The organism is Streptomyces sp. NPDC005483, from assembly GCF_040606035.1.
In the GTDB taxonomy this organism is placed as follows: domain Bacteria; phylum Actinomycetota; class Actinomycetes; order Streptomycetales; family Streptomycetaceae; genus Streptomyces.
This window is the reverse complement of sequence record NZ_JBEXEA010000021.1, coordinates 1-57,671: the sequence shown is the minus strand read 5'-3', so window position 1 is coordinate 57,671 and position 57,671 is coordinate 1. Positions and strand designations below refer to the sequence as shown.

Annotated in this window: 42 protein-coding genes and 3 pseudogenes (1 of these 45 running past the window's edge); 22 read left to right on the top strand and 23 right to left on the bottom strand. The window is 71.6% G+C overall.

The window, feature by feature from the left end:
* Positions 1 to 640, top strand: partial view of a cytochrome P450 gene (locus ABZT06_RS33835; RefSeq protein WP_355749717.1) — the 3' portion only. The gene continues 515 nt to the left of window position 1, outside the view; only the last 640 of its 1,155 coding nucleotides appear in the window; its start codon lies off the left edge, out of view; it ends in the stop codon at positions 638 to 640.
* Positions 641 to 645: 5 nt separating this feature from the next.
* On the opposite strand, the gene ABZT06_RS33830 is transcribed toward ABZT06_RS33835, so the two are convergent.
* From ABZT06_RS33830 to ABZT06_RS33820, 3 genes are all read right to left on the bottom strand, one after another.
* On the bottom strand, positions 646 to 1,416 hold the full coding sequence (locus ABZT06_RS33830) for a hypothetical protein (RefSeq protein WP_355749714.1): 771 nt from the start codon (positions 1,414 to 1,416) through the stop codon (positions 646 to 648).
* Positions 1,413 to 2,672: a glycosyltransferase family 4 protein gene (locus tag ABZT06_RS33825; RefSeq protein ID WP_355749711.1), complete on the bottom strand. Its 1,260-nt coding sequence runs from the start codon at positions 2,670 to 2,672 to the stop codon at positions 1,413 to 1,415. Before ABZT06_RS33825 ends, ABZT06_RS33830 begins: the two co-directional genes overlap by 4 nt.
* Positions 2,673 to 2,746: 74 nt before the next feature.
* Positions 2,747 to 3,820, bottom strand: coding sequence for an alkene reductase (locus ABZT06_RS33820; protein WP_355749708.1), 1,074 nt, complete (start codon positions 3,818 to 3,820; stop codon positions 2,747 to 2,749).
* 99 nt (positions 3,821 to 3,919) lie between these two features.
* Here ABZT06_RS33820 and ABZT06_RS33815 point away from each other — a divergent pair, with 99 nt between their 5' ends.
* From ABZT06_RS33815 to ABZT06_RS33790, 6 genes are all read left to right on the top strand, one after another.
* Positions 3,920 to 4,297 (top strand): MerR family transcriptional regulator, encoded by a 378-nt coding sequence (locus tag ABZT06_RS33815; RefSeq protein WP_355749918.1) that lies wholly within the window; start codon positions 3,920 to 3,922, stop codon positions 4,295 to 4,297.
* 523 nt (positions 4,298 to 4,820) lie between these two features.
* The gene (locus tag ABZT06_RS33810; RefSeq protein ID WP_355749705.1) at positions 4,821 to 6,017 is read left to right on the top strand and encodes a cysteine desulfurase-like protein; all 1,197 of its coding nucleotides are present in this window, start codon (positions 4,821 to 4,823) and stop codon (positions 6,015 to 6,017) included.
* A gap of 30 nt (positions 6,018 to 6,047) precedes the next feature.
* Entirely contained in the window at positions 6,048 to 6,836 is a 789-nt protein-coding gene (locus ABZT06_RS33805; protein WP_355749702.1) for a DUF427 domain-containing protein, read from the top strand.
* Positions 6,837 to 6,983: 147 nt separating this feature from the next.
* Positions 6,984 to 10,358 (top strand): pyruvate carboxylase, encoded by a 3,375-nt coding sequence (locus tag ABZT06_RS33800; RefSeq protein WP_355749699.1) that lies wholly within the window; start codon positions 6,984 to 6,986, stop codon positions 10,356 to 10,358.
* A gap of 58 nt (positions 10,359 to 10,416) precedes the next feature.
* Positions 10,417 to 11,862 carry an alpha-amylase gene (locus ABZT06_RS33795; protein ID WP_355749696.1) on the top strand — a complete coding sequence of 482 codons (1,446 nt, stop codon included), beginning with the start codon at positions 10,417 to 10,419 and terminating at the stop codon, positions 11,860 to 11,862.
* A 107-nt stretch (positions 11,863 to 11,969) separates the two neighbouring features.
* Complete coding sequence (locus ABZT06_RS33790; RefSeq protein ID WP_355749915.1) at positions 11,970 to 13,445, top strand: MFS transporter; 1,476 nt, start codon at positions 11,970 to 11,972, stop codon at positions 13,443 to 13,445.
* Here ABZT06_RS33790 and ABZT06_RS33785 read toward each other — a convergent pair.
* From ABZT06_RS33785 to ABZT06_RS33740, 10 genes are all read right to left on the bottom strand, one after another.
* Entirely contained in the window at positions 13,420 to 14,190 is a 771-nt protein-coding gene (locus ABZT06_RS33785; protein ID WP_355749693.1) for a LuxR C-terminal-related transcriptional regulator, read from the bottom strand. The genes ABZT06_RS33790 and ABZT06_RS33785 overlap by 26 nt on opposite strands.
* Before the next feature lie 204 nt (positions 14,191 to 14,394).
* Positions 14,395 to 17,298 (bottom strand): glycosyl hydrolase 115 family protein, encoded by a 2,904-nt coding sequence (locus tag ABZT06_RS33780; RefSeq protein ID WP_355749912.1) that lies wholly within the window; start codon positions 17,296 to 17,298, stop codon positions 14,395 to 14,397.
* A 194-nt stretch (positions 17,299 to 17,492) separates the two neighbouring features.
* A complete protein-coding gene (locus ABZT06_RS33775) occupies positions 17,493 to 19,157 on the bottom strand; it encodes an NlpC/P60 family protein (RefSeq protein WP_355749690.1) in 1,665 nt (554 codons plus the stop codon).
* Between the two features lie 136 nt (positions 19,158 to 19,293).
* Positions 19,294 to 20,337: an NAD-dependent epimerase/dehydratase family protein gene (locus ABZT06_RS33770; protein ID WP_355749687.1), complete on the bottom strand. Its 1,044-nt coding sequence runs from the start codon at positions 20,335 to 20,337 to the stop codon at positions 19,294 to 19,296.
* Positions 20,338 to 20,432: 95 nt separating this feature from the next.
* Positions 20,433 to 21,050 (bottom strand): hypothetical protein, encoded by a 618-nt coding sequence (locus ABZT06_RS33765; RefSeq protein ID WP_355749684.1) that lies wholly within the window; start codon positions 21,048 to 21,050, stop codon positions 20,433 to 20,435.
* Between the two features lie 100 nt (positions 21,051 to 21,150).
* The gene (locus ABZT06_RS33760; protein ID WP_355749681.1) at positions 21,151 to 22,404 is read right to left on the bottom strand and encodes a glucarate dehydratase family protein; all 1,254 of its coding nucleotides are present in this window, start codon (positions 22,402 to 22,404) and stop codon (positions 21,151 to 21,153) included.
* Positions 22,401 to 23,309 (bottom strand): 5-dehydro-4-deoxyglucarate dehydratase, encoded by a 909-nt coding sequence (locus ABZT06_RS33755; RefSeq protein WP_355749678.1) that lies wholly within the window; start codon positions 23,307 to 23,309, stop codon positions 22,401 to 22,403. Before ABZT06_RS33755 ends, ABZT06_RS33760 begins: the two co-directional genes overlap by 4 nt.
* Positions 23,310 to 23,336: 27 nt before the next feature.
* On the bottom strand, positions 23,337 to 24,281 hold the full coding sequence (locus tag ABZT06_RS33750; protein ID WP_355749675.1) for a carbohydrate ABC transporter permease: 945 nt from the start codon (positions 24,279 to 24,281) through the stop codon (positions 23,337 to 23,339).
* Complete coding sequence (locus tag ABZT06_RS33745; protein WP_355749672.1) at positions 24,278 to 25,183, bottom strand: sugar ABC transporter permease; 906 nt, start codon at positions 25,181 to 25,183, stop codon at positions 24,278 to 24,280. Before ABZT06_RS33745 ends, ABZT06_RS33750 begins: the two co-directional genes overlap by 4 nt.
* The gene (locus ABZT06_RS33740; RefSeq protein ID WP_355749669.1) at positions 25,180 to 26,514 is read right to left on the bottom strand and encodes a sugar ABC transporter substrate-binding protein; all 1,335 of its coding nucleotides are present in this window, start codon (positions 26,512 to 26,514) and stop codon (positions 25,180 to 25,182) included. Before ABZT06_RS33740 ends, ABZT06_RS33745 begins: the two co-directional genes overlap by 4 nt.
* Positions 26,515 to 26,684: 170 nt before the next feature.
* Between ABZT06_RS33740 and ABZT06_RS33735 the strand changes: the two genes are divergently transcribed.
* Complete coding sequence (locus ABZT06_RS33735) at positions 26,685 to 27,551, top strand: fructosamine kinase family protein (protein WP_355749666.1); 867 nt, start codon at positions 26,685 to 26,687, stop codon at positions 27,549 to 27,551.
* A gap of 231 nt (positions 27,552 to 27,782) precedes the next feature.
* On the opposite strand, the gene ABZT06_RS33730 is transcribed toward ABZT06_RS33735, so the two are convergent.
* Positions 27,783 to 29,954 carry a hypothetical protein gene (locus ABZT06_RS33730; protein WP_355749663.1) on the bottom strand — a complete coding sequence of 724 codons (2,172 nt, stop codon included), beginning with the start codon at positions 29,952 to 29,954 and terminating at the stop codon, positions 27,783 to 27,785.
* Positions 29,955 to 30,029: 75 nt separating this feature from the next.
* Positions 30,030 to 30,413, bottom strand: a complete 384-nt coding sequence (locus ABZT06_RS33725) for a DUF5997 family protein (RefSeq protein ID WP_355749660.1) — start codon at positions 30,411 to 30,413, stop codon at positions 30,030 to 30,032.
* Positions 30,414 to 30,471: 58 nt separating this feature from the next.
* On the opposite strand from ABZT06_RS33725, the gene ABZT06_RS33720 reads away from it, so the two are divergent.
* Entirely contained in the window at positions 30,472 to 31,278 is an 807-nt protein-coding gene (locus tag ABZT06_RS33720) for a LysR substrate-binding domain-containing protein (protein ID WP_355749657.1), read from the top strand.
* Positions 31,279 to 31,349: 71 nt separating this feature from the next.
* Here ABZT06_RS33720 and ABZT06_RS33715 read toward each other — a convergent pair whose 3' ends face one another.
* Entirely contained in the window at positions 31,350 to 32,537 is a 1,188-nt protein-coding gene (locus ABZT06_RS33715; RefSeq protein ID WP_355749654.1) for a GDSL-type esterase/lipase family protein, read from the bottom strand.
* A gap of 5 nt (positions 32,538 to 32,542) precedes the next feature.
* Positions 32,543 to 33,127, bottom strand: coding sequence for a TetR/AcrR family transcriptional regulator (locus tag ABZT06_RS33710; RefSeq protein WP_355749651.1), 585 nt, complete (start codon positions 33,125 to 33,127; stop codon positions 32,543 to 32,545).
* 70 nt (positions 33,128 to 33,197) lie between these two features.
* Here ABZT06_RS33710 and ABZT06_RS33705 point away from each other — a divergent pair, with 70 nt between their 5' ends.
* Complete coding sequence (locus tag ABZT06_RS33705) at positions 33,198 to 33,695, top strand: FBP domain-containing protein (RefSeq protein WP_355749648.1); 498 nt, start codon at positions 33,198 to 33,200, stop codon at positions 33,693 to 33,695.
* Positions 33,696 to 33,726: 31 nt separating this feature from the next.
* Here ABZT06_RS33705 and ABZT06_RS33700 read toward each other — a convergent pair.
* Positions 33,727 to 34,326: pseudogene (locus tag ABZT06_RS33700) on the bottom strand (glycosylase); the annotation flags it as partial.
* A 219-nt stretch (positions 34,327 to 34,545) separates the two neighbouring features.
* On the opposite strand from ABZT06_RS33700, the gene ABZT06_RS33695 reads away from it, so the two are divergent.
* The 3 genes and pseudogenes from ABZT06_RS33695 to ABZT06_RS33685 form a co-directional block, all read left to right on the top strand.
* A complete protein-coding gene (locus ABZT06_RS33695; protein ID WP_355749645.1) occupies positions 34,546 to 37,221 on the top strand; it encodes an AAA family ATPase in 2,676 nt (891 codons plus the stop codon).
* Positions 37,222 to 37,320: 99 nt separating this feature from the next.
* Positions 37,321 to 38,736 carry an FAD-binding oxidoreductase gene (locus ABZT06_RS33690; protein WP_355749642.1) on the top strand — a complete coding sequence of 472 codons (1,416 nt, stop codon included), beginning with the start codon at positions 37,321 to 37,323 and terminating at the stop codon, positions 38,734 to 38,736.
* A gap of 201 nt (positions 38,737 to 38,937) precedes the next feature.
* A pseudogene (locus ABZT06_RS33685) lies at positions 38,938 to 39,021 on the top strand (HAD family phosphatase); the annotation flags it as partial.
* Positions 39,022 to 39,268: 247 nt separating this feature from the next.
* On the opposite strand, the gene ABZT06_RS33680 reads toward ABZT06_RS33685, so the two are convergent.
* Positions 39,269 to 39,745 (bottom strand): Lrp/AsnC family transcriptional regulator, encoded by a 477-nt coding sequence (locus tag ABZT06_RS33680; RefSeq protein ID WP_355749639.1) that lies wholly within the window; start codon positions 39,743 to 39,745, stop codon positions 39,269 to 39,271.
* Positions 39,746 to 39,956: 211 nt separating this feature from the next.
* Here ABZT06_RS33680 and ABZT06_RS33675 point away from each other — a divergent pair, with 211 nt between their 5' ends.
* Together ABZT06_RS33675 and ABZT06_RS33670 are read left to right on the top strand one after the other, a co-directional pair.
* Positions 39,957 to 41,468, top strand: coding sequence for an FUSC family protein (locus ABZT06_RS33675; protein ID WP_355749636.1), 1,512 nt, complete (start codon positions 39,957 to 39,959; stop codon positions 41,466 to 41,468).
* A gap of 112 nt (positions 41,469 to 41,580) precedes the next feature.
* Positions 41,581 to 42,612 (top strand): lactonase family protein, encoded by a 1,032-nt coding sequence (locus tag ABZT06_RS33670; protein ID WP_355749633.1) that lies wholly within the window; start codon positions 41,581 to 41,583, stop codon positions 42,610 to 42,612.
* A 77-nt stretch (positions 42,613 to 42,689) separates the two neighbouring features.
* Here ABZT06_RS33670 and ABZT06_RS33665 read toward each other — a convergent pair whose 3' ends face one another.
* The gene (locus tag ABZT06_RS33665) at positions 42,690 to 43,613 is read right to left on the bottom strand and encodes a hypothetical protein (protein ID WP_355749630.1); all 924 of its coding nucleotides are present in this window, start codon (positions 43,611 to 43,613) and stop codon (positions 42,690 to 42,692) included.
* Positions 43,614 to 43,708: 95 nt separating this feature from the next.
* Positions 43,709 to 44,701, bottom strand: a complete 993-nt coding sequence (locus ABZT06_RS33660; protein WP_355749627.1) for a BadF/BadG/BcrA/BcrD ATPase family protein — start codon at positions 44,699 to 44,701, stop codon at positions 43,709 to 43,711.
* A 128-nt stretch (positions 44,702 to 44,829) separates the two neighbouring features.
* On the opposite strand from ABZT06_RS33660, the gene ABZT06_RS33655 reads away from it, so the two are divergent.
* Complete coding sequence (locus ABZT06_RS33655) at positions 44,830 to 45,507, top strand: uracil-DNA glycosylase (protein WP_355749624.1); 678 nt, start codon at positions 44,830 to 44,832, stop codon at positions 45,505 to 45,507.
* A 35-nt stretch (positions 45,508 to 45,542) separates the two neighbouring features.
* Here ABZT06_RS33655 and ABZT06_RS33650 read toward each other — a convergent pair whose 3' ends face one another.
* Positions 45,543 to 48,161 (bottom strand): LamG-like jellyroll fold domain-containing protein, encoded by a 2,619-nt coding sequence (locus tag ABZT06_RS33650; RefSeq protein ID WP_355749621.1) that lies wholly within the window; start codon positions 48,159 to 48,161, stop codon positions 45,543 to 45,545.
* 154 nt (positions 48,162 to 48,315) lie between these two features.
* A complete protein-coding gene (locus ABZT06_RS33645; protein ID WP_355749619.1) occupies positions 48,316 to 49,812 on the bottom strand; it encodes an arabinofuranosidase catalytic domain-containing protein in 1,497 nt (498 codons plus the stop codon).
* 592 nt (positions 49,813 to 50,404) lie between these two features.
* On the opposite strand from ABZT06_RS33645, the gene ABZT06_RS33640 reads away from it, so the two are divergent.
* The 6 genes and pseudogenes from ABZT06_RS33640 to ABZT06_RS33615 form a co-directional block, all read left to right on the top strand.
* On the top strand, positions 50,405 to 51,454 hold the full coding sequence (locus ABZT06_RS33640) for a substrate-binding domain-containing protein (protein WP_355749616.1): 1,050 nt from the start codon (positions 50,405 to 50,407) through the stop codon (positions 51,452 to 51,454).
* Positions 51,455 to 51,773: 319 nt separating this feature from the next.
* Complete coding sequence (locus ABZT06_RS33635) at positions 51,774 to 52,916, top strand: substrate-binding domain-containing protein (protein WP_355749613.1); 1,143 nt, start codon at positions 51,774 to 51,776, stop codon at positions 52,914 to 52,916.
* A 2-nt stretch (positions 52,917 to 52,918) separates the two neighbouring features.
* A complete protein-coding gene (locus ABZT06_RS33630; protein ID WP_355749610.1) occupies positions 52,919 to 54,484 on the top strand; it encodes a sugar ABC transporter ATP-binding protein in 1,566 nt (521 codons plus the stop codon).
* Positions 54,481 to 55,500, top strand: coding sequence for an ABC transporter permease (locus tag ABZT06_RS33625; protein ID WP_355749607.1), 1,020 nt, complete (start codon positions 54,481 to 54,483; stop codon positions 55,498 to 55,500). Before ABZT06_RS33630 ends, ABZT06_RS33625 begins: the two co-directional genes overlap by 4 nt.
* A gap of 103 nt (positions 55,501 to 55,603) precedes the next feature.
* Complete coding sequence (gene araB, locus ABZT06_RS33620) at positions 55,604 to 57,286, top strand: ribulokinase (protein ID WP_355749604.1); 1,683 nt, start codon at positions 55,604 to 55,606, stop codon at positions 57,284 to 57,286.
* Between the two features lie 50 nt (positions 57,287 to 57,336).
* A pseudogene (locus tag ABZT06_RS33615) lies at positions 57,337 to 57,671 on the top strand (L-arabinose isomerase); the annotation flags it as partial.

Here is a 57,671-nt window from a genome sequence, read left to right as displayed (position 1 = left end):
TGCGGCGGGACCGGCGGGCCCGGCGGCGTACGCACAGCTCCGGAAGGCGGTCGAGGCGACGGTCGCGGAAGGGGCCGACTCGCTCCTGACCTCCGCAGCCGGCCGGCTGGCGCTGCCGGAGGTTGCCTCCAACGCCGCGGTGCTGATGTTCGGCGGCATAGAGACCACCGAGGCGATGATCACCAACGCGCTGCTGCATCTCCTCCGGCACCCCGACCAACTCGCGCTCGTCAAGGCCGACTTCGCACTGCTGGACGGAGCGGTCGAGGAGTCGCTGCGCCTGGAACCGGGGGCGGCCGTCGTGGACCGCTACGCCACCCGCGACGTCACCCTCGGCCCGGCCGCGATCCGCCGGGGCGACCTCGTCACCGTCTCCCTGGCGGGTGCCAACCGGGACCCCGCCGTCTTCCCCGACCCCGACCGCTTCGACGTCCGCCGCGCGAACGCCCGCCTCCAACTGGCCTTCGCACACGGCCCCCACTACTGCCTCGCCGCCCACCTGGCCCGCCTGGAGACCCGCATCGCCCTACGCCACCTGCTCGACCGTCTCCCGGCCCTCCGCCTCGACCCCGACCACCCCACCGCCCCGCACGGCCTGGTCTTCCGCAAGCCACCCACGCTGCACGTGCTGTGGGGGTGAGGGCCTCAGCCGGCCCGTGTCACCTCAAGGGACAGGTCGTTGTCGACCGTGTAGTACGGCCGCACGACGACCTTCCCTGCCGTGGCGCCCGGGTAGACGAAGACATGCTTGCGGTCCGCCACGTCGTCCAGGACACGGGCGAGCCGGATCATCGGGGCTTCGGGAGCGGGCTGTACGAACATGTCCCAGATGCCGGGGTCCAGGGTCTCGTCGTCGACCGTGAACGAGAAGCTCCGGCCGTCCTCCGCGGCCAGCGGCTCCAGCGAACGTACGGTCCCTTCACCCCGCCGCCGCAGCCGCACCTCGGCGCCGCCCAGCAGGGAGGCACCGTGCAGCCGGGCCGCGAACCTCAGCGTCCCGCCCGCGACGTCCACGCGGCCGGCCTCCGCGTGCGCGGGCCGCAGCCAGGTCCGCAGCGCGAGGTAGCCGTCCTTGGTGACATAGGGAACCCGCACGGCCAGCGGCCCCGGCCGCTCCCGCAGGTGCCCGCCGACCAGGGCCCGCAGGTCACGTGGACCCGGACGCAGGCGCGTGCGCTCGGACCCGTCCAGCAGATACACGTCCCACCGGCCCTCCGCGAGCGCGGGATCCGTGCCCAGTACGGCCTGGGCGCGCCCCTCGCCGACGGGGTCCAGGTCGAGGACGTGCAGGGTCTTCTCGGGCTCCCCCTTCTTCGGACGCAGCCGCAGCAGCAACCGCTGCCCGTGGGCCGCCGGCAGCTCGAAGGTGATCCGGCCCTGCGAGTCGATCGCGCATCCCGCGCGTGGCGTGGTCATGACCGCCCCTTCCGTACGAGGCGCAGTGCGCCACTGGCCGCGATCCGCGCGGTGTCCCTGGCGGCGGAACCATGGGCGGTCAGAGTCCCGCCCTGGCGTTCCCGCACGACCGGCCGGCCGGCCCTCCGCGCCGCGACCGCCTCCGCGATGAGCCGCTCGGCCTGCTCGACCACGGGACCCGGAGCGAACCGCCGCGCGTTCTCGAGGGCCGCCCGGCTCATACGGCGCCGCAGCTCCTCGTTCCCGACCAGCTCCAGCAGGGCGGCGGCCATCGCGTCCCGGTCCCCGACCGGCACCAGCCGGCCGTCGACCCCGTCGGCGATGATCTCGGCGGGCCCGTGGGGGCAGTCGGTGCTCACCACGGGCAGCCCGCACCGCATCGCCTCGACGATGGTCATGCCGAAGGGCTCGAAGTCGGAGGCGGCCACCCCGATCGAGCCCTTGACCCACTCCGCCTCCATCGGGGCCGCGGCACCCATCAGGAAGACGTTGTTCCACAAGCCGAGGTCGTTGATGAGCCGCCGCAGCCGGTCGTGTTCCTCGCCCTTGCCGTAGATGCGCAGCTGCCAGTCCGGATGCTCGGCGGCGACCGCGGCGAAGGCCTCGACGAGAAGGTCGTACCGCTTCACCGGGACCAGCCGGCCGGCCGCGACGACCACCTTGGCGGAGCCGTCCGCGGCCGGCAGCACCGGGTCCGGCACGCTGTTGGGCAGTGCCTCGACCCGTACGCCGGGCAGCCGCATCCGGCGCCGGTAGGTGGCCGCGTCCGCCTCCGTGACCGTCGTGAGCACGTCGAGCCCGCGATAGGCGCGGCGCAGTGCGGTGCGCAGCCGGGGCGAGTGGTTGTCCAGAGTCAGGTGCTCCTGCCCGACCCGGGCGACATGGGGCGGTGCCTGGCCCGCGAGATGTACGTTGAGCCCCGGCCGGGTCCCGATCACCGCGTCCGCGTCGATGGTGGCGAGGGCCTCGGATATGCGCTGGTCGGTCAACTCGCTGTACTGCCCGTACCGGTACTCCGAGCGCGGGAACACCCGCGCCGGTCTCAGATGCAGGGGGTGCTCCTTCTCCTGTCTGAGATCGACCAGCGGCCGCAGCGAAACCCGTGGATCCAGCACGAAGTTGGGCAGCTCCCGGTGCCGCAGCACGGAGACGATCTCCACCTCGTGCCGTTCGGCCAGGGCCTGGGCCAGATTGAACGTGGTGGTGATGGTGCCTCCGATCGCGTAGGCGTTGTGGAGCAGGAAAGAGATCTTCATGCCGGGCTAGACCACCCGGCATTGCCTCCGGTTGACCCCCGTTACCCTTTCGTGGCGTCCCCGCCGTCCGGACGTCATGCCGTGTACTGGTATGCGGGATAAGTCAGATAGCCGCTGTCACCGCCCTGGAAGTAGGTGGCCTCGTCGGCGGGGGCGATCGGCAGGTCGGTGCGCAGACGCTCGACCAGGTCCGGGTTGGCGATGAAGGCGCGGCCGAAGCTGATGAGGTCGGCGCCGAGGCCGAGCCAGTGGTCGGCCTCCGAGCGGCCGGTCTGCTTGGCGCCCAGCGGCAGCACCGGGTTCATGACGAGGGCACCCGGCCAGGCCCGGCGCAGCGCGACGAGGGTCTCCTCCGGAGCGGTGGCCTCCAGATGGACGTAGGCCAGTCCGAGCCGCGACAGCTCGGTCAGGAGCGCGGTGTACAGCTCGGGGACGTCCGACTCCTCGACTCCCCAGAAGGTGCCGCCCGGGGAGAGTCGTATCCCCGTCCGGTCCGCGCCCACGGCGTCCACGGTCGCGGCGGCCGCCTCCACGGCGAACCGGATCCGGCCGGCCACCGAGCCGCCGTAGCGGTCCGTGCGCAGGTTGGCGTTGGAGGAGAGGAACTGGGAGATCAAGTAGCCGTTGGCGCCGTGCAGTTCCACCCCGTCGAACCCGGCGTCGACGGCACGGCGCGCGGCGTTGGCGTAGGACTCGGCGTGCTCGGGTACCTCGTCGGTGGCCAGTTCCCGGGGGACCGGCGCGTGCTGCGGGCCCGTGGGCGTGAACACCTCACCGGTGGCCGGGACGGCCGAGGGTCCGACGGGGCGCAGACCGTTGGTGTCCGGGTGCGAGACCCGGCCGCCGTGCATGATCTGGGCGAAGATCCGGCCCCCGTTGGTGTGCACGGCCTCGGTCACCGGGCGCCAGGAGGCCACCTGCTCGTCGGTGTACAGGCCCGGCGTGCCCGGATTGGACTGCCCGACCAGGCTCGGCTGCACCCCCTCGGTGACGATCAGGCCGGCCGTGGCCCGCTGGGCGTAGTAGCGCGCCATCGACGGTGTCGCCAGACCGCCCTCGGCGGCCCGCACCCGGGTCATCGGGGCCATGACCACCCGGTTGGGCAGCCGCAGTCCGCCGAGCCGGAAACCGGTGAAAAGCGTCGTCACGTGACGTCTCCTTCGTGATTCGTCGTACCCGTGTCCGGGCACGCCGTTACGCTAAAACCTGACGTCGACGTGAGGGTCAAGTCCGTCAGAGAGGAACTCGTGCGCATCGGGGAGTTGTCGGCACGGGCCGGGGTCAGCGTCCGGGCCCTGCGCTACTACGAGGAGCAGGGCCTGCTCACCAGCGCGCGCAGCGCCAGCGGGCAGCGGCACTACACCGAGTACGCGGTCGAGCGTGTGATCTTCCTCCAGCGGATGTACGCGGCCGGGCTGTCCAGCCGCACGATCACCGAACTCCTGCCGTGCGTCGAGTCACCCAGCGAGGAGACCTCCGACGCCGCGCTGGTGCGGATGGCCGAGGAACGCGACAAGCTCTCCGCGCACATCGAGGACCTGATCCGCACCCGGGACGCCCTCGACGGCCTGATGGCCACGAACCGGGCCCACCGCGAGACCCTGCTGCACGGCGCGACCCGCTGAGACCACCGCGACCGCCCGGCCCGAGGTGCCCCTGCCCTTCGCTCCCGTGCGGCCGAGTTCGTCCGGGGCACGTGCTGGCCGCCTCGGCGGGCCGATGGCCACGAACGGGTCCACGGCGAGATCCTGCGGCCCGGCGTGACCCGCTGAGATCATCGCGACCGGCCGGACCGAGGTGCCCCACGCTTCGTTCCCGTGCGGGGCCTCCCGGCACTGCGTGCTTCGGTCGAGTTCGTCCGGGCTCGTACCGCCTGCCTCGGGGGGCTGATGGCCACGAACGGGTCCACGGCGAGATCCTGTGGCCCGGCGTCACACCTTGGATCAGCGCGACGGCCGGACCCCACCGTGGCCCCGCCCTTCGTTCCGGTGCGGGGCCCTCCCGGCACTGCGTGCTTCGGTCGAGTTCGTCCGGGCCCGTGCCGGCCGCCTCGGCGGGCCGATGGCCGCGAACCGGGCCCACCGCGAGGCCCTGCGCCTGGCATGACACGCTGAGATCATCGCGACCGGCCGGACCGAGGAGCCCCACGTGCCGTACGACATCACCGCCCTCCGCTCCTGCTTCCCGGCCCTGGCCGCCGGAGTCGCCCACTTCGACGGTCCCGGTGGCACCCAGACCCCCGAGCCCGTCATCCGGGCCATCGCGGACGCCCTCGCACAGCCCCTGTCGAACCGGGGACGGATCACGCTGGGGGAGCGCAACGCCGAGCGGATCGTCACCGAGGCGCGCCGGGCCATGGCCGACCTGCTCGGGGCGGACCCGGCGGGGATCGTCTTCGGCCGCAGCGCAACCCAGCTCACCTACGACTTCGCGCGCACCCTCGCCAAAACCTGGTCGCCCGGCGACGAGGTGGTCGTCACCCGCCTCGACCACGACGCCAACATCCGACCCTGGGTCCAGTCCGGCGCCACCGTGCGCTGGGCGGAATTCGACCCGAAGACAGGGGAGTTGACCGTCGACGCCATCCGGTCCGTGCTGTCCGAGCGCACCCGGCTCGTCGCCGTCACGGCTGCCTCCAACCTGATCGGCACCCGCCCCGACATCCCGGCGATCGCCCGGGCGGCCCACGAGGTCGGCGCCCTCCTCCACGTGGACGGCGTCCACCACACCGCCCACTCCCTCGTGGACCTGGAGGAGCTGGGCGCGGACTTCTACACCTGCTCCCCGTACAAGTTCCTCGGCCCGCACCACGGAGTCCTCGCCGCCCGCCCGGAGTTGCTTCAGACCCTGCGCCCGGACAAACTCCTGCCCTCCACCGACACCGTCCCGGAGCGCTTCGAACTGGGCACGCTGCCCTACGAGTTCCTCGCCGGCACGACAGCCGCGGTCGACTTCCTCGCCGAACGGCTGGACCCGGGGGCCACCGGCAGCCGACGCGAGCGGCTGACCGCCGGGTACACCGCCCTCGAAGCGCACGAACAGGTCCTGCGCGCACAGATCGACCAGGGGCTGGCCGCGCTCGACGGCGTCATCGTCCACTCCAGGGCCGCCGACCGCACTCCGACCGTTCTGCTGACCTTCGAGAACCACAGCACGGCCGACGCGTACCGCTTCCTCGCCGAGCGCGGAGTCCAGGCCCCGGCCGGCTCCTTCTACGCCGTCGAGGCCTCCCGCCACCTCGGCCTCGGCGACACCGGCGGCCTGCGCGTCGGCCTCGCCCCCTACAACGACACGCAGGACGTCGACCGGCTCCTGACGGGACTGGCAGACTTCCTGAAGAGGTGAACTTCCCGAAGAGGTGAAGGGAGAGCCGCCATGACCACGTTCCCCACCGCACGAGACGTACGGACCACCCCGGAGGGCCTGCTGTGGGAGCCCAGCGAGCGCTGGGTACGCGGCCGCAAGGGAGACGTCACGGTCGTCGACAGCCGGCACCCCGTCCTCGTCTGGGAGCCCGACGTACCCGTGCCGCTGTACGCCTTCCCGCGCGCCGACGTCCGCGAGGACCTGCTCCGCCCCGCGAAGAACCCGCAGACCGGCAGCCACACCGGGTCACAGGTCTTCTACGACCTCGAGGTCGACGGGGAGCTGGTCGAGAACGCCGCCTGGACCTTCCCGGCCGCCGACCTCGCCGGCCACATCGCCTTCGCGTGGTTCCGGCGCTGGGGGACCGGCCTCGACCACTGGTACGAGGAGGAGGAAGAGATCTTCATCCACCCCCGTGACCCGCACAAACGCGTCGACGCCATGCCCAGCAGCCGCCATGTCCAGGTCGAGATCGACGGGACGCTCGTCGCCGACACCCGCCACCCCGTCCTGCTCTTCGAGACGGGCCTGCCCACCCGGTACTACCTCCCGCGCGAGGACGTCCGCCTCGACCTCCTCGAAGCCACCGACCACCACACCGGCTGCCCCTACAAGGGCACAGCCGCGTACTGGTCGGTGGGCGGACACGCAAACATCGTCTGGAGCTACCCGGACCCGCTCCCCGCCGTGGGTGCCGTCAAGGGACTCCTCGCGTTCTTCAACGAGGCCGTCGACATCACCGTGGACGGGCAGCGCCTGGAACGGCCGGTCACCCCTTTCACCGGGACGGTGCAGTGATCACGGCTGACCGTACGGCGCCGTACAACCGCTGTACCTGCGGGGATCTTCCCCAAACCGTCCGCGACACGTGACCTGACTCTCATGGCCACCGGCCTCCTTTGCCGAGAACATGGGGGCGTCACCGGCAGGCCGAAGGGATCGGGAATGCTCCGCAAGGTACTGGTCGCCAACCGTGGTGAGATCGCGATCCGCGCTTTTCGCGCGGGTTACGAGGTGGGCGCGAGGACGGTCGCCGTCTTCCCCCACGAGGACCGCAACTCACTGCACCGACTCAAAGCCGACGAGGCCTACGAGATCGGCGAACCGGGCCATCCCGTGCGGGCCTACCTCTCCGTCGACGAGATCATCCGTGCCGCCCGCCAGGCCGGCGCCGACGCCGTCTACCCCGGCTACGGGTTCCTCTCCGAGAACCCCGAGCTCGCGCGCGCCTGCGAGGAAGCGGGCATCACCTTCGTCGGCCCCAGTGCCGACATCCTCGAACTGACCGGCAACAAGGCCCGCGCGGTCGCCGCCGCCCGCGCCGCGGGCGTGCCGGTCCTGGGTTCCTCGGCGCCCTCGACGGACGTGGACGAGCTGGTCAGGGCCGCCGAGGACGTCGGCTTCCCGGTGTTCGTGAAGGCGGTCGCCGGTGGCGGCGGGCGCGGTATGCGCCGGGTCGAGGACCCCGCCCAGTTGCGGGAGTCCATCGAGGCGGCGGCGCGTGAGGCGGCCTCGGCCTTCGGCGACTCGACCGTCTTCCTGGAGAAGGCCGTAGTGGAGCCCCGCCACATCGAGGTGCAGATCCTCGCCGACGGGCAGGGCAACGTCATCCACCTCTACGAGCGTGACTGCTCGGTGCAGCGCCGCCACCAGAAGGTCATCGAGCTCGCCCCGGCCCCCAACCTCGATCCGGACCTGCGCGACCGCATCTGCGCCGACGCCGTCCGCTTCGCCCGCGAGATCGGCTACCGCAACGCGGGCACCGTGGAGTTCCTCCTCGACCGCGAGGGCAACCACGTCTTCATCGAGATGAACCCCCGCATCCAGGTCGAACACACGGTCACCGAGGAGGTCACCGACGTCGACCTCGTCCAGGCCCAGCTGCGCATCGCCGCCGGCGCCACCCTCGCCGACCTCGGCCTCTCCCAGGAGGCGATCCGGCTCCACGGCGCCGCCCTCCAGTGCCGTATCACCACCGAGGACCCCGCCAACGGCTTCCGCCCGGACACCGGCCGCATCAGCGCCTACCGCTCGCCCGGCGGCTCCGGAATCCGCCTCGACGGCGGCACCACCCACGCCGGTACGGAGATCAGCGCCCACTTCGACTCGATGCTGGTCAAGCTCTCCTGCCGGGGCCGGGACTTCACCACCGCGGTCAACCGGGCCCGGCGCGCCGTCGCCGAGTTCCGCATCCGCGGAGTGGCCACCAACATCCCGTTCCTCCAGGCCGTCCTCGACGACCCGGACTTCCAGGCGGGCAACGTCACCACGTCGTTCATCGAGCAGCGCCCGCACCTGCTGACGGCCCGTCACTCCGCCGACCGGGGCACGAAGTTGCTCACCTACCTCGCCGACGTGACGGTCAACAAGCCGCACGGCGAGCGGCCCGACTCGATCGAGCCCGTCTCCAAGCTGCCCAGGACCCCGGACATCGAGCCGCCCGCGGGCTCCAAGCAGAAGCTCACCGAGCTGGGCCCCGAGGGCTTCGCCCGGTGGCTGCGCGAGTCGCCGACCATCGGCGTCACCGACACCACGTTCCGCGACGCCCACCAGTCGCTGCTGGCCACACGTGTGCGTACCAAGGACATGCTCGCCGTCGCCCCGGCGGTCGCCCGCACCCTGCCCGAGCTGCTCTCCCTGGAGTGCTGGGGCGGTGCCACCTACGACGTCGCCCTGCGCTTCCTCGCCGAGGACCCCTGGGAGCGCCTGGCCGCCCTGCGCGAGGCCGTCCCCAACATCTGCCTCCAGATGCTGCTGCGCGGCCGCAACACCGTCGGCTACACCCCGTACCCGACCGAGGTGACCGACGCCTTCGTACAGGAGGCCGCCGAGACCGGCATCGACATCTTCCGCATCTTCGACGCCCTCAACGACGTCAGCCAGATGCGCCCCGCCATCGAGGCGGTACGCGCCACCGGCACGTCCATCGCCGAGGTCGCCCTCTGCTACACCTCGGACCTGTCCGACCCGAACGAGCGCCTCTACACCCTCGACTACTACCTGCGCCTCGCCGAGCAGATCGTGGACGCGGGCGCCCACGTCCTGGCCGTCAAGGACATGGCGGGCCTGCTGCGCGCCCCCGCCGCCGCGAAGCTCGTCTCGGCCCTGCGCCGCGAGTTCGACCTGCCGGTGCACATCCACACCCACGACACCGCGGGCGGCCAGCTCGCCACCTACCTGGCCGCGATCCAGGCGGGCGCCGACGCCGTGGACGGTGCCGTCGCCTCCATGGCCGGTACGACCTCGCAGCCCTCCCTGTCCGCGATCGTCGCCGCGACCGACCACTCCGACCGCCCGACCGGCCTCGACCTCAGGGCCGTCGGCGACCTGGAGCCGTACTGGGAGAGCGTCCGCAAGATCTACGCCCCCTTCGAGGCGGGCCTCGCCTCCCCGACCGGGCGCGTCTACGACCACGAGATCCCCGGCGGCCAGCTCTCCAACCTGCGCACCCAGGCCGTCGCCCTCGGCCTCGGCGACCGCTTCGAGGACATCGAGGCGATGTACGCCGCCGCCGACCGCATTCTCGGCCACCTGGTCAAGGTCACCCCGTCCTCCAAGGTGGTCGGCGACCTCGCCCTGCACCTGGTCGGCGCCGGGGTCACCCCCAAGGAGTTCGAGGAGACCCCGGACCGCTTCGACATCCCCGACTCCGTCATCGGCTTCCTGCGCGGTGAGCTCGGCACCCCGCCCGGCGGCTGGCCCGAGCCCTTCCGCACCAAGGCACTGCAGGGCCGCGCCGACGCCAAGCCCGTCCAGGAACTGAACGCCGAGGACCGCACCGGCCTGGAGAAGGACCGCCGCTCGACCCTCAACCGGCTCCTGTTCCCCGCCCCGACCCGCGAGTTCGAGACACACCGTCAGTCCTACGGCGACACCAGCGTCCTGGACAGCAAGGACTTCTTCTACGGCCTTCGCCCGGGCAAGGAGTACGCCGTCGACCTGGAACCCGGTGTCCGGCTCCTCATCGCGCTGGAGGCGATCGGCGAGGCCGACGAGCGGGGCATGCGCACGGTGATGTCCACGCTCAACGGCCAGTTGCGGCCCATCCAGATCCGCGACCTCGCGGCCTCCTCCGACATCCCGACCACCGAGAAGGCCGACCGCTCCGACCCCGGCCATGTCGCCGCACCGTTCGCAGGCGTGGTCACCCTCGCCGTGAACGAGGGCGACGAGGTGGCGGCCGGAGCCACCGTGGCCACCATCGAGGCCATGAAGATGGAGGCCTCGATCACCGCCGCGAAGGCCGGCCGGGTCTCCCGCCTCGCCATCAACAAGATCCAGCAGGTGGAGGGCGGTGACCTGCTGGTCGAGATCGCCTGAGCAGGAACGCGATCGACGGAGTCCCGCGGCCGGGCGGTGACAGGGAGGAGCCCTTGTCATGACAGTGGTCCACGAGATCAACACCCTCGTCTGGCTGGGCGAGTTGAGCCACCGCTACGGCCGTCCCGTCACCCTCGGTGACGTGCCCGGCGAGGTCTGGGACTCCGTCGCGCCGCCCGGCGTCGACACCGTGTGGCTGATGGGCGTCTGGGAACGCAGCCCGGCCGGGCGGGAGATCGCCCTGCGCGACCAAGGGCTCATGGCCTCCTTCCGTGAGGCCCTGCCCGACGTCACCGAGGCGGACATCGCCGGATCGCCGTACTGCGTACGCGACTACGTCGTGGACGCCTCCCTCGGCGGGCCCGACGGACTGGCCGCCGCCCGCGCCCAACTGGCGGCGCGGGGACTGTGGTTGATTCTCGACCACGTCCCCAACCACGTGGCCCCGGACCACCCTTGGCTCACCTCGGACCCCGACTGTCTCCTCCAGGGCACCGCCGACGACCTGGCCCGCGCTCCGGCCGACTTCGTCGAGGCCGGGGGACGGATCTTCGCCCGTGGTCGCGACCCGTACTTCCCGCCCTGGCCCGACGTCGTGCAGCTGAACGCGTTCTCCGACGCACTCCGGGAGGCGACCGTCGCGACGCTGGTGTCCATCGGCGACCAGGCCGACGGCGTGCGCTGCGACATGGCCATGCTGCTGATGAACGACGTCTTCGGCAGGACCTGGGGAGACCGGGCGGGCACGGCACCGGCCGAGGACTTCTGGCCGTACGTCATCCCGCGCGTCAGGGCCCGCCACCCGGACCTCCTGTTCGTCGCCGAGGCCTACTGGGACCTCGAAGGGCCCCTCCAGCAACAGGGCTTCGACCACTGCTACGACAAGCGCCTTTACGACCGTCTGCTGCACGAGGACGCCGGCTCCGTCCGCGCCCACCTGAGCGCCGACCCGGGCTACCAGCGCGGTCTCGTCCGCTTCCTGGAGAACCACGACGAGCCACGGGCCGCCGCCGGCCTGCCCGGCGACCGGGGACGGGCGGCGGCCGTGGCCGTGGCGACCCTGCCGGGCGCCACGCTTTGGCACGAGGGCCAGTTCGAGGGCCGCCGGGTACGGCCACCGGTGTTCCTGAGGCGCAGGCCGCAGGAGCCCGTCGACGAGCTCCTGCGCGACTTCTACGCCAGGCTGCTGCCTGCCGCCGCCTCGGTACGCCGGGGCGACTGGCGCCCGGTGACCCCGACGGGCCTGCCGTACGACGACACCCACCGCCATCTGCTCGCCTGGACCTGGACAGACACCGGCACCCGTCACCTGGTCGTCGTCAACTACTCCGACACCCCGGCCCGGGCGAGACTGCCCCTGCAGTGGGACGACCTGAGGGGCCGCGCCTGCCGTGCGGCCGATCTGCTCACCGGCGCGCTGTACGACCGTGACGGAGACGAACTGGCCGACTCCGGTCTGTTCGTGTCCCTCGAAGGCTGGGAATGCCACGTGCTCAAGTGGTGACGGCCGCAGCGGCGGCGTACGGTCGTACGGAGACCATGAGCAGCGACCCGCAGGCGAGTTCTGCACCACGGACCACCCCACCGGACTCCGGCGGCGGTGGAAACGCCATGGCGCTGCTGGTCATCGCGTCCTGCCAGCTCATGGTGGTGCTCGACATCACCATCGTGAACATCGCGCTCCCGGACATCCAGCGCTCCCTGGACTTCTCCACCACCAGCCTGGCCTGGGTGGTCAACGCGTACACCCTCACCTTCGGCGGGCTGCTGCTGCTCGGCGGGCGGACCGGCGACATCCTCGGCAGACGCCGCATGTTCGTCTGCGGGGTGCTGCTGTTCGTGCTCGCCTCGCTGCTCGGCGGCCTCGCCCAGAACGAGGGCCAACTCCTCGCCGCGCGTGCCCTCCAGGGCGTCGGCGGCGCCATCGCGTCCCCGACCGCCCTCTCCCTGGTCAGCACCACCTTCCGTGAAGGGCCCGAGCGCAACCGGGCGTTCGGCGTCTTCGCCGCGGTCTCGGCAGGCGGCGGCGCGATCGGGCTGCTGGCCGGGGGAGTGCTCGTCGAGTGGCTCAACTGGCGGTGGGTGCTGTTCGTCAACGTCCCCATCGGAGTGCTCATCGCGCTCGCCACGCCCCGCTATATCCGCGAGTCCGAGCGGCATCCCGGCAACTTCGACATCGCCGGAGCGCTGACCGCCACCGCGGGCATGGTGCTGCTGGTGTACGGCTTCATCCGGGCCGCCCAGGAGGGCTGGCGGGACGCGCTCACCCTGGGTTCGTTCGCCGCCGCGGTCGTCCTCCTCGTGGTGTTCGTGCTGATCGAGAAGCGTTCCCGGCAGCCGATCACCCCGCTGCACATGTTCGCCGACCGCAACCGCGCGGGCACCTACGGCATCATGCTGTGCCTCGCGGCCGCGATCTTCGGCATGTTCTTCTTCCTGACCCTCTTCACCCAGAACGTGCTCGACTTCAGCCCGCTGGCCACCGGGTTCGCGTTCCTGCCGGTCAGCGCGGTCATCGCGGTGGGTGCCGGCCTCGCCTCGCGGTTCCTGCCCGTGTACGGGCCGAAGCCCTTCATGGTGGGCGGCGCGATCCTCGCGGCGGCCGGGCTGGCCTGGCTGACCCTGACCGACGTCCACTCCACCTACGCGGGCAGTGTCCTCGGGCCGATGCTCGTCTTCGGTCTCGGCATGGGCATGGAGTTCGTGTCCCTGACCCTGATGGCGCTGTCCAACGTGCCCACCGAGGAGACCGGCGCGGCCTCCGGGCTCCTCAACGCCACCCAGCAGGTGGGCGGGTCGCTCGGACTGTCCATCCTGGTCACGATGTTCGGCACAGCCAGCACCAACGAGGCGGAGAAGCAGGTCCCGCTCTACCTCGCCCAGGCCACCCCGGCCGAGCGCCGCCTCTTCGCCCGCACCGGTCTGCTCCCGGGCTCCTGGGGCGACGAGGTCCTGACCGCCGGTGTCTCGGCCGCCTTCGTCGTGGCCGCGATCTTCGCGGTGATCGCCGCGCTCATCGCTGTCGTGGTCATCCAGGTCCGCCCCTCCGACCTGGAACGCCTCAAGGGCGGCCCGCCGCTGCCGTAGGGACGAGCCCGAGCCGCTGGGCCTGCAGCACCGTGCTGACGCGGTCGCGGGTGCCGAGCTTCCGGTAGATGTTCGCGATGTGCTTGTGGACCGTACGCTCGGATATCCCGAGCCTGCGGCCTATCGACACGGCGGTCAGGGCGTCGCCGAGCAGGACCAGCACGGTCGTCTCCCGGGGCGTGAGGGCCAGGTCGGCGGCCTCCTCGGAAGGGGCGACGAGCCGCCGCAGAAGCTGGCGCTGCTGCTCGACGGCGGCCAGCAGGGGCTGCAACCGCTCGGCCAGACGCAGCTCGTCGTCGCTGAAGTCCCGCCCCGAGCGGTACACCATGCACCCGGTGACCGGAGTGGTCGACTGCGGCAGCGGGATCCCCAGCACGTGATCGACGTCCAGGAGGTCGTCGAGCAACCGCGCGGTCGGGCTCCCGGGCCAGGCACGGCCGGCCAGTCGGCGGGCCGTGACCGGCGTCCGGTCCGCTCCGCCCGCGTAGTGGCCCGCCAACGGGTAACCCGCGCGCAGCAGTACGGTCTCCTCTTCGCCGAGCGAGCCGAACTCCGCGTCGGCGCCGGGGGACAGCCCGAGCGTGCCCTCGCTCTCGTTCCAGTTGTCCAGCTTGTAGATCAGGGCGTCGCCACCGCACAGGACCGGCAGTTCGGCCGCCAGCAGGGGCCACAGGCGTTCAGGGTCGCGTTCGTGAAGCGCGGCCACGGCGACCGACAGCATCCGCTCATACGCAGTTGTACCCATACCGGCCCAGTACCTCGCTGACCCACACTTCATCCGAGCACCATCGACGTTCTCGGATGTACTCCAGCACATCGAAGCTCCGGCGGGCCGCAGTGGGGGGAGGGCGGCCCGTCGGATACGCCTGTTCCCCTGCGGGACGGCAGCGCCGGCCGCGACTGTGCGGGCCGCCGGCACGGGGGACCGGCGGCCCGCACGAGGCTTCGGCTACTGGTCCGGCGCCTCCAGACCCGGGCCGGGCGCGGGCTCCGGGTTGAACACCGGGTGGTAGCTCTCCGGCGGCGCGAGATAGGTGGCGGGCAGCCCGCCGGTGTCGATCACGATCTGGTCCACGGCGATCGCCGGATCGACCATGAAGATCCGCAGCACGTGCTCCCCGGCCTCGGCGACCGTCACGGTGGCGGTCAGCCGCTCGACCCCGTCCTCCACCTGGCGGGCCCAGGCGTCCCCGCGGTTGCCGGTCGCGACGGCCTGCCCGGACAGGACGGTCACCGGCTGGTCGTCGAGCCCGACGGCCACCCGCCGCAACCCGCGCTCGTCCAGTGAGGGCAGCCGGAAGACGGTGACAGGGAAGGTCCCGGTGCTGCCGAACCGCACCCGGTACCTCAACTCCGGGGCCCGGGACGCGAAGTCACCGGTGATCGGAGCCGCCGTGGAAGGAACGGCCTCGACGGCTCCGGTACGACGTCCGAGTCCGCGCACGGTCCGCCAGCGGCAGCCACCGCGCTCCACCCTCCGGTCGGCGTGCGCGGCGTCGATCGACACGTAACCGTGGGCCTCGACGTAACCACGGGCCCGTCTGCGCCCGTTGACCACCCGGAGCGGCACGTCGTAGCGCTGCCCGCCGCCCGTGAAGACGACCGCTGCCTCCTGGGCGCCCTCGGGGGCGCGCTCCCAGTCGATCTCCACCCACACCCGCCGCTGCTCGGTCAGCGAGCCCCCCGAGGTACTGAGCACCACCCAGGGGTGACTGGCCTCGGCCGACCAGTCCAGGGGCAGGAAACCGGTGTTGAAGACGTCGACGAAGAGCCGGTCGCGGGTGTACGAGGAGAACGACAGCGGCCGGGCCGTCCCGGTCTCGTTCCCCTCGGCCGCCACTCCGAGCCCCGAGGTTTCCTGCCGGGTCACCCTGGCGACGGCCGGGCGGCCCGGAGCCTTCGGGATCTGGGACGGATACGGGTTGACGATCCCGTCCCATTTCCCGCCCGCCACCTCGGTGTTGTACCGGCTGGTGAGCGCCGCCTCCGCCGTGTGCGCGGCCAGCGCGAGGTCCGCGAAACGGTTGGTGCCGGCCCCGCGGCCCTGCCGGGCGGCGAGCGCGTTGCGGTCCGCCCAGTAGTACTTCAGGTTCATCAAGTAGGCCCCGTGCACCGGGTATTCGACCAGCTCGTAGAAGGCGTCCCGGTACGCCTCAGGAAGTTCGGCACCCACCGCCCGGACCCGGGCGAGGAGTTGGTCGTACGCCGCCATCCGGCGCCCCGCCTCGTCGCCGTGGTGGACGACGGACACCAGGCCAGGGGCGATGAACTCCGGCCGCAGTTCCCCGGCGAGCCGGTAGTACTCCGTGCGGATCGCGGCGATCTCACGGGCGTGGCGCCGCCCGAACTGCTTCCCGGCCCACTCGGCGAGGAAGCCGTCGGCCTCGTCGGCTTCCCGACGATCCACGTCCCAGGCCATGTCCATCGCGAAGGACAGGCCGGTCTCGATCGACTTGAGGTCACCGACATTGAAGATCCACATACGGTCGGTGCCGTGCTCGTACACCCGCCTGAGCTCCTGCCACACCTTGGCCACCTGGGTCGTGTCCAGCCACAGATAGCTCTTCGGCCGGCCCCAGTAGGAGAGGTGGTAGTAGATCCCGTTGCCGCCCGGACGCGCCCGCTCCGACTCGTTCGGCAGCTGGCGCATGTTGCCGTGGTTGTCGTCCGGCCAGATCAGCGTGACGTCGTCGGGGACCTGGACGCCCGCGTTGTACAGGTCCAGGACCTCCTTGTACGGAATGAAGATCTGCGGCTCGGCCGCGGCCCCGACCTCCTCGGCGAGGATGCGTCGCTGGTCGGCGATGATGTCGTTCATCACCACGACCTTCTCCGGGATCGTGGTGGCGTTCCTCGTCTCCAGCGCGCTGTCGTGCAGGCCGCGCATGCCGAGCGTCCAGCTGCTCTCGTACGCGGCGTTCTGTCTCGCCCGGGCTCTCCAGTAGTCGGAGATGACCGCGGGATTGACCGTGTAGTCGTACACTGGCGCGCTGCCGTCGGGGTTCGGGTGCTCCGCGATCCACGGCTCCCACTCGTGGACGCCGTTGCGCAGCAGGGCCTCGGGGTGGCTGGAGCCGACGACGATGCCGTAGCGGTCGGCTAGTTCGGGGTTCTCCCGGTACTTGTTGAAGAAGTCGGAGTACGGATGCATCGCCGGCCACAGGTAGTTGGCCTTGAGGCGCAGCAGCAGTTCGAAGACGCGCTTGTAGGTCTCCGGGCCGATGTTCTTGTCGGTCTCCTGGGTGCGGTGGGACCAAGTGGTCAGGTTCTGCTCATCGTTGATGAAGATGCCGCGGTAGCGGACCGAGGGTTCGTGGCGGATGAAGGGCCCTGCGGGGACGGTCACCGTGTCGTGGCGCTCGACGGGGACGTCGGCCCACCAGTACCAGGGGGAGACGCCGATGCGCTCCGAGGTGTCGTAGATCCCGTAGACGGTGCCGCGCCGGTCGCTGCCCGCGATCACCAGGGCGCGGTCGACGCCGGGCAGGGGACGCTCGATCACCTGGGTCACGGACGCCTCCCAGCGGCCCTTCACCCGGGAGACGTCCAGGCGGCCCTGGGCGGCGAGGCGGTCGATGGCGGGGCTCGCGCCGAGGGTGCCCACCAGGACGAGCAGCGGGGCGCTGCGGGGGAGCGTGCGCAGCAGCTCGGGGCGGGTTCCGCAGACGCGTTCGACGTCCGCCTGGAGGTCGCCGACGGCGCGGACGACGGCCGGGTCGTCCGCCGTGTCCACGAAGACGGCGACGGCCGTGCCTCCCGTCGCCAGCGGGAAGTCGGGACGGCCCGACGAGGCCGCGTGGGCGCTCGCCGGGATCAGGACGGGGAGGAAGGGGGCCGCGCCGACGGCGGCCATTCCCTGGAGGAAGGACTTGCGGGTCCATTGCTGGTGCGGCACGAGACGCACTCCCAGGTTGGCATGGTCAGGCCAGAAAGCGCTTTCTCGGGAACCCTAGGCGAGGTGTTCACGGGGCGTCCAGAGGCGTGCGTGAAGGGAGTGTCGTGCCGTGTTGTCGTCCGGCGGCGGTGACGGGGCGAACGCGGGGCGCGTCAGGCGGGTCGTATCGCGCCGCGGATGATCGACTCGCCGGTCGGGTAGATCGACTCCTCGCGGATCGAGGACCCCGGGCCCGGCGCGTGGATCATCATGCCGTTGCCGGTGCACAGGCCCACGTGGCTGAAGTCGTCGTGGAAGAAGACGAGGTCGCCGGGTTGCATGGCGTACAGCGGTACCGCCGTGCCGGTGCTCGCCTGGCCGAGGGAGGTGCGGGGGAGGGAGACGCCGGCGACCTTCCAGGCGGCCTGGACGAGACCTGCGTTGTCGTACGACCCCGGGCCCGCCGCGCCCCAGACACACGGCTTGCCGATCTGGGAGCGGGCGAAGGCGAGCACCTGGATGACCTTCGAGTCGTAACCGGGGTCGGCGGTGGGGAGGTCGGGGACAGCGGCCAGGGTCGAGGGTGCGGCGACGGGGGCCGCGGCCGGCTGGGGCGCCTGCCGGTCCGGCTCGGGGGTGCGGGGGGTCGGGATGGCGGGGATGCTCTGGGGGACCGCCGGGGTGGTCAGGGCCGTCGGGAAGGGCTGGGCGAGGTCGACCGGCGGGGAGGCGACGACCGCCGCGAGGGGGGCGGTGAGGGCCGAGTACTCCGGGTGACCAGGGGTGGGTTGTGCGGAGTACTGGGGGAAGCCCGCGGTGGCCCCTGCTACGTACTCGGGGAACCCTGTGGTGGCCTGCGTGGCGTACTCGGGCAGCCCGGTGCCGAACTGGCCGCTGTAGTCCGCGAAGCCGGTGGTGTTCTGTGCCGGGTACTCGGGAAGCGCGGTGGACTCGGGCAGCGCGGTGCTGAGTTGCCCGGTGTGGTCGGGGAACCCCGTGGTGATGGCCTGCGGGCTGTACTCGGGGTATCCCGTGCCGACCTGAGCGGTGTACTCCGGAATGCCGCGGTCGGGTTGCGCGGTGTACGTGGGGAACGCGGTGTCGGGTTGCGGGATGTATTCGGGGACCCTGGTGACGGGTTGCGGGATGTACTCGGGGACCCCGGTGACGGGTTGCGGTGCGTACTCGGGGGTGCCTGGGGCGAGTTGGGAGCCACCCACGGTGGGTATTCCGCCGGTGCCGGTGAGGTCCTGCGGGGCGGGCTCCGGGGCCCATGCGGGCGACTGGGCCGGGACGGCGGTGAGGGCGGCGGTCGGTGCCCGGTCCGGTGCGCTCGGCAGGGCGAGTACGGGTCTGGCGGTCAACTCCGGCACGGGCCGTTCAGCCGGCTTCGGCTCGCGTGCCGTGGGGGCGTCCACGGGGCGCCGGCCCCGTGGATCGGCACGGCGGGCGGCGACGCGGTCGGCGGGCAGGATCGCCTCGACCATGGGTCCCGTCTTCGCCCGGGCCGCGCCGTACCACTGCCTGGCGATGTCGTCGAGGGCGGGTTCGCTGTCGGTCCTGCGCCCACCGCCGGTCGCCGAAGCCGTACGGCCGCGGGTGCTCGACGCCGTGCCGGCCGCGCGCGTGGCGTTGTAGGTGCCGGAGTCGGTCTCGGCCCGGTCGTACAGGTTGGTGACCCGTCGGCTCACCTCGTCACGGCTCGGTGCCTCGTCCGCCGAGGCGCTCCCGGTCTGCGAGAGGATGGCCGCGGAGGCGATAGCGGCCGTCGCGAGGGCGGAGTTGCGCTTGCTCGGGAGGCTGGACCCTCCATTGCGCGAAGTTCGATCCGGCGCCATGAAAGTCATGCCCCTTCCGTCGTGCTGTTCGCCGTCAACTTAGCCAACTTGTGAGGCTCGCGTGAAGATTGAAGTGTGAAAAGCGTGAGATGTAACTGTGACCTTCGTCGCGTAGGGCCGCGGCTCCCGATGAGGATCAGCGCTTGCCCCGCTGTGCGAGCCATGCCTCGTAGTGGTCGAGGACCGTCTCCTCGACCGGGCGGTAGACGACGCCCAGTTCGTTCACGCTGCGGCCGTTGTCCACGCGGAAGCGGATGCCGAGGTGCTTGCTGATGTAGTCCTGGGTGAGCCCGAAGGCGGGGCCCAGGACACGCACGGGCCAGTGCGGGAGCGCGGTACGCGGGATGCGCAGGCCGCGCGGGTACCGGGTGCGGATGATGCGGGACATCTCGTGGAACGACGTCATGGTCTGAGCGGCCAGGATGTAACGGCCGTTCGCGTCGGGCTTCTCCGCCGCCGCGATATGCGCGTCGGCCACGTCACGGACGTCGACCGTGGTGAAGCTGAAGTCCGGGGCGCCGTAGAAGAAGTAGCCCTTGAAAAGCTCCTCCAGGAGGAAGAGGCTGCCGGACTCGGAGGCGGGCGCGAGTGAAGGACCCAGGACCAGGCCGGGATTGACGGACACCATGCGCCAGCGGTCCTGTGCGGCCTCCGCGTCCCAGGCCGCGCGCTCGGCGACCGTCTTGGCGTAGTGATACGGGTTGTTCTCCACCGTGCTGCTGGTGTTGAAGTACTTCTCCGACAGGACCTGCCCGTCCATGTCCCGCACGTCGGAGTAGTCGCCGAAGATCGCGCCGACCGTGGAGGTGAACACCAGCCGCTCCACGGACGGCGTCCGCTCGATGCCGGCCAGGACATTGCGGGTGCCGGTCAGGGCCGGGTCGACCATGTCCTTCTGGCCGTCCTTGATCTTCTCCGGCATGAAGAACGGCGAGGCCACATGGAAGACCACGCGGCAGCCCGCCATGGCCTCGTCGAAGGAGCGCTCCTCGAGGAGGTCGGCCTCGAACAGCGCGAGCCTGCCGGGGAACTCGGCCTGCATGTTCCGCAGCGGGCGCACCTTCGCCGAGTTGGCGAGACTGCGCACGGTGGCGTGCACCTCGTATCCCCGCTCCAGCAGCCGCCGTACCAGATGGCTGCCGACGAAACCGCTGCCACCGGTCACCAGGACTGTGCCCATGCCGCGCTCCTCCACCCAGGGAGTGACATTGAAACACCGGCGGATCACCAGCGGGAGGGGATCTCGCCCCCCGAAGGCCCCAGGGGGCAGGTCGGCTACAACTCCTCCCGCAATCGCGCCCAGGTGTGAGTGTCGAGGCTGTCATGGGTGCCGATGCGGGAGAGTTCGGCGCCGTCGCGGCCCAGGGCCACGATGACGGGACGCACCCCGCGGCTGGTGCGGGGGGAGGTCCACACGACGATGAGCGTGCGCCGCTCGGGAACCTCGATCCGGCGGACTCCGAAGAGAACGTGCCCCACGTCCCGCCCGAGTCGCACCTTGGCGCAACCGATCCAGGGGGCCGCGTCGACGGAGTGTGGAAGGTCGCGGCCGCGGGTGAGGCTGAGGGCGCCCGCGGCGTTCTCGACGTCGAGCACATCCACGTCGACAGGTCCGTCTCCGCTGCCGCTGCCGCCCCCGGCATACCGCCACCGCTCGCCGTACCACTCCAGGAGCGCGATGTGCTCAAGCGCTCGCGATGACCGCGGACGCCACACGATCCACACCGCCCCGACTCCGGCGCTGTCGTCGACATCCGCCGACACCACGGTCAGCAGGCGCCGAGGCATCCACCACGGGTGCGGCTCGCGTCCCGCCGACACCCGCTCCACCACGTGCCGCAGAACACTCTCCCACCGGGGCCCCGCCCACACGGTCTCTCCCCACGCCCGCATGCGCCTGCGATACCCGGCGAGCGCGGGCGTCAAGCGCGGTTCGGCCGGGGCGAAGAAAAGGCGCCCGGGTTCGCCGGGCGCCTTGTCTCATGGGGTCCTGTCACCAACGAGGGAGCCTGAGTTCGTAGTCGGGCTGGAAGCGTCGCATGTACCCCGTGTCGTCGCGGCTGCGGACCCCGGAGTCGAGGTAGAGGCGGTGCAGGCGGTCCAGGGCGGCGTGGTCGAGTTCGACCCCGAGGCCGGGGCCCGTCGGGACCTTGACCTCGCCGTCGCGGAACTCCAGGACACCCGGGCGGATCACGTCGTCGGCGTGGTTCCACGGGTAGTGCGTGTCGCAGGAGTGGTCGAGGTTCGGGATCGCCGCGGCCACGTGGGTCATGGCGGCCAGGCTGATGCCCAGGTGCGAGTTGGAGTGCATGGACAGGGCGAGCCCGAACGCCTCGCAGACCGCGGCCAGTTCACGGGTGCGGCGCAGGCCGCCCCAGTAGTGGTGGTCGGTCAGCAGCACCTGGATCGCGTCCTGCTCGATCGCGGGCCTGAGGTGCTCCCAGGCGATCACGCACATGTTGGTGCCCAGCGGCATCGGCGCGTCCTTCGCCACCGCGGCCATGCCCTCGATGCCCTTGGTCGGGTCCTCCAGGTACTCCAGGACGCCGTCCAGTTCGCGGGCGACGTACTTCGACGTCTCCACCGTCCAGGCGGTGTTGGGGTCCAGGCGCAGCGGCTGCCCGGGGAAGGCCTCCGCGAGCGCCTTGATCGCGGCGATCTCCTCGTCGGGCGGGAAGACACCGCCCTTCAGCTTGAACGACCTGAACCCGTACCGCTGTTGCATCAGCCGGGCCTGCTCCACGATGCCGGCCGGATCCAGGGCCTCGCCCCACTCGTCGCCGACCGCGGCGCGGCCGTCCAGGGCCGGGTGCTCGGCCCACTTGTAGAAGAGGTACGCGGCGAACGGCACCGAGTCCCGGACCGTGCCGCCGAGCAGATCGCTGACCGGGCGGTCGAGCAGCTTGCCCTGTGCGTCCAGGCAGGCCACCTCCACGGCGGAGGTGGTCCAGCCGCGTTCGTGAGAGGAAGGCACCGTGGGCAGCAGGGCGGTGTCGATCGCGGCGGCGACCGCCGTGGTGTCGAAGGCGTCCATGCCCACGACGACCTTCGCGGCGGCCTCAAGCCGTTCCAGGCGGGCGACCCCGCCGGGGGACTCGCCGAGCCCCACCGTGCCGTCCTCCAGGACCAGTTGGAGGATGATCCGCAGGGCGAGCGGTTCGTGCACGCCGTTGGAGTTGAGCAGGGGCGGGTCGCGGAAGGCGATCGGGGTGACGATCAGCTCCATGATCCGGGTCGGGTCGCTCATGCGCCGACCACCTCCAGTCCGTGGTCGACGAGTTTCGACAGCCGCGCGATGTGCTCCGGCGTCGGGTCGACCAGGGGCGCCCGTACGCCACCCACGTCCAGGCCACGCAGGGCCACTCCTGCCTTGACCAACGCCACGGCGTACCCCGGTACCTCGTCGCGGAGCTGGACGAGGGGGCCATAGAACTCGTCGAGGAGCGTGTCGATCAGCGGTCGGTCGCCCGCGGCGAGCGCCCGGTGGAAGGCGAGGGCGATCTCGGGCGCGAAGGCGAACACGGCGGAGGAGTACAGCGGCACGCCGATGCCCTGATAGGCGGGTGCGGTCATCTCCGCCGTGGGCAGGCCGTTGAAGAACTGGAAGTCCTCCGTGCCCGGCACGGCGCGCACCGCGCGCACGATGCGGTGCATCCGCTCGATGTCGCCGAGGCCGTCCTTGAGGCCGACGACCTTGGGGAGCGCCGCGATCTCGCCCGCCGTCCCCTCGGTGAGACGGGCGGTGCCGCGCTGGTAGAAGATCACCGGGAGGTCGCTCGCGGCGGTGACCTCCTTGACGTAGCGCACCAGGCCCTGCTGAGGGGCCGTCACCAGGTACGGCGGCAGCAGCAGGATGCCGTCGGCGCCCGCCCGGGCGACACGGGCCGCGTGGTCGCGGGCGACCGGGGTGGGTCCGCCCGCCGCGGCGAGGACCGGTACCCGGCCCGCGGTCGTCTCGACAGCGACCCGCGTGGCCCGCTCGATCTCGTCGGGTGTCAGCGCGTGGAACTCACCGGTGCCGCAGACGACGAACACGCCGCCCGCACCGGCCGCGACGCCGCTGTCGATGTGCTGGGCGAGCCGTTCCTCGTCCAGCGAGCCGTCCGCGGCGAACGGCGTCACCGGGAAGAACAGCACTCCTTGGAACTTCATGTCTCCCTCAAACGTGGGGGGTCGGGGTCAGCCCTTCGTGGCGCCGGCGGCGATGCCGGTGACCAGGGAGCGCTGGAGGAGCAGGTAGACGATCAGGCTCGGGATCAGGGCGATGACCGCGCCGGCCAGGACCACGCCGGAGCCGACCACGGGGTCGGTGCGCAGGGTGGCCAGGGCGACGGTGACCGTGTAGTCGGTGGGGTCCTTGGCGGCGATCAGGGGCAGCAGGTACTGGTCCCAGATCATGATGAACCCGAGCACCCCGGCCACGCCGAGCGCGGGCTTGCACAGCGGCAGGATGATCTGCCACAGCATCCGCAGTTCGCCGACACCGTCGAGGCGGGCGGCCTCCTCGATCTCGTCGGGGATGTCCCGCATGAACTCGGTCAGCATCATCACCGAGAAGCCCCAGGCGCCCAGCGGCAGGATGACGCCCCAGACCGTGCCCTTGAGGTCCACGTGGACCACCGGCACGTCGCCGAGGACCAGGGACAACGGGATTGCGATGACCTCCTCGGGCAGCATCAGCGTCATCATGAACAGCATCATGATCAACGCCTGTCCGCGGAACCGGTGCCGGGCCAGCGCGTAGGCCGCGAGGGTGCACACGACGAGCTGGAGCAGCAGCCCGCCGCCCGCTATGACCAGCGAGTTGCCGAGGTAGTCCCACATGCCCTGCGCGCCGGCCACCTTGAAGTTGGACAGCGTGGTGTCGTGCGGCAGGAACGACAGCGAGGAGCCGCTCGGGTGGGTGGTGAAGGCTCCCGAGAAGATGGTGAGGAACGGGGCCGCGAAGATCGCGAGGGCGATCACGCAGAGCAGGATCCGCAGGCCCCAGGCGAGACCGGGCCTGTCGTCCCAGCCGAGGGCGGTGTCGAAGCGGGCCGGGGTGGTCCGCTGGTCCTTGGTGGTCCGCCCGGCCGGGGTGTCAGGGGCCGCCGGCCGGGCGGAGTCGATGGCGGGGGCGCTCATCGCGCTTCTCCCCTCTTGCGGAAGTGGTTGACCATGACGGTGAGCAGCAGCGTCACGCAGAGCAGGACGACCGAGGCCGCCGAGGCGCCGCCGATGTCGTTGCGGGTGAAGCCCAGGGTGTAGGCGCGGGTCATCCAGACGTCCGTGGACCCGGCGGGGCCGCCGCCGGTGAGGACGTAGACCTCGGTGAAGACGCGCAGTCCGCGGATCGTGGCGAGCGTGAGCACGATCATGAGCGCCGGGCGGATCGCAGGGAGCGTGACGTACCGCAGCCGCTGCCACAGCGAGACACCGTCCATCGCCGCGGCCTCGTACAGCGAGCGGTCCACGCCCGCGAGACCGGCGAGGAAGATCACCATGTTGTAGGGGGCCCAGATCCAGATGCCCATCACCATCGTCGAGTACAGGGCGATGTTCGGGTTGTCGAGGAACTGGACGGTCCCGAGGCCGAAGAAGTGCAGTCCGCTGTTGAGCAGGCCGTCGGAGGTCGGGTAGTACATCAGCCGCCACAGCTCGCCGACGACCGCGGTGGCCGTGACGGCGGGCAGGAAGACCGCGGTACGGAGGAACTTCAGCGAGCGTGCCTGGCCCTCCAGGAGCAGCGCGAGGGCGAACCCGAGCAGGATCGCGCCGACCGCCTGGCCGATGCCGAGGATCAGGGTGTGCCCGATGGCGTCCTGGAAGCGGTGGTCGGTCAGGACCCTCGTGTAGTTGTCGAGGCCGATCCACTTGTCGCCGAGGAAGGGCCGCACGTCGAAGAAGCTGAGCCAGATGCCCTTGGCCATCGGCCAGAACTTGAAGACGAGCGCGAGCAGCAGCCCCGGAGCCAGGAAGAGCCAGGGGACGACGGCCTTCCTGCTGAGGGCTCCGCGCGCTGTCGGGGCGGGAACGGTAGCGGTCATTTCAGCAGGTCCTGGTCCTTGAGGTCACCGGCGAGCGTGTCGTCCAGCTCCTTGAGCTGGGAGCGGACGTCACCGCCGCAGTACGTGAAGATCGAGTTCAGCGCGTCGGCGGTGTCCTGCTTGATCGGGGCGAAGTCCGGCGCGTTCGGGAACTGCTCGGAGGCGTCCTCGTAGGCCTTCTGTACGACGCTCCAGCGGGCGTCGTTGCGGACCTTCGCCGCGTCCAGGGTGGAGTTCACCGGGATGCGGACGACGGGCTGGTGGCCGTCGACGCTGGTCATGGCGATCTTCTGGCCCTCGGCGGAGATCAGGAACGACGCCAGCGCCAGCTCCTGCTTGTCCTTGCCGGTCCTGGCGCCGAGGTAGACGTTCTCGCCGTCGGCCAGCACATCACCGCCGGCCGGGCCCGCGGGGGCGGGGACGACCTCGTAGGTGGCCTTGCCGGGCGTGGTGTCGAAGGTGGTGATGTTGTAGGGGCCGGTCATGTACATCCCGGCGTTGCCGTCCTGGAAGTTGGTGGCCGTCCCCGTCACAGCGGTGATCGCGCCGGGCTGCACGACACCCTTCTTGCCGCAGAAGAGGTTGTCCTTCATCCAGGTCACGGCGTTCACCGCGGCCGCCGAGTCCATGGCCGGGGTGTACTTGCCGTCGCCGGCCGACTTGATGATCTGGGCGCCGCCCTGCCACAGGAAGCTCGCGCCCCACCAGGCCGCGTAGCCGTTCTGGGCGCTGGCCGGCGCGACGATGCCGTACGTGTCGGCCTTGCCGTCGCCGTCCGGGTCCTCGGTGGCGAAGGCCTTGGCGACGGAGAGCATCTGCTGCCACGTCGTCGGCGCCTTCAGCCCGAGCTTCTTGAGCCAGTCCTTGCGGATCATCAGGGTCTGGGCCTGACGGGAGTACGGGATGCCGTAGTGCTTCCCGTCGATGCCCACCGTGGAGGACCAGGACTTGGCGGTGATCTGCTCGCCGCCCGCGACCGAGGCGGGGGCGATGGGCTTGAGCAGGCCCTGGCTCTGGTAACTGCCCATCAGAGCCGTGTCGTTGATCATGACGTCCGGGAGGTCCTTGGTGGACGCCCGACTCTGGAGCTGCTGGTCGAAGTTGATGACCGGCTGGTAGTCGATCTTGATGCCGGTCTTCTTGGTGAAGGCGGCGAAGACCCGGTCGTAGGTGGCGGCGGAGTCCGGGTTGCTCCGGGTCCAGACCTCCAGCGTGTTCGGATCGCTGCTGCCCGCGCTGCCGGAGCCGGAGCCACAGGCGGCCGTTGCGAACATCAATCCCGCGACGGTGGCCGCCGCGGCCAGGCGGCGTCGTCGTCGGCGATCGCCCATGGACACTCTCCGTTCATATCCGTGAACCCGCTTCACGAATCTAAATGATCGGCCAAGCTACGGATCGTTTCATCCGTATGTCAAGACATGACGGGGAGTCTTCACAGAGGCTATGCACGAGCCCGTCGGGGAACCCTGGGGGCGAAGCCGGAGTGATCAGGGAGGCGCTGGTGTACGACGGAGGCGACGGGCCGGGTGCGGCGGCAGCGCGGCTCACCGGCCGTACGGCGACGGATGAGCGCCCGCTGTCCGGCGCACTGTCCGAGGTGACCCTCGACGACGGCCGGGCGGTGATGGTGAAGCGCGCCGAAAGCCTGGAGGAGGCCCGGGCGGAGGCGGCGGGGCTGCGCTGGTTGACCGGGGCCGGCGCGGTCCGGGTGCCGACCGTATACGGCCAGGACGGCCGGCTGCTGGTGACCGACCTGATCGCGCGGGGCCGGCCGAGCCGGGACGCCGCGCTCGATCTGGGCCGGGCGCTGGCCGCGCTGCACCTCGCCGGGGCGCCCGCCTTCGGGTCGGCGCCACCCGGTGGTCCCCGGGAGGCATACATCGGGCGCGCACCGATGCGGAACGTCGAGGGCGCCGAGTGGCCGGAGTGGTACGCGGAGCACCGGGTGCTGCCGTATCTGCGGCGCGCGGTGGACGACGGCACGATCACGCTCGCGGAGGCCGAGCCGATCGAGCGGCTCTGCGCGCGGCTGCCCGGACTCGCGGGCCCGGCCGAGCCCCCGGCCCGGCTGCACGGCGACCTGTGGAACGGCAACGTGCTGTGGGGCGCCGACGGCCACGCCTGGCTGATCGACCCGGCCGCGCACGGCGGTCACCGCGAGACCGACCTCGCGATGCTCCACCTCTTCGGCTGTCCGCACCTGGACGAGGTGCTGCGCGGCTACCAGGGCGCGGCACCGCTCGCCGACGGCTGGGCCGACCGCATCGGCCTGCACCAGATGTTCCCGCTCCTGGTGCACGCCGTGCTGTTCGGGCGGGGGTACGCGGAACAGGCGCTCAGTACGGCGAAGGCGGCCCTGGAACGGTGAGGACACCGGTCCGGGCCGCCTGGGCGCGTGACGCCGGCGACGAGGAGAGCGAAGGGGCTGAGCTCTAGGAAAGCCGGTTGTGAACCGGTAGAAGGAAGCCCCTTCATGGCCTCGTTGCATGTGCCACGTCGACGGCGAGGAAAGCGGAAGAGCTGAAATCAAAGCCCCATGGGGGCTCATCGCGTGGAGAAGGAAGCCCTTCCATGGCCTCGCCACGCGTCACGCTAGCAGTCACTCGGGGATCAGGTCGCGCAGATTTTCCGGGGTGATGACCACCGAGTCCGGGTGCAGCCCCTCGGGACGCTCCAGACCGATGTAGGTCACGGGCCCGTCCGGCACCGACTCGGCGCCCCAAGTCGCCACCTCCGCGCCGCCGTTCGCCATCAGCTCGGTCAGATACCCGACCGTGAGCTGCTCGCGCTCGACGATGGCGCGCAACAGCGTCGCCACCGACACCTGGTTGCCCTCGACGCGGTTGTACGCCGGCTGCCCCTTCAGGTACAGGTGCAGCCACTTGGCCTGCCAACTCCCGTCCTCGGCACGCCGGAACGCCAGCGGCAGCGCCACCCGGCCCGGACCGCGCAACTCCGACTTCATCCGCACGGTCCGCGCCTCGAAGGGCCGCCCCCGCTGCTCGCCCTCGCGCAGCATGAACCCGAAGAACGACTCCTCGGCCTCCTCGAACCCCTCCCCGGAGTAGATGTTGACCTGCGGCACGACGTACGTGCCCCGCACCGCCCCGAGCCGCAGATTGATGAACTCCGAAGCCCCGTCGGGGGCGTTGGTGATGTCACCCGAGTGCTCGCCCTCCACCTCGCGCAGATTGGTGTACGACAGCCACGACACCGTCTCGTACTCCGCGTCAAGGAGCAGTGCCGCCAGGTCGTAGTCGGTGACCCGCTGTGCCTGCTTCCAGTACACGAAGAACCGCAGCAGCTCCCCGTCGACCGGCGACACGGAACCACGCGGCAGCACACCGAGCCCGGCCGCGGTCGCCCGCCCGCTGAGCGGAAGCGCCACGTCGAGCATGTCGGGGTCGACCAACAGCCGCTCCGGCGACGGGAGTCGACGTCCCATCTCCGCGTCGAGCGCGGCGATCAGGCGCCCCCGGTCCGCCTCCGGTACGGCCGTACGCGTGTCGTCGGCGACATGTGCCCGGCCGGCCCGGTTGATGAACACCCGCTTGCGGCCCGTCTCCGCGCCCCGGTTGTGCAGGTACTCACGCACGGACAGCACGACCCGCCCGGAGACCTCCGGGGCGACCTCCTCGACGGCAACGACCACGGCGTCCCGCTCCTCCTGCGTGCGCGCCGTGCGCAGCAGCCGGTCCAGCGCGCGGAAGAGCCTGCCGGGCGCGGACCTGAGCAGTTCCGTGGCCCCCGTGACGTCGTCCGCCGCCAGCAGCGCCTCCACCCGGCCGTCGAAGGTGTGAGCCTTCCTCTCGCCCCGCGCCACCGCGAACACGTCGGCGGCATGCGGCCACTGCGGGTACTCGTGCGGGTGGAGCCGCTCGCCGAGCCGCTTGAAGGCCTCGCGGTGCGGGAGCACGTCGGCCACCTTGGCCGGGGCCGCCGCCACGACCGAGTCGAGCCCCGCGAGCAGCGCCCGGCGGACCGGCCGCGACAGCGCACGGAACCGGGTCGGCTCCTGCAGGGACACGTCCCCGGCCGACAACGCGCAGGCCAGCCGCAGTACATCGGTGACGGTGTCGAGGAGCAGGCTTGAACCCGCCTTCAGCCGGGCCTCGTTGACGACGGCACGGTTCTCCCGCACCGGGATCGTCTCCGGCTGGGGGCCGTCCGCGCAGTGCCCGGCGAGGACCTTGAGATCGGCCAGGTGCTCCTCGCCGAGCGGCGTGGTGCTGCCGGCCAGGGCCAGGTACAGGGCGGTGACCTCGTCGTCCAGGGGGCCACCCAGGTGCAGAACGGTCAGCCGGTCGCCCACCGCGGCCGTCAGCTCGTCGTGCGCGGCGAGCATCTCCTCGTACGTGTGCCGGTAGGTGCCGTACGACGGCAGCGTGAGCAGGTTGACCACGCCGCTGCGCAGCTGGGCCAGGACACCGGGACGGGCCTTGCCGTCCTCCAGGGCCTCACGCACGCAGCGCATCCAGAACTCGAAGGTGTCCGGGACGTTGGCCGGGAAGTCCTTGAAGTAGACGTTGTGCCGCACATGGTCGCCGGCCAGCTCACGGACCGTGGCGAGCGTGGGCCCGGCGGTGTCGACGACCGTGCTCCCGGACAGCCCCGACAACGTCCTCAGCGCGTCGGCCGAGAGCTTGAAGCCGACGGACATCAGCGCGGCGTCGAACTGCCGCGCCGCGACATCACCCGCACCGGCGGGGCCCGCCGGAGCGGGCAGCCGGAGGGCATGCCGAATGACCAGGGATTCGAGACGGTGGACCATGCCGGCATGGTCGCAGAGGTGTTCGACCCGGCGCACCGGGGTTTTCGGGGCCGCGGGCTTCCGCGGGCCCCCGGGTCAGGACTCCTCGCCCTGCTTCTTCTCCTTGATGCGCGCCGCCTCCTTGCGGACCTCCGCCTGCGTGGCGCGCTCCTTCTCCAGCCACTCGGGACTGTCCTCCCGCAGCGCGTCGATCTGCTCGGTGGTGAGCGCCTCGGTGACTCCGCCGCGCGCGAGACCGGCGATGGACACACCGAGCCGCGCCGCGACGACCGGGCGGGGGTGCGGGCCGTTGCGTCGCAGGTCCTGCAACCACTGGGGCGGGTTCGCCTGGAGTTCGTTGAACTCGGCGCGCGAGACGACACCCTCCTGGAACTCGGCGGGGGTGGCAGGGAGGTACACACCCAGCTTCTTCGCCGCGGTGGCGGGCTTCATCGTCTGGGTGCTCTGGTGCGACGTCATGGAGTCCAGGGTATCGGCCGCGCGCGAGACCTCCGACCACAGTGGGTAACCTTGCCGCGTGACAGACTCGCCAGAACCCCCCTCCTTCCGGCTCGCGTACGTCCCCGGAGTAACGCCCGCCAAGTGGGTGCGGATCTGGAACGAGCGCCGCCCCGACATCCCCCTGGAGCTCCTCCAGGTGAGCGTCGCCGAGGCCTCCGACGTGTTGCGCGACGGGTCCGCGGACGCCGGGTTCGTACGACTGCCCGTCGACCGTACGGTCTTCAGCGCGATCCCCCTCTACGCCGAGACGACGGTGGTCGTGGTCCCCAAGGACCACGTGGTGACGGCGGTCGAGGAGGTCACCCTGGAGGACCTGGCCGACGAGGTCGTCCTCCACCCCCTCGACGATGTCATCGGCTGGGAGCAGCCGCCCGGTGAACCGGCCTTCGAACGGCCGGCCACGACGGCGGACGCGATCGAGCTCGTGGCGGCGAACATCGGCGTCCTCGTCGTCCCCCAGTCCCTCGCCCGTCTCCACCACCGCCGCGACCTCACCTACCGGCCGCTCACCGACGCCCCGCAGTCCGAGATCGCCCTGTCCTGGCGGGAGGACGCGACGACGGACAGGGTCGAGGACTTCATCGGCATCGTCCGGGGCCGGACGGTCAACAGCTCGCGAGGCCGCACCCAACCGGAGCCGGAGCGCAAGCAGCGGCCCGAAAAGGCCGGCGGACGCAAGCCGCAGGGCGCCGGGAAGGGCGGCGCGGCGCGGGGGTCTTCCGGCGCGGCCAAGGGCGCCCGCGGCGGGTCCGGTGGGTCCGGCCGGTCCGGCGGTTCCAAGGGTGCGGGCGCCCGGCGGGGCAAGCCCAAGCGCAGGGGGTAGCGCCTCCGCGATCCGGCGACCGGCCGTCGCCCCGTACGTCCGGCCCGCCTCAGAACGCGCGGCGCGCCACCTCAGTCGCCGGTGCCGCCCGAGTCGTCGGCGAACACCCCGTCGGCCCCGAAGGCCACTCCCGCGAACCGTTCCCCCATCCGCCGGTGCGTCGCCGCGTCCGGGTGCAGGTTGTCGGGCAGCGGCAGCTCCGCCGCGTCGTCCCCGCCGTACAGCTCGCGCCCGTCGAGGTAGTGCAGGTTCGGATCCTCGGCGGCCCGCTGCTTCACGATCCGGGCCAGTTCCTCGCGGATCACCTGAAGGGTCAGCTTCCCGCTCGCGCGTTCCGCGGGGTCGCCCAGGGTCCTGAACCGCAGCCGGCCCTCGCCGATCTCGCCGAAGTCCGGGAAGCAGGGACCCGGGGTGTCCTCGTGCATCGGGCACAGGATGGGCGAGACGACCAGCAGGGGCGTGTCCGGCCGGCCCTCGCGGATCGTGTCGAGGAAGCCGTGGACCGCGGGGCCGAAGGCGCGCAGCCGCATCAGGTCGTGATTGACGATGTTGATCCCGATCTTGAGGCTGATCAGGTCGGCGGGAGTGTCCCGCACCGCCCGCGCGGTGAACGGGTCGAGGAGCGCGCTCCCGGCCAGGCCCAGGTTGACCAGTTCCACGCCGCCCAGCCTCGCGGCGACCGCGGGCCAGATGGCCGTGGGGCTCGCCGCGTCGGAACCGTGGCTGATCGAGCTGCCGTGGTGCAGCCACACCCGGCGGTCACCGCGGGGCGCGGGCTCGACGGGCGCGTCGGTGCGCAGGGCGATCAGCTCGGTGGTCTCGTTGTGCGGCAGCCAGATCTCGACGTCCTTGACCTCGCCGGACAGCCCGTCGAACCGGACGGTGCCGGGCCGTCCGGGCCGGACCTCGGACGTCCCCTCGGTCATGTCGACGGTGATGACGTTGCCGTCGCGGACGATGCCCTGCCCGGCAGGTCGGCCGTCGACGACCAGGTCGTACATCCCGTCGGGCCGGGGCGGCGCACCGACGTAGGCCCGCTTGGTCGGCAGGGTGTCCAGCTCCAGCGCGGTGGCTCTGGTGCGGAAGACCAGACGTACTCCGGAGGGCTGGGACTCGGCCATGGCCAGCTGGTCGTCGGTGGTCTGGGCGCGGGCCCGGGCGGGCAACCGGTGCGGCAGGACCCCGCGCTCGGTGTGTTCCACGTCGAGGGCGCCGCGCAGCAGCTCGGCGGTGACGGGGGTGGTGATCCAGTCGTGCATCTTCCTCAGCCTGTCGGTCGGTCAGGGGTGGGCCAGTTGCGCAACAGCGTGTCGAGGGCGTCCAGGATCCGCGTCCAGGACTCCTCGGAGCCGGGGGAGCTGTGGCTGAACCCGCCTGCCCCCTCCAGGCTCGCGTAGCCGTGGAAGGTGCTGCCCAACAGCCGTACGGCGTGGGTCTGATCGGGTTCGGGCAGGTCGTAGCCGCGCAGGATGGCTCGCATCATCTGTGCCTGCCGTACGCCCGCGCTGGCGGCCGCGGTCTCGGGGTCGAGCCTCAGCCGGGCGGCCGCGGCACGGCCCGGGTGGGCGTGGGCGTAGTCGCGGTAGACGTTCGCGAAGGCGGTCAGGGCGTCCTTGCCGGCCCGCCCGGCCACCGCGTCGGCGGAGAGGTCGGCGAGCTCCTCCAGGGCGAACAGGGCGATCCGGGTCTTGAGGTCCTGGGAGTTCTTGACGTGCGAGTACAGGCTTGCGACCTTGACGTCGAACCGCCGGGCCAGCTCCGAGACGGTCACCTGCTCGAAGCCCACCTCGTCGGCCAGCTCCGCGCCCGCCCGGACCAGCCGATCCGTGGTCAGCCCTACCCGTGCCATGACTGCCCTCTCGTTTGCCAGATTCGATTATGCGTTTGCCTAAAGCTTTTAGGCAAACTAGCGTGGAGTTATGGAAGCGTTGACCGAGCAGGAGATCCGTGCCGCCTTCGTGAACTGCACCAAGGGTGCGGCGAAGCGGCTGTCCGTGCCGCGTGACCTGGCCGACCGGCCGTGGGAGGACCTGGACTTCCTCGGCTGGCGCGATCCGCAGGCCCCCGACCGTGCCTACCTGGTGACCGTCCTGGACGGCCGTCCGACGGCCCTCGCGCTGCGCGGTTCGGCCGCCGGCTCCGGTCAGGCGAGGCGCAGCATGTGCTCCATGTGCCTGACCACCCACTCCGGCGGCGTCTCCCTGATGGTCGCCCCGAGGGCGGGCAGGGCGGGGCAGCAGGGCAACTCGGTCGGGGCGTACATGTGCGACGACCTGGCCTGCTCGCTGTACGTGCGCGGGAAGAGGGACGCCGGCGCCGGTGCGCGGCTGCACGAGACGCTCACCCTGGACGAGAAGATCCGGCGGACGGTGACCAACCTCGCCGCCTTCGTCGCCAAGGTGACGGGCGCCGTGTGAGGCGCCCGCACCCTCGGGGTGTTCGGGAAGATCAGGAGACGTAGGTCGCCTGCTGCGCCGTGTTCACCACTGTCCGGCCGTTCGCCCGGGTGAGCAGCCCGGCCGCCACCCAGGAGTCCACCGTCGACCGCACCCGGGCGACGAGCGCGTCCTTGGTGGCGAAGGGCGCCCCCGCCCAGATCTCGTCGAGCAGTGAAGTGCCGTCGGGCTTCACCGGGTTGGCCACACCGGAGTCGCGTGTGCCGAAGACGACCCTGGGCTCCGAGCGCCGGAAGTAGGCGTGGGTCGGATCCTCGGTCCCCTCGTGGAAAGGGGCGAACTCGGAGCCGCTCAAAGTGAAGTGGAGGGGCTTGCCGCTCACGGGGGTCAGCGTCGGCAGGAGATCGCCGGACAGGGCCGCATTGGCGTAGAGCCCGAACTGCCGGTAGCTGGTGGCCGAGGTGCGGGCGACCAGGTTGACCGGGCCGTAGAACAGGGTCTGCAGGGTCGGATCGTCCAGGGCCTTCTCGACGCGCAGCCGGAACGGCACGGTGACGCGGACGACGTCCCCCGCCTTCCAGGTGCGCGCCACCGTGAAGTACGACCCGGCGACCGGGGTGCCTCCGAAGCTGCGTCGACCTGAAGGAGTGATCGTCTGGAGAGGGGCGGTGCCATGGGGTGCCCCTCCACTGGTCGCTCACGCCGGGACGTTTCGTCGATATTTCGAACGATGTGCGAGTGACCGACCAGACGATAGAGAGGGGGAGGGTGAGGGTCAACGGGTCTGGAGCGGTCAGTTCCGGTCAGCGGTCTCGGGGACCCTCCGCCCTGAAGGGCACTGTCCGGTGTCCCCGGTGGCAGAATCGGGCCCGTGGATCGGGGGATCCTCGAGCGTGAGCCCGAGTTGGCGCGACTGGCCTCGGCCGCGCGGGAGGCGGCGGACGGGGCCGGATCCGTGGTGCTCGTCTTCGGAGAGGCCGGTATCGGCAAGTCGAGCCTGGTGAGGGCCCTTCCGGACCACCTCCCGGACGGCACCCGCATCCTCGTCGGCGAGTGCGACGACCTCGCCACCCGCAGGCCCCTCGGTCCCTTCCGCGACCTGATCGGCAGCGTCGGCGGCGAACTCGCCGGTGCCGTGGCGGAGGGCGGCGACCGCCATCGCGTCCACGAGGCACTGCTGGAAGAACTACGCGGAGCGGTACTCGTCGTCGAGGACGTCCACTGGGCCGACGAGGCATCCCTGGACGCCCTGCGCTTCCTGGTCCGGCGGACGGAACGCCTGCCCGCCCTGCTCGTGCTGACCTACCGTGACGACGAGTTGAGCCGTGAGCATCCCCTGCGGCACCTGCTGGGCCAGGTGTCCCGGGCGCCCCGGGTGCACCGGCTGCCCCTGGCCCGCCTGTCCCTGGACGCCGTACGCACCCTCAGCGCGGGCCGGGTCGACCCCGCCCAGGTGTACGCGGTCACGAACGGCAACCCCTTCTTCGTCTCCGAGATCGTCGCCGCCGGGGGCACCGGAGAGGTGCCCCCGACCGTCGTCGACGCCGTGCTCGCCCGGCTGCGGGGGCTGCCCGGCGCCACCGTCGACGCGCTGGAGCAGTTGGCCGTCGTTCCCTCTGCCGTCGAACGCCCACTGGTCGACGCCCTGCTCACGGGCGGGGTCCTGGCGGCGCCGGAGCATGGTGGCCCGCTCGCTGCCGAGGTGGCCGCCCCCGCGGCGGACCGGCGCCGCCCGCTCACCGACGGGGTGTCCGTGCTGGCCGCCGCCGAGCAGCGCGGTCTGCTCACCGTCACCCCGGAACGGGTGGCGTTCCGGCACGAGTTGATCCGCCGGGCCGTGGCCGACTCCCTGCCCGCCGCCCGCCGTATCGGCCTCGACCGGGCCGTCCTCGCCGCGCTCGTCGCCCGCCCCGGATCCGACGCCGCCCGTGTCGTCCACCACGCGGCCCAGGCCGGCGACCAGGACGCCATCGCCCGCTACGGCCCCGACGCGGCCAAGGACGCCTCCTCCGCCGGCGCCCACCGCGAGGCCGCCGCCCAGCTCCGGCTCGTCCTGCGCGAACGGCACCGCTACGCCCCCGCCGAACTCGCCGACCTGCTCGAACGCTACGCCGTCGAGAGCTACACCATCGCCGACTCGGCCGCCGCCGTGGCCGCCCAGCGTGAGGCGGTCGCCCTGCGCCGCGCGCTCGGCGACACCCTCGCCCTCGGTGCCGACCTGCGCTGGCTGTCCCGCATCCACTGGTGGGCCGGCAACGCCGACCAGGCCCAGGAGGCCGCCCGGGAGGCGGTGACGGTTCTTGAACACGCGGGCGACGACCGGCTGTTGGCGCTCGCCGTCAGCAACACCGCCCAGCTGCGCATGCTGTCCGAGCGGTATGCCGAGGCCGTCGAACACGGCGAGCGCGCCATTGCCCTGGCCCGCAAGGCCGACGACCCCGCGATCCTCGCGCACGCCCTGAACAACGTCGGCACCGCCCGCTGGCGCTCCGGAGATCCTGGCGGCCGTGAGCAGCTGGAGGAGAGCCTCGACGTAGCGCTCACCGCCGGCGAGGTCGAGCACGCCTGCCGCTCCTACGCCAACATCATCTGGACCCTGCTCGACAACCTCCAGTACGACGAGGCCGATGCGTTCCTGCCCCCGGCGATGGAACTCGCCGACCGCGCCGAGCACTTGGGCTTTCTCAACTACCTCCACGTCGAACTCGCCATGCGCAGGCTCGCCGCCGCCGACTGGGGAGACGCCGAGAAGCACGCCGAGTACGGCATGCACGACTTCGTCCCGGCCCGCTGCCCCGCCCTGACCGTGCTCGCCCGGGTGCGCATCCGCTGCGGCCGTCCCGGCGCCGACGAACTCCTCACTGAGGCCTGGGAGATCGCCGTAGGGACCAAGGAACTGCAACGCACCGGGCCGGTGGCGGTGGCACGGGCGGAGTCGGCCTGGCTGCGCGGGGACACGAAAGGGCTGATCGAGGCGGCCGCGCCCGTCCATGCCCAGGCGAGCCGGCTGCCCGGTGCTCCCTACCGGGCCGAACTCGGCTACTGGCTCAGCAAAGCGGGCCACCCGGTCCCACCGGACGACTCCGGCCATCCCTACGCGTTGCAGGCGCGCGGGCAGTGGCACCGGGCCGCCGCCCGCTGGCAGGCGGCGGGCTGTCCCTATGAACACGCCGCCGCGCTCGCAGAGAGCCCGGATCCCGCCCGCAAGCTGGAGGCACTGGCCGCCTTCGACGCCCTGGGCGCCGAACCGGCGGCCCGGATGCTGCGCGCCGAGCTACGACGGCTCGGTGTGCGCCACATCCCCCGTGGCCCCCTCGCCGCGACCCGGGAAAACCCCGCGGGCCTCACCGAGCGCCAGCTCCAGGTCATACGGCTGCTCGCCGAGGGGCTCACCAACGCGGAGATCGCCGCCCGGCTCGTCGTGTCGGTCCGCACGGTCGACAACCACGTGCGGGCGGTGCTCGACAAACTCGGCGCACCGGGCCGCCGCCAGGCCGTCGTACGCGCGGCCGAGCTCGGGCTGCTGTCCGGCGGCTCCCCGGCCTAGGTATCCCGGGGCGCCGAGCTGGGTGACGGTCACGGATGTCCGATGGGTTACGCGCGAGTAGAATGGGCGAATTAACCCGATTCGGAAACGGGGGTCCCCATGTCCAGCGCACCCGACCAGGCCGCACGTCGTGAACTGACCGGGTTCACAGGTGAGTTGATCGGCCCCGACGACGCCGGCTACCAGGAGGCCCGTACCGTCTACAACGCGATGATCGACCGGCACCCCGCCCTCGTCGCCCGCTGCGGCGACGCGGACGCGGTGGCCCGCGTGATCGGCTTCGCCCGCTCCCACGGCCTGCGGCTCGCCGTGCGGGGCGGCGGGCACCACGGCGCCGGTCTCGGCACGGTCGACGGGGGAGTGGTCGCCGACCTGTCACCGCTGAAGGACATCCAGGTGGATCCGGTGGCCCGCACCGTCCGGGTCGGCGGCGGCTGCGTCTGGGGCGAGGTGGACCGCGCCACCAACGCGCACGGCCTCGCCACCCCCAGCGGCATCGTCTCCACGACCGGAGTCGGCGGCATCGCCACCGGCGGCGGGCTCGGCCACCTCACCCGCAGGTGCGGGCTGACCATCGACAACCTGCTGGAGGCCGACGTCGTCCTCGCCGACGGGCGCCGGGTGCGGGCGAGCGCCGACGAGAACAGCGACCTGTTCTGGGCGATCCGCGGCGGCGGCGGCAACTTCGGCGTCGTCACCTCGTTCGTCTTCCGGCTGCACGAGATCAGTACGGTGATCGCCGGACCGACCTTCTGGCCCGTCGAGGACAGCGCCGAAGTCCTCGCCGCCTACCGGGAGTTCATCCTGAACGCCCCCCGCGAACTGAGTGGCTTCTTCCTGCACGGCACCGTCCCGCCGGCCCCGCCGTTCCCCGAGGAGATCCAGCTCCGCAAGACGGCCGGCGTCGTCTGGTGCTGGACCGGCGACGACACCGAGGCCGCCGCCCGCGAGATGGCCCCGCTGCTCGACGCCCTGCCCGCGCCGCTGCTGCACGCCCCCATGGTGATGCAGCACCCCGATCTGCAGGCCATGTTCGACGGGCTCTACCCGCCCGGCCACCAGTGGTACTGGCGGGCCGACTTCGTCGAGTCCATCCCGGACGAGGCGGTCCAGCTCCACGCCAAGTTCGGCGCCGAGGTACCGACCGTCCAGTCGACCATGCACCTCTACCCGATCGACGGCGCCGCCCACGACGTGGGCCAGGACGAGACCCCCTGGGCCTACCGCCACGCCAACTGGGCCTCCGTCTTCGCCGGTGTCGACCCGGACCCGGCCAACGCCGAGCTGGTCAAGCGGTGGACCGTCGACTACTTCGACGCCCTGCACCCGTACTCGGCCGGCGGCGCCTACGTCAACATGATGATGGACGAGGGCCAGGAACGCGTCCGCGCCAGCTACCGCGGCAACTACGACCGTCTCGCCCGTGTCAAGGCCGACCGGGATCCGGACAACGTGTTCCGCCTGAACCAGAACATCCAGCCGGCACCGAAGCCGTCGCACGGGGCGCGGCCGTAGGACGGATCGCACGGCCGGGGGCGGGCGCCGCCCCGTCACCTCCGGTTCCGCGCCGGCCAGTCGTGAGCCGCCCGTGCCGTGAACTCCTCCTGGCCTCCTCTCAGGAGGAGACCGGCGCGGGCGAACTCCGGGGCGCCGGCCTGCGCCGCGACGTAGGGGACCGCAATGCGGCGCATTCCGGCGGCGTGCGCGGCGGCGACCGCGCCGGACGTCTTCCTCGAGGCAGCCCGCCGGCTCGGCGCCGAGCCGGCCGGCTGCGTGGTCCTGGAGGACGCCGCGCCGGGCCGTGGACGACCTCGTCGGCCGAGACGGTCGTACGGAGATACGTGTCGAGGCCCGTCCCGGCCAGGATCGCGTCGGTGGCCTCCGGAGAAGATCCCCGGCGAGGATCCCGAGGCCACGGCCAGCTCCGGCAGGGAGGCCCGCAGACCGTGAAGCGACTTCCACCGCGTGACCGTCTCCCGCGTGCTGATCCCGACGTACCGCTCGTGGACGGTCCAGGTGAAGTCCGGGACGCCGTGCTCGGCGAGGGTCAACTCCGGGCAGCGCGCCCGACCGACTCCACCAGCGGCAGCAACCGGTGGGGGACCCGCTCCCGCAGCGCCACCTCGGTGCGCGTCCGCACCACTCCCGGCAGGCTGATCACCTTCTGGATCACGTCCTCCAGGTGCGCGTTGTCCCGCGCCACGACCCGCGTCAGCAGATCACCGCCACCCGCGATCGAGAAGGCCTCGACGATCTCCGGCACGGCGGCCAGCGCGTCCCCCACGTCGTCGAGCCGCCCCTGGGTCACCTCGATGTGCACGAATGCCAGCACCGGATGACCGAGCGCGGCGGGCGACAGCGAGGGTCCCGTACCGGTGATCACACCGTCCCGCTCCAGCCGGTCGAGCCGCGCCTGCAAGGTGCCCCGCGCGACCCCGAGGATCCGCGCGTACTCCCGCACGCTGGTGCGCGGCTGCTCCAGCAGCAGCCGCAGGATCCGGGTGTCGAGCTCGTCCACGGCCATGACGTACGGCCTCCTCGTCGTGCATGGTCCTTTGGCTCGCCGGTGGACGCTCCAGAACCGCCTCTGCTGTACCAATGGCCCAGCGTATCCGGCCTGGCTTGAGCCGAGAGCAGTATGGATGCTGCAATGAGCCCGTCGATGGCGCTGCGGACCCCGCGGCGCCTTTTCCATGCCGGTGCACCCGGTACACGAGGTTTGCAGGGGGCGGTACGTGCTGAAGAGGATGTTCGTGGCGCCGGACCCGGGCCGGGTCCGGCTGCGCTTCGCCGCGCGGGCGGTGCTCGGCATCGGCCTCGCCGTCGTGGTGTGCGGCCTCGCGGGCCACTCGCTCGCCGGTGCCGTCACCGGCGGCCTCGCCGCGCTGCTCGCCCTGTTCACCGTCACGGACGCCACCGTCCGGGGGCAGGCGTTCACCACCGCCCTGCTGCCCGTCGTCGGCCTCCCGGTCCTCACCCTCGCGGCCGGGCTCCACGACCACCCCGTCGCCCGCGACCTCACCTTCCTCGCCGTGGTCGGCGCGGGCGGGTACGCGCGGCGCTGGGGCCCGCGCGGGCACAGCCTCGGTGTCTTCGCGTTCATGACCTTCTTCGTGGCGCAGTTCCTGCACGCGACCAGCGACCGGCTGCCCAGGCTCTACGCCGCCGTCCTGCTGGCCGTGCTCACCGCCGCCGCGGTCCGCTTCGGCCTGTGGTGCTACGAGCGCCGACTGCCCCCGGCTCCCGTGCCCGCCCCGCCCGCGGGCACCGGCCTCGCCCGTGCGACCACCCGGCAGGCGGTCCAGGCGATGGCCGGGGCGGGCTTCGCCCTCGTCGTCGGCCAGCTGGTCTCCGGTCAGCGCTGGTACTGGGCCGTCGGCGCCACCTGGTGGATCTTCGTGAACACCACCTCGCGCGGCGAGACCCTGGTGCGCGGCTTCCGCCGGGTCCTCGGCACGGTGATCGGCATCGGCCTCGGCCTGTTCGTCGCCGTACCGCTGCACGGGGCTCCGGCGCCCACCGCCGTGCTGGTCGCCGTCTGCGTCTTCGGCATCTTCTACACGGCCGCCGTCTCGTACACGTGGATGATGCTCTGGGTCACCCTGCTCGCCGAACTCCTCTACGGCCTCCTCGGCGTGCTGGACCCCGGCCTGCTGGCGCTGCGGCTCGCGGAGACCGGTGTGGGCGCGGTCGGGGCGGTCCTGGCGGTGCTGTTCGTCCTGCCGATCACCACCCACAGCGTCACCGACGCCTGGATCCAGCGCGCCCTGCGCTGCGTCCACGCCTGCACCGCCGAGGCCGCGGCCCGCCTCGCGGGAGTGCCGGGCGCCGACCCGGGCGCCCGCGTGGCGGAACTGGAGCAACTGCTCTGCCGGGTCCGCCTTTCGGTGGCCCCGCTCGTCCACCCCCTCCACCCCGTGCGGGGCCGCAAGCGGCGCGCCCGCCGTGTCCTCGCCCTCCTCGACGACTGCGCCCGGGAGATCCGGGGCCTGGTCGCCGTCGCCGCCGACCCCGAGGCCTCGCACGACACCCGCCTGACCACCGCGTGCCGCCGGGTCGAGGCCGCCGTGGAGGCGCTCACGGACGGCAGGGAGTTCCCGGTGACGGACCGCCCGCTCGCCGAGGAACCCGCACTGGCCCATCTGCACGGACTGGAGCGGGCGCTCGCGGAGCTGGCGGCGCCCCTGCGGACACCGACCGGGTCGCCGCTGCGGACGGTGACCGGCTCGCCGCTGCTGGGAGCCTGAACCCGCGTCGCCCTGCCCGTGTCGGCCCGGTGAATTTCACCGAGGTTGGTCTAGACCGGTACTGATCGACTGCTACCGTCGCCCCGAACGGCACAGACCGAGAGGGGACGACGTGGCAGACGGCGGCGGGCGGCGACGGGCCTGGATCGGATCGTTCACGGCGGCGGGAGGCCCCGGCATCGTGACGGTGGCGGTGACCCCGGACACGGGCGCGCTGAAGGTGCTGAGCGGTCTGAACGGCGTACCTGATCCGTCCTATCTGGCCCTGTCGGCCGGCAGGGACGTGCTGTACGCGGTCAGTGAGACGGCCGAGGGCGCGGTGGCGGCGTACCGGGTGACCGGCGACCGGCCCCAGCCGGCCGGCCCGCCGGTGGCGGTGGACGGGAACGGGCCCACACACCTCTCCGTGCACGCCGGACACGTCCTGACCGCCAACTACGGCTCCGGCAGCGTCACCACCCTGCCGTTGCGCGCCGACGGCTCCCTCGAGGCCGCCCCCTCCGGCGTGCTCCGGCACACCGGAGGGGGCCCGCACCCGTCCCGCCAGCAGGGCCCGCACGCCCACCAGGTGCAGCCCGACCCGAGCGGGCGGTGGATCGTCAGCGTCGACCTCGGCACGGACTCCGTGCGGGTGTGCACCCTGACGGACGGGGTGCTGGAGGTACACCGCGAGATCGCCCTGCGCCCCGGCTCGGGCCCGCGCCACCTGGCCTTCCACCCCGACGGCACCCGTGCCTACGTCCTCAACGAGCTCAGCCCGACCCTCACCGTGTGCCGCTGGGACGCCGAGGAGGGCTCGCTGAAGCCCCTGAGCGAGGTCCCCGTGCTGTCGGGCGCCCCTTCGGGCGACGCGTACCCGTCAGGTGTCGTCACGTCCCCCGACGGCCGCTTCGTGTGGACCGCCACCCGGGGCGAGGACGTCCTGTCCACGTTCGCCGTCGAGGGCGACGCCCTGCGCCTGGTCGGCACCGTCATCTGCGGCGGACGCTGGCCCCGCGCCCTCGCGGAGTCCGGCGGCTTCCTGTACGTGGCGAACGAACGCTCCGGCGAGGTGACCTGGTTCGCCGTGGACCCGGCGACCGGCCTGCCCCGGTATGAGGGCTCGGTCGAGGTACCGGCCGCGTCCTGCGTGGTCTTCGACTGATCCCGGACCCCGCACGCCGAAGGGCCCGCTCCGAGGGATGGAGCGGGCCCTTTCGATGTCGCGGTCGCGCGGCGTGCTCAGCGCACCGGGGCGCCCTGTGCCTGCTGCGGGGCGATGCCCAGCGCGGTCGTGTACTTGGCGAGGACGAGCTTGCCGATCGCCGGGTAGGGGCCGAGCGGCTCGGCGGCGGAGCAGCCGGCCTCCTTGGCGGCCTCCTCGATCACGGCGGGGTCGATCTCCGGCCCTATCAGGTACGGCGCCAGCGCCAGCTGCTGCGAACCGGAGGACCGCAGCTGATCGGCGATGGACGCGATCGAACCGTCCTGGTCGAGCGCCGCCGCCATCACCGGCACGGCGAGGCGCGCGGCGAGCAGCATGCCGGTGATCCCGGCCGCCTGCACGGCCTCCTCGCCGCCCACCGCGCCCAGGATGATGCCGTCCGCGGCGGTCGTCACGGCGAACAGGCGCGCGCGGTCGGCGCGGGCCAGCCCGGCCTCCGACAGACGCACGTGCAGCGCCTCGGCGAGCAGCGGGTGCGGGCCCAGCACATCGGTGAGGTCGGCCGCGATCCGGCTGTCCATCACGGCCTGGCGGATCCGGCGCAGCAGCGAGCTGTCCGGCCCGGCGAGCAGCGGCACCACGACGGCGACGGGGCCCTCGGGCTCCTTGACGTCCACCCCGGCGGCCTTGGCCTGCTCGTAACGGGCGGTGCGCTCGTCGGCGGCGTGGACCAGCACGGCCTGGAGTGTGGGGAACTCCGAGTCGTCCCCGTCCAGGTAGCCGATCCGCGCGTCGAGGCCGGGCAGCTCGGAGCGGGCGATGCTCACGACCTCCTCGGCGAGGCCGCGCGTGGCAGCGCCTGGCGTGCCCGGCACCGCGAGGACGAGCGCGGGCGCGCCCTCGGGAGCCGCCAGGGGCTCGGGTCGGCGGTGCCGCCCGGGCTGGCGAGGTCGCGGCATTCGTACTGGCAGGCCGGACGCGGGCCCAGTGGGGGAGCTCATGGCGACGCATGTTACTGGCTTCCTGGGCTTCCCTGTTCGGGGAGGGTGCAGGTGAGCGGTATCCGTCCGGTTTTGTCTGATGAGTTACGTCCGGTTCAGCCCCTCTTTGGGGTCACCACGTACAACATCGCCTCGTCGAGCGGCAGGGTGAGCGAACCCCGCGCCAGTTCTGTGGCGATCTGTACCGATCCCTCCAGTGGCCCGGCCGCCGCCGGGACCCGCCGCGCGTACGGCAGCAGTCGCTCCAGCTCCTCCTCCAGGGGTACGACGAGGGCGGCACCCATCCTGAACAAGCCACCGGTGAGGCCGACATGCGTCCCGTCCTCCGCCGGACAGACCGCGGCCACCGACTCGGCCATGTGCCGGGCCGCCTCGCGCAGGATCCTCCCGGCCACCGGGTCGCCGTCGGAGCAGGCCGCCGCGACCTGGGGTGCGAAGGAGGCGAGTACGGCGGGGCGGTCCGTGCGCGGGTAGAGCCGGCCGGGCAGTTCCCGCGCCGGCCCGAACGACTCCTCGGCCCGCGCCAGCAGCGCCGCCGAGCCCCCGGCCCGCCCGTCGTGGGCACGCAGGGCGGCCTCGAGGCCGGCCCGCCCGATCCACGCGCCGCCACCCGAGTCGCCCAGCAGATGACCCCAGCCGTCCGCCCGACGCCAGGACTTGAGGTCGGTGCCGATCGCGACGAGACCGGTACCGGCGGCGACGACCGCACCCGGGCGCGGTCCCAGGGCGCCGGTGTACGCGGTCACCGCGTCGGCGACGAGCGCGACGGTCCGGACCCCGAACTCCCGCTCCAGCGCGGCGGGAAGCTCGGCCCGCAAGGCGTCGCCCAGGGACGCGAGACCGGCCGCCCCGACGACAGCGGTGCCGAGCCCGCTCACGCCCGCCTCGGGCAGCAAGGCCCGGACCATGGGCACCAGTTGCTCCATCAGATGTCCCGGATCGATGCCGCGCGGACCGGTCCGGACCGGGACGCGCGACTCCCGGGGGGCCGTGGTCCCCCGGCCGGGGGTGCCGACGACGGCCCGCAGACCGGAGCCACCGGAGTCGACGGCGAGGAACCCGTCCCCGCAACCGCGGTCGGCCGCCATGTGGGAGGCTCCCCTTCCTTCCGTCGAAGAGCTCGGTGCGGAGGAAGGGTAGCTCCCGCGGAGGGCCCGGGTGTGGAGGCTTCCCTGGGTATGCGGGGTGTCGGTGGGTGCCAGTAGAGTGACGCGCCGTGGCACCACGACCCTTGTATGAACTTGTCGAAGCAGGCTGGGCGAAGGCTCTCGAACCCGTGGCCGAACGTATCGCGGGCATGGGGGACTTCCTCCGGGCGGAGATAGCGGCGGGCCGGACCTATCTGCCGGCCGGGGCCAACGTCCTGAGAGCCTTCCAGCAGCCCTTCGACGACGTCCGCGTCCTGATCGTGGGCCAGGACCCCTACCCCACCCCGGGAATGGCGATCGGGCTGAGCTTCGCGGTGGCGCCCGAGGTGCGCTCCCTGCCGGGGAGCCTGGAGAACATCTTCCGGGAGATGACTTCCGACCTCGGGCTGCCCAGGCCGTCGAACGGCGACCTGACGCCGTGGACCGAGCAGGGCGTGCTGCTGCTCAACAGGGCGCTGACGACGGCCCCGCGCAAGCCCGGCGCGCACCGCGGGCAGGGCTGGGAGGAAGTCACCGAGCAGGCCATCCGGGCGTTGGCGGCGCGCGGGAAGCCGCTGGTGTCGATCCTGTGGGGGCGTGACGCCCGTAACCTCCGCCCCCTGCTCGGCGACCTCCCTGCGATCGAGTCGGCTCATCCCTCACCGATGTCGGCGGACCGCGGCTTCTTCGGCTCGCGCCCGTTCAGCCGTGCCAACGACCTGCTGGTCGGCCAGGGGGCGCAGCCGGTGAACTGGCAACTGCCGTAGAACGCCGCCGTCGTCCCTCCGCCTCACTCCTCCTGTCACGTCAGGACGAGCTCCAGCACGGTGACGGACAGCGGCGGCACGGTGCTGGTGAAGGCCGCCGCGGCCCCGGTGACGGTGCTCGTGCTGGGCACGAGTGCGGCCGGGTCGGTGAGCGTGTTCGTGGCGGTGCGCGAGGGGCCGGTCAGGACGGTGGCGGTGGCGTTCCTCCGGACTCCCTTGGCCAGGCCCTTCAGTTCGACCGGCACACTCACCTTCTCCGTCCCGGAGTTGACGACGGCGACGTAGAGGCGGTTCCCGGCGCGGGTGGCCACGGTGGCGAGGCCGGGCAGGGCGCGTGCGGTGGCCGGCAGTACCGTGTCGCCCAGTCTGCTCGTCAGCATCTGCTGCGCCCAGTAACTGGGTGACACATAGCTGGTCAGGTTGTCGTAGGCGATGAGGTTGGTCGCCCAGACGTTGTTCTTGACGTGGGAGAAGAGCGGCGCGTAGCACTCCATGAGGACCTGGTCCGAGTTGCGGATCAGGCCGGCCAGCCAGGCGGCGTCGCCCAGCGCGGCGTTGAGGTCGGGGGTGGGGCGGCCCTCCTGTGCGGCCCATTCACCGACGAAGACCTTCGTCGAACTGCGGTCCCTGTTGTCGTACTTGTGGGTGGCGGCCTGCGCGGCGGACGGCGCGAGGTAGTAGTGCTCGTCGATCAGGTCCGGTGTGCGGCTCGTCACCGACGTCGAGGCGATCAGCTTCAGCTGCGGGTACTTCGCCTTGATGGCGTCGTGGAACGCCGCGAACCGCTCGTCGTAGGAGCCGGAGGAGTCGAACCAGTCCTCGTTGCCGATCTCCACGAACTCCAGCGGGAACGGCTTCGGATGGCCGTCGGCCGCGCGCCGGGCGCCCCAGGTGCTGGTGACCGGGCCAGTGACGTACTCGATCTCGTCGAGGGCGTCCTGAATGTACGGCTTGAGCGCGTCGCCGGTGACGTGTTCGCCCTTCAGCGCGTAGCCGGCGAAGACGGCGAGGACCGGCTGGGCGCGCATGTCCTCGACCCATTCCAGGTATTCGAGGAGGCCGAGCCCGTCCGTGGACCAGTAGCCCCACGCGTCGTCCATGTGACCGGGACGCTCCCACACCGGGCCGATGGTGTTCTTCCAGTTGAAGCGGGTCGCGATGGTGTTGCCCTCCAGGAAGTTGCCGCCGGGGAAGCGCAGGAACTTCGGCTTGAGTGCGACCAGCTTCTCCATCAGGTCGACGCGCAGGCCGTTGGCGCGGTTGTTCCAGGTGGGCGGGAAGAGGGACACGTGCTGCAGCCACAGGGTCTCGCCCGCCGCGGCGGGGTCGGCGATGGTGACGGTCAGTCTCGCGTCGCCGGTGACGGGAGCGCCCGAACCGGTGCGCAGGGTCAGCTCGAAGGGGCGGTCGGGGAAGGCCGTACCGATGTGCGGGATCCGTGCGGAGGCGTACACCGTCGCGCCGTCCGCCGACTCGACGGCCACCGTGAGCGGGCCGATCCGGCGTGACGCCTTGGCGAACAGCCGGGCGGTGTACGTGGTCCGGGGGCGCACGGGTATGCCCCAGAACCCGTCGTTGGCCACCCCGGCCCGGCTCCCGGCGCCGGTGCCGCTCGGCAGGACGACCTTGAGGGAACGTTTGAGGACATCGTTGAGGGGCGTGGTGGTGTCGAGCGCGAGGGTCGTCCCGCCTACCGCGGACCAGTGCACGGGCGCGGTGTCGTCGGCCATCATCGAGCGGTTCTGCACCAGTTCGGCGTAGATGCCGCCCTCGCCGGAGTGGTTGATGTCCTCGAACATCAGGCCGGGAAGGATGGGGGAGACGGCGTGTGCGGGGTGGGCGACGTCCACGCTCAGCAGCGGTGTCGTGGTCTCCACCGGTACTCCGGCCAGCGTGGCGACCTGGTCGGAGGTGAGAGCGGTCGGGAACAGCTGTACGTCGTCGATCAGGCCGTGCCACTGGTCGACCTGCCCGCCGCCGTAGAGCGCCCGGCCGATCGCGGTGTCGCCGGTGCCGGCCCAGCCCGCGGTGTACGCGGTCTCCCCTTCCAGTACGCCGTTGACGTAGAGGCGGGTGACACCGGCCGAGGGGTCGCTGACGCCGGTCAGGTGGGTCCAGGCGCCGGCCGTGGGGGCCGAGGCGGCGGCCGCCACGGCGGCGCCCTGGGTGGCGTCCGAGTCGAGGCGGGCGAAGGCGAAGGTGCCGGTGTCGTCGCGCAGCCCCAGGTAGAAGGCGCTGACGACCTTGCCGTCGATGCTGACGGCGGTCTGGTAGCCGCCCAGCCGGCTGAGGTTGACCCAGGCGGCCACCGAGAACGCCTTGGACGTGTCGACGACGGGCCCGGACGCGGTGGCGTTGCCGCCGGCCGTGAGGCTCAGGCTGTGGGTGCCGACCTTGCCGCTGTCCCAGGCGGCCGCCCCCTGGAGCGTGGCGGTGTGGGCGTTGCCGGACGAGTCGGCGGCGGAGGTACCGGAGCCCTCGTCGAAACTCCAGTGCGCGGCCGCGGCCGGGAGGTCGACTGCGGCGGCGCCCGCGGTCGTGCCGGACCGTTCGGCGGCCCAGGCGAGAGGGGAGGCGGCGAAGGTCCCGGCCAGGGAGGCGGCACCGAGGGCTGTCAGGACGGTCCTGCGGGACGGTCCGGGTTGTGAGGGCATGCGGAAGTTCCTCTGTCCATCTGTTCGTCGGATGAATCGGCGTACGGCCGGGAGGGAGTGTTCGCGCAGGCGGGTCAGTCCGCCTGCGGTGCGGAGCGGGCGCGGGCCCCTCGGAGGGGAGGGCCGACGGGCCCGCGGTGACTCCGTCATCCGGTCAGGGGGCGATGTTCCACTGCTGGCAGGTGTTGTCGAGCTGCTGCCACTGGCGGACCGCGGTGCCGTTGGCCGTCCCGCAGTTCGCCACGTCCAGCGCCATGCCGGTGTTGACGTTGGTGAGGGTGTAGTGGCTGCCGGCCCTGGTGACGTCCCACTGCTGGCAGGTGTTGCCGAGCGAGGCCCACAGCTGGACGGCCGTGCCGTTGCTCTGCGTGCAGTTCTTGTCGTCCAGGACCGTGCCGCTGTTGACGTTGCTGATGGTGTAGTGGCCGTTGCCCGCGCTGGCGAACTTCCACTGCTGGCAGGTGTTGCCGAGCGAGGCCCAGATGTCGACGGACGTCCCGTTGGCGGTACCGCAGTTCACCGCGTCCAGGACCTTGCCGGAGTTGGTGTTGGTCAGGCGGTAGGCGGTGCCTGCGACGGGGAAGCTCGCGGCCGGGGTGGTGTAGCCGACGGAGGTGATGTTGGCCTGTACGGCGTTGTCGGCGGCGTCGGTCGGGTAACCGGAGGTCATGACGCCCTCGAAGAAGGAGCCGTCGGACCCGTTGCTGTTGTCACCGCCGGTGCCGAGGACGATGGCGCCCTCCAGGTGCATCGGGGTGTATCCGCCGAGGTTGGGGAGGGCCCCGTTGTACCAGGTCGTCAGCGAGCCCGACTGTGCGTTGCCCCCCTTGATGGCGTAGGTCGTCGTCCCGTTGTTCTTCTCCAGGGCGGTGACGAACTCACTGGAGTTGCCCTTGTTGTTCGAGTTGGCTCCGTTCCCTCCGAAGAACAGCCCGTTCTCCAGGTCGGCCTCGACCCAGGGGCCCGATCCGGCGCCGGAGCACGAGAACCAGCACTCCGTACCGAAGTTGATCGCGTCCATGTGGCCGTTACCGGTGTCGTTGCCGGACGTCTCCGCGTTGCCGTAGTCGAAGCAGCAACGGTTGTTGACGTGGTGGCCGCTGGTCACCATGTACGCGCCCTCGGGGGAGCTGCCGGTGGCGATGCCGGTGGTGCTGTTGTCGCGGTAGCCGACGCCGGCGGAGACGAACACGCCGTACGCCGCGTGGCCGCCGACCGTGACCGGCAGGGCGTCGGCGATCGCGCCGACGTCCTGGCCGCCGTTGCCGCCCGGCCCCTCGATGGTCAGGTCGTTGTGGTGCGCACTCTGGTCGTAGATCTTGGTGATGACACAGGTCGTGCCGGAGCAGAAGGAGTCCTGCGCCGCGGCGTTGGCATAGCCGCCGGTGCTGAGGACGCCGATGTTGGTGGTCGCGCCGTCCGAAGCGCGCTTGACCTGGTAGAGGGAGCCGCTGTAGGAGGCGTACAGGGCCCGCGTGGTGCTGTGCGCCGCGGCGCACGGTGTCCCCGCGGAGGCGTAGATGTCGCAGGGCAGGGACGAAGCTGCCTGGGCCGTGCCCGCGACGCCTACGACCCCGGCGAGGATCCCCCCGACCAGGGTGAGAACCGCGCCCACGGTCAGCAGGAGCCCTCTCAGGCGCCGGCCTGTCACTCGAGCTTTCACTGTGAACCTCTTCCGTCGTTGGTGCTTCTCTCGTCCGGTGCCGCAGGCTCCGGGAGACCCGATGTGGGCGCTAACAATGCGAACCCTCGGGTGTCGTCACTCGGTGGAGCGGCACGGGAAGAGCGGTGGGGGGAGAAGCCGGACTGCGCGCTGCGTTGGCCGTTCGGTGTCGCTCAGAGCATCACGGCAGGTCAGAGCGGTGAATCGAGACGGCCTCGCGACCTGTGCGAGTGCCGTGCTCGCGTGGCCGGCGAAGGAACGACCGGTTCCGCGCCCCGTCTTTTTACGGCCGTATGAATAGCGGGTCAACACCGTCGAACAGTCAAGAGTGCGGAAACAAAACCTGTGCAGTCTGTTTACCTGGGTGGGCGACCATGCCCGAGGTGATCTTGAGGGGGGTGGTAACGGCAGGTCAGAAAGGTTGCGGCTAAAGGAATAGGGGTCGCAAAGACACGAATGGGAGGGGTCGGGCCGACCTTGACCCCCGCGGATTGTGTGCGCTAACAATTCGGCACGGCCTGCTCCTCCCACCGGAGAAGTAACCGACCGGAAAACGTGACGGCGCGTGAGGAGGCGGAGCATGGACGGGGATCGCGCACCGGTGATGGCGGACGTGGCCCGGATCGCGGGTGTCTCGCACCAGACCGTCTCACGGGTCCTCCACGACCACCCCAACGTGCGGGCCACCACCCGGGAGCGGGTGCTCGCAGCCGTCCGCGAACTCGGCTACCGGCCCAACGCCGCCGCCCGCACCCTGGCCACGCGCCGCACCCGCACCCTGGGTGTGATCAGCTTCAACACCACGCTGTACGGCCCCGCTTGCATGCTCTACGGCATCGAGCAGGCGGCCCGACAGCACGAGTACTTCGTCACTGTGGCCGCGGTCGGCACACTCGACCGGCGTTCGGTACTGGACGCCGTCGACCGGCTGCGCGACCAGGGCGTGGAGGGCATCATCGTCATCGCGCCGCAGACCGCCGCGGTGGGCGCACTGGCGAACGTGCCGCCGGACGTCCCCCTGGTCGCGGTGGGCTGCGGCACCCACACCGCGCTGGCCTCGGTCGCCGTGGACAACGAGGCGGGCGCCGAACTCGCCACCTCCTACCTGCTCGACCTCGGCCATCGCACGGTGCACCACCTGGTCGGGCCGCGTTCCTGGCTCGACGCGCAGGAACGCGAGGCCGGCTGGCGCGGCGCCCTGGAGAAGCGGGACGCTCCCGTGCCCGAGGCGCTGGCCGGCGCCGACTGGACGGCACGTACCGGTTACGAGCACGGCCAACGGATCGCCGCCGACCGCGAGGTCACCGCGGTGTTCTGTGCCAACGACCACATGGCCCTCGGCCTGCTGCGGGCCCTGCAACAGGCCGGGCGCCGGGTGCCGGAGGACATCAGCGTCGTCGGTTTCGACGACATGCCGGAGACCGAGTACTTCGGCCCGTCGCTGACCACCGTCCGCCAGGACTTCGACGAACTCGGCCGACGTGCCCTGCGCGCGCTGGTCGAGATCGTCGGTGACCCGGACGCCGGGATCCCGGCGTCCGGCGACAGACCGCACATCGTGATACCGCCCAGCCTTGTGGTGCGGACCTCGGCGACCCGCCCGCCACACCGAACGGAAAGCCCGACATGACAGACGCCCGGTAGTACGCGGGTCCCGAACGCCGGGACCGGTAAGGCCTGTTGTGAGCCGCGTGACGCACGTGGCTCGACTCCCGCCCACCGCTCCGAGCGGTCGGCGCCTCCACCGTCCTGACCTGCCGTCAGGCATTCCCGCGCCCTCGCCCGCGCTCACGACGATGAGCCCCCGCCGGGCGACGCCGACGCCCTTCGCGACGTACCGCTTTCCAGCAACCCGCACTCGCACCTGTGCCCGCTTCCCCTGCGCAGGCATGCGCTCCCAGCCTCCCGGACCCATCAAATCGACCCACTCAGAAGGGCGTTGATCACTTATGACCCGTACCAGAAGGTCCCGCACCATAGCCGTCGCGACCGCCGTGCTCCTCTCCCTCACCGCCGCCGGCTGCTCGAAGAACCCGGGCGGCTCCGACGCCGCTGGCTCGTCCGGTACGAAGGCCGCCGCCCCGGTCGCGCTGGCCGGTTCGGTCACCTTCAACCAGACGAGTCTCGCCAAGCTCGACGCGGCACTGAAGTCCGCGCTGGCCGGCAAGGACCTGTCCAAGGTGGACATCGCGATGGTCGTGAACGTGGCCGCCGACTACTGGAAGGCCGGTCAGGTGGGCTTCCTCAAGGGCTGCTCCGACCTCGGCATCCCGAAGGGCAAGTGCACCTACTTCGCCCCGCCGAACGGCAAGCTGACCGAGCAGAACTCGGAGCTGGAGACGCTGCGTTCACAGGGCGTCACCGGCTACTCGATCTCGGCGATCGACCCGACCTCCGCCGCGGGCACCATCCACACCGACGTCCAGAAGGGCATCGGCGTCCTGGCGATCGACTCGCCGCTGCCGGGCACCGACGCCGCCTCCCTCTACCTGGGCACCCCCAACTACACCGCCGGGTTCCAGGCGGGTACCGCGATGAAGCAGGTCCTCGGCGGCAAGGGCAAGGTGGCCATCCTGGTCGGCTCGCTCACCGCGTCCAACGCCACCCAGCGCATCCAGGGCTTCGAGGACGCACTCAAGGGCACCAAGATCACGGTCGCCCAGAAGGTCAACGACAACCTCCAGGCCAGTACGGCGACTTCGGACGCGGAGACCATCCTCGCGAACAACCCGGACGTCAACGGCCTCTACGGCGTCTACTCCTACGACGGCCCCGCGCTGGCCCAGGCCGTCACCTCGGCGGGCAAGACGGCCTCGGTGCACATCGTCTCCGACGACTCCGACGCCCAGACGCTGAAGTTCATCAAGTCCGGCGTGATCTCCGGGACCGTCGTGCAGATGCCGTACCAGCAGGGCTACACCGGGGCGTACATCCTGGCCGCGGAGAAGGTGCTCGGCAAGGACAAGACGATGGCACTCGTCAAGCCCTACCTGGAGAAGGACGGTTCGACCCTGAGCTCCGGCGTCGGCCTGGTCACCAAGTCCGACCTGAGCGCCTACCAGTCCCTCGAGTCTCAGCTCGGGATCGGCTGAGCATGACGGCCACGGAGAACGCCCCGGGCCGCGCGGTCACCGCTCGGCTGCGGGGAGTCCACAAGTCGTACGGCCCCGTACGCGTCCTGGACCTGCCGGAACTCGACCTGTACGCAGGGCAGGTGGTCGGCGTGGTCGGCGAGAACGGTGCCGGGAAGTCCACGCTGATGGGCACCCTGGCCGGGTCGGTCCACCGGGACGGCGGCGAGATCCTGATCGGCGGGGAGCCCCTGGTCGCGGGGTCGACCGAGGCGGCGGGTCAGCTCGGTGTGGCCATGGTCTCCCAGGAGTTCCCGCTGGTCGGCCAGCTTTCGGTGGCCGAGAACCTGCTCCTCGGCCGCCGCCCCCGCGAGTCGAGGCGCCGGTTCCTGGTGGACCGTGCGGCGCAGCGGGCCGAGGCCGAGGCGATGCTGGCGGAGATCGGCCTGTCCGCCGAGACCATAGCGGTGGGCCGGGAGGTGCGCACCCTTCCGGTGCCGACCCGCCAGATGATCGAGATCGCGAAGGCCTGGGGCCGCGAACCCAAGCTGCTGATCCTGGACGAGCCGACCTCCTCCCTGGGGCCCGTCGAGGCCGAGATGGTGCTGGGCCTGGCCCGCCAACTGGCCGAACGCGGCGGCACGGTGCTGTTCATCGGGCACCGTCTGGACGAGGTGCGTGACATCAGCGACCGCGTTCTGGTGCTGCGCAACGGCAGGCTGGTGGCCGACCTGGAACCGGCCGAGGCCACCGAGGAACGGCTGATCCGGGAGATGGTCGGCGGTGAGGTCACCCAGGGCGAGCCGAAGGCGCCGCCGGCGACGAGCCCGGTCCTGCTGCAGGTCGAGGGCTTGACCGCGGACGGTCTCGGACCCGTCGACCTGGAGATACGCGAGGGCGAGATCCTCGGCGTGGCCGGGCTGATGGGCTCCGGCCGCAGCCGCCTGGTCCACACGATCGCCGGCGCACAGCCCGCCACGGGGGGCAGGATGCGGCTGGGCGGCGAGTCCTACCAGCCGCGTGGCGCCGGTGACGGCGTGGCGGCCGGGATCGCGCTGATCCCCGAGGACCGCAAGGAACAGTCACTCGTGCTGTTTGCCTCGATCAGGGCCAACGTGGTCGTCTCGGTGCTCAAGCGGATCAGCAACCGCGGCCTGCTCGGGCCGGGCCGGGAACGCGTCGAGGCACGCAGGATCACCGAGAACGTCAACGTGCGCATGCAGTCGGTGGAGCAGCCGATCGGCTCGCTGTCCGGCGGCAACCAGCAACGGGCCATCTTCGGCCGGGCGTTCGCCGCCGAACCGCGACTGCTGCTGCTCGACGAGCCGACCCGCGGTGTGGACGTCGGCGCGAAGGCGGAGATCTACAAGCTGATCGACCGGGCGGCCGAGCAGGGCATGGCGCTGGTCGTCGCCTCCTCCGAACTGGAGGAACTGCTGTGGATCTGCCACCGCGTCGCGGTGATGAACCACGGGCGGGTGGTCACGGTCATCGACCGGGCCGACGCCACCAAGGAACGGATCATGACGGCCGCGGCCGGCACCGCTCCTCTTGAGACACACCCAGTGACGAACGGAGCCACAGCATGAGCGCGCAGAGCACGCTCGTCCCGAACGAGGTCGCGCCGCCGTCCCGTTCGGCCCTGAAGACCCTCGCCCGCAGACTCGCCGCCTCCCCGGAGGCCGGCGTGATCATCGCCTGCGTGGTGGTGTTCGTGTCGATCGCCGCCAACGCGGAGACCTACACGGCGGTGGGCAACCTCCAGGTCATGGGCCGCGACCTCTCCCAGGTCGGCATCCTCGCGATCGGCGAATCCCTGGTCATCCTGACCGGCGGCATCGACCTGTCCGTGGGCGCGCTGGCCGGTCTGGCCGGCATCCTGGCCGGCTGGATGAACGTCAACGAGGGTCTGCCCGCGCCCGTCGCGATCCTGCTCACGCTGGTGATCACCGCCGTCGTCGGACTCTGGCACGGCGTCATGGTCACCCGCCTGAACGTGCCGCCGTTCGTGATCACCCTGGTCACCTACACCGTCGCGCAGGGCACGGCGCTCGCGATCACCAGCGGCTCGCCCATCAACAACCTCGACCCGCTGTTCAGCAGCCTGAGCCAGTACTACGTCGGTGAAGTGCCGGTCCCCGCACTGTTCTTCGTGGGCGCGGCCGTCGTCGCCTGGTTCGTGCTGGAGCGCACCTACGTGGGCCGGCAGATCTACGCGGTCGGCGGCAACAAGGAGGCCGCCCGGCTCGCGGGCATCCCGACCGGCCGCCGGATCACCTCCACCTACGTCGCCAGCGCCGCCCTCGCCGGTGTGGTCGGCATCCTGGTGATCGGCCGTATGAACGTGGCCGACCCCTCGGTCGGCGCGGGCTGGGAACTGACCGCGATCGCCGCCGCGGTGGTCGGCGGGATGTCGCTCTCCGGCGGCGAGGGCCGTATCGCCGGCATCGCGGCCGGCGCGATCCTGCTGGAGTTCATCACCAACGGTCTGCTCGCCCTCAAGGTGAGCCCGTACGACCAGCAGGTGGTGCAGGGAGCGGTCCTCGGCGTCGCCATCCTGCTCGACCGGGCGCGCGCCCGCTACTTCGGCAGGAGCCGGGCTTAGCACCTCGGCCGACTTCACCGAACCGGGCGCGGCCGCCGGCTCGTTGTCCCCAGGAGACCGAACGGTGATCGGCATGTCGAACACCCCTGTGTGAAGGAGACAGATGGTGAACGTCGGAGACGGGCCGGCCGGGAACCCGGAACCGTGCGTCGTAGGAGTCGACTTCGGGACGCTGTCCGGCCGTACCGTGGTGGTCCGGGTCCGCGACGGCGCGGAACTCGCGTCGGCGGAGCACGTCTACCCGCACGCGGTCCTGGACCGGGAGCTGCCGGACGGCACCCGGCTGCCCCCGGACTGGGCCCTGCAGGTGCCGTCGGACTACGTCGGCGTGATGCGTCACGCGGTGCCGGCGGCGCTGGCAGCGGCCGGAGTGGCGCCCGAGCAGGTCATCGGCATCGGCACCGACTTCACCGCCTGCACGGTGCTGCCGGTGTTCGCCGACGGTACGCCCCTGTGCGAACTGCCCGAGTACACCGCCCGTCCGCACGCCTACGTCAAGCTGTGGCGCCACCACGCCGCCCAGGCCCAGGCCGACCGCATCACCACGCTGGCCGCCGAACGCAAGGAGCCGTGGCTCCAGCGGTACGGCGGGAAGATCTCCTCGGAGTGGGAGTTCGCCAAGGCGCTCCAGGTCCTGGAGGAGGACCCGGAGGTCTACGGCCGCATGGAGCGGTGGGTGGAGGCGGCGGACTGGATCGTGTGGCAGCTCTGCGGCACGTATCTGCGCAACGCCTGCACCGCCGGATACAAGGGCCAGTACCAGGACGGCGCCTACCCCTCCCGGGCCTACCTGGAAGCGCTCGCCCCCGGCTTCGCCGACTTCGTGACGGAGAAACTGGAGCACCCGATCGGTGCGCTGGGCGCGAAGGCCGGGCACTTGACGGCCGAGGCCGCGGCCTGGACGGGACTGCCGGAAGGCATCGCGGTGTGCGTGGGCAACGTCGACGCGCATGTCACCGCGCCCGCCGCCGGTGCGGTGGAGCCGGGGCAGATGGTGGCCATCATGGGTACCTCGACCTGCCATGTGATGAGCTCCGACCAGCAGGGCACGGTGCCCGGCATGTGCGGTGTCGTCGACGGCGGCATCCTGCCGGGCCTGTGGGGCTACGAGGCCGGGCAGAGCGGCGTCGGCGACATTTTCGGCTGGTTCGTGCGCAACGGGTTCCCCGCCTCGTACGCCGAAGAGGCCGCCGCCCTCAGCCGCGACGCACACGAGCACCTGACCGCGCTCGCGGCCAGGCAGAAGGTGGGCGAGCACGGCCTGATCGCCCTGGACTGGCACAGCGGCAACCGCTCGGTGCTGGTCGACCACGAACTGAGCGGTGTGGTCGTCGGATTGACCCTCTCGACCCGGCCGGAGGACGTCTACCGCGCGCTTCTGGAGGCCACCGCATTCGGCACCCGGACCATCATCGAGGCCTTCGAGGCGTCCGGGGTACCGGTCGACGAACTGATCATCGCGGGCGGTCTGATGAAGAACGCCCTGCTCATGCAGATCTACGCCGACGTCACCCGCCGCCCGCTGAGCATCATCGGCTCCGCACAGGGGCCCGCTCTCGGCGCGGCCATGCACGCGGCGGTAGCGGCCGGGGCGTACCCCGACATCCAGGCCTCCGCGCGGGCCATGGGCAAGGCAGACCGGGGCGTGTACCACCCGGACCCGGAACGCGCCGCGGCCTACGACCGCCTGTACGCCGAATACCGGCTCCTGCACGACTACTTCGGCCGCGGCACCAACGACGTCATGCACCGCCTGCGCGGTATCCGCGCCGAGGCGTCCGCCTGAGCGATCCGCCCCTTCCTGACGCAAGCCGCTCCACTCGAAAGGAACCCGTCATGACCGCACCCGAAGGGCCGTCGACCGGCCAGGAGATCTGGTTTCTGACCGGCAGCCAGGGCCTGTACGGCGACGACACCCTGCAGCAGGTCGCCCACCAGTCACGGCAGATCGCCGAACGGCTCGACGCCGCGGCCCAGATCCCCCTGCGGATCGTGTGGAAGCCGGTGCTCACCGACGCCGAGTCGATCCGGCGCCTGTGCCTGGAGGCCACCGCCTCCGACACATGTGTCGGCGTCATCGTGTGGATGCACACCTTCTCCCCGGCGAAGATGTGGATCGCCGGACTCAGCGTCCTCGACGTGCCCCTGCTGCATCTGCACACCCAGTACAA

Excerpts from the sequence above, each read along its gene's own strand:
- ABZT06_RS33785 (WP_355749693.1), bottom strand. The coding sequence starts at position 14,190 with ATGGGTACAACTGCGTATGAGCGGATGCTGTCGGTCGCCGTGGCCGCG.
- ABZT06_RS33790 (WP_355749915.1), top strand. The coding sequence starts at position 11,970 with ATGGCGCTGCTGGTCATCGCGTCCTGCCAGCTCATGGTGGTGCTCGAC.
- ABZT06_RS33640 (WP_355749616.1), top strand. The coding sequence starts at position 50,405 with ATGGACGGGGATCGCGCACCGGTGATGGCGGACGTGGCCCGGATCGCG.
- ABZT06_RS33755 (WP_355749678.1), bottom strand. The coding sequence starts at position 23,309 with ATGAAGTTCCAAGGAGTGCTGTTCTTCCCGGTGACGCCGTTCGCCGCG.
- ABZT06_RS33745 (WP_355749672.1), bottom strand. The coding sequence starts at position 25,183 with ATGACCGCTACCGTTCCCGCCCCGACAGCGCGCGGAGCCCTCAGCAGG.
- ABZT06_RS33665 (WP_355749630.1), bottom strand. The coding sequence starts at position 43,613 with ATGAGCTCCCCCACTGGGCCCGCGTCCGGCCTGCCAGTACGAATGCCG.
- araB (WP_355749604.1), top strand. The coding sequence starts at position 55,604 with ATGGTGAACGTCGGAGACGGGCCGGCCGGGAACCCGGAACCGTGCGTC.
- ABZT06_RS33705 (WP_355749648.1), top strand. The coding sequence starts at position 33,198 with ATGGAAGCGTTGACCGAGCAGGAGATCCGTGCCGCCTTCGTGAACTGC.
- ABZT06_RS33660 (WP_355749627.1), bottom strand. The coding sequence starts at position 44,701 with ATGGCGGCCGACCGCGGTTGCGGGGACGGGTTCCTCGCCGTCGACTCC.
- ABZT06_RS33780 (WP_355749912.1), bottom strand. The coding sequence starts at position 17,298 with ATGGCCGCCGTCGGCGCGGCCCCCTTCCTCCCCGTCCTGATCCCGGCG.
- ABZT06_RS33800 (WP_355749699.1), top strand. The coding sequence starts at position 6,984 with ATGCTCCGCAAGGTACTGGTCGCCAACCGTGGTGAGATCGCGATCCGC.
- ABZT06_RS33715 (WP_355749654.1), bottom strand. The coding sequence starts at position 32,537 with ATGCACGACTGGATCACCACCCCCGTCACCGCCGAGCTGCTGCGCGGC.
- ABZT06_RS33750 (WP_355749675.1), bottom strand. The coding sequence starts at position 24,281 with ATGAGCGCCCCCGCCATCGACTCCGCCCGGCCGGCGGCCCCTGACACC.
- ABZT06_RS33805 (WP_355749702.1), top strand. The coding sequence starts at position 6,048 with ATGACCACGTTCCCCACCGCACGAGACGTACGGACCACCCCGGAGGGC.
- ABZT06_RS33775 (WP_355749690.1), bottom strand. The coding sequence starts at position 19,157 with ATGGCGCCGGATCGAACTTCGCGCAATGGAGGGTCCAGCCTCCCGAGC.
- ABZT06_RS33830 (WP_355749714.1), bottom strand. The coding sequence starts at position 1,416 with ATGACCACGCCACGCGCGGGATGCGCGATCGACTCGCAGGGCCGGATC.
- ABZT06_RS33680 (WP_355749639.1), bottom strand. The coding sequence starts at position 39,745 with ATGGCCGTGGACGAGCTCGACACCCGGATCCTGCGGCTGCTGCTGGAG.
- ABZT06_RS33730 (WP_355749663.1), bottom strand. The coding sequence starts at position 29,954 with ATGGTCCACCGTCTCGAATCCCTGGTCATTCGGCATGCCCTCCGGCTG.
- ABZT06_RS33630 (WP_355749610.1), top strand. The coding sequence starts at position 52,919 with ATGACGGCCACGGAGAACGCCCCGGGCCGCGCGGTCACCGCTCGGCTG.
- ABZT06_RS33650 (WP_355749621.1), bottom strand. The coding sequence starts at position 48,161 with ATGCCCTCACAACCCGGACCGTCCCGCAGGACCGTCCTGACAGCCCTC.
- ABZT06_RS33795 (WP_355749696.1), top strand. The coding sequence starts at position 10,417 with ATGACAGTGGTCCACGAGATCAACACCCTCGTCTGGCTGGGCGAGTTG.
- ABZT06_RS33740 (WP_355749669.1), bottom strand. The coding sequence starts at position 26,514 with ATGGGCGATCGCCGACGACGACGCCGCCTGGCCGCGGCGGCCACCGTC.
- ABZT06_RS33760 (WP_355749681.1), bottom strand. The coding sequence starts at position 22,404 with ATGAGCGACCCGACCCGGATCATGGAGCTGATCGTCACCCCGATCGCC.
- ABZT06_RS33770 (WP_355749687.1), bottom strand. The coding sequence starts at position 20,337 with ATGGGCACAGTCCTGGTGACCGGTGGCAGCGGTTTCGTCGGCAGCCAT.
- ABZT06_RS33725 (WP_355749660.1), bottom strand. The coding sequence starts at position 30,413 with ATGACGTCGCACCAGAGCACCCAGACGATGAAGCCCGCCACCGCGGCG.
- ABZT06_RS33825 (WP_355749711.1), bottom strand. The coding sequence starts at position 2,672 with ATGAAGATCTCTTTCCTGCTCCACAACGCCTACGCGATCGGAGGCACC.
- ABZT06_RS33690 (WP_355749642.1), top strand. The coding sequence starts at position 37,321 with ATGTCCAGCGCACCCGACCAGGCCGCACGTCGTGAACTGACCGGGTTC.
- ABZT06_RS33765 (WP_355749684.1), bottom strand. The coding sequence starts at position 21,050 with ATGCGGGCGTGGGGAGAGACCGTGTGGGCGGGGCCCCGGTGGGAGAGT.
- ABZT06_RS33710 (WP_355749651.1), bottom strand. The coding sequence starts at position 33,127 with ATGGCACGGGTAGGGCTGACCACGGATCGGCTGGTCCGGGCGGGCGCG.
- ABZT06_RS33625 (WP_355749607.1), top strand. The coding sequence starts at position 54,481 with ATGAGCGCGCAGAGCACGCTCGTCCCGAACGAGGTCGCGCCGCCGTCC.
- ABZT06_RS33635 (WP_355749613.1), top strand. The coding sequence starts at position 51,774 with ATGACCCGTACCAGAAGGTCCCGCACCATAGCCGTCGCGACCGCCGTG.